This is a genomic window from Variovorax sp. P1_G12 (assembly GCF_056405555.1).
In genome coordinates, this window is record NZ_JBFUBW010000006.1 from 220,978 (window position 1) to 272,850 (window position 51,873).

General features: G+C 66.1%; 50 protein-coding genes and 3 pseudogenes (1 of these 53 only partly in view). 16 read left to right on the forward strand and 37 right to left on the reverse strand.

Features of this window, described 5'->3' with window-relative positions; all coding sequences use genetic code 11:
* Nucleotides 1–1,128, forward strand: the 3' portion of a protein-coding gene (locus tag AC1D2O_RS09425; protein ID WP_478156795.1) for an MATE family efflux transporter. 213 nt of this gene lie to the left of the window's left edge; 1,128 of the gene's 1,341 nt are visible here — the last part of the coding sequence; its start codon lies off the left edge, out of view; its stop codon occupies nucleotides 1,126–1,128.
* On the opposite strand, the gene phoR is transcribed toward AC1D2O_RS09425, so the two are convergent.
* Genes phoR through pstS form a run of 7 tightly spaced genes read right to left on the reverse strand, consistent with a single transcriptional unit; the run spans nucleotide 1,112 to nucleotide 7,725 of the window.
* Entirely contained in the window at nucleotides 1,112–2,452 is a 1,341-nt protein-coding gene (phoR, locus tag AC1D2O_RS09430; protein ID WP_478092823.1) for a phosphate regulon sensor histidine kinase PhoR, read from the reverse strand. The genes AC1D2O_RS09425 and phoR overlap by 17 nt on opposite strands.
* Before the next feature lie 56 nt (nucleotides 2,453–2,508).
* Complete coding sequence (gene phoB / locus AC1D2O_RS09435; RefSeq protein ID WP_442283080.1) at nucleotides 2,509–3,201, reverse strand: phosphate regulon transcriptional regulator PhoB; 693 nt, start codon at nucleotides 3,199–3,201, stop codon at nucleotides 2,509–2,511.
* A gap of 16 nt (nucleotides 3,202–3,217) precedes the next feature.
* Nucleotides 3,218–3,919: a phosphate signaling complex protein PhoU gene (gene phoU, locus AC1D2O_RS09440; protein WP_478092820.1), complete on the reverse strand. Its 702-nt coding sequence runs from the start codon at nucleotides 3,917–3,919 to the stop codon at nucleotides 3,218–3,220.
* Nucleotides 3,920–3,929: 10 nt separating this feature from the next.
* Entirely contained in the window at nucleotides 3,930–4,709 is a 780-nt protein-coding gene (gene pstB, locus AC1D2O_RS09445; RefSeq protein ID WP_442283078.1) for a phosphate ABC transporter ATP-binding protein PstB, read from the reverse strand.
* Nucleotides 4,710–4,715: 6 nt separating this feature from the next.
* Nucleotides 4,716–5,600, reverse strand: a complete 885-nt coding sequence (gene pstA, locus AC1D2O_RS09450; protein ID WP_478092817.1) for a phosphate ABC transporter permease PstA — start codon at nucleotides 5,598–5,600, stop codon at nucleotides 4,716–4,718.
* Complete coding sequence (gene pstC, locus AC1D2O_RS09455; RefSeq protein ID WP_478092816.1) at nucleotides 5,597–6,667, reverse strand: phosphate ABC transporter permease subunit PstC; 1,071 nt, start codon at nucleotides 6,665–6,667, stop codon at nucleotides 5,597–5,599. Before pstC ends, pstA begins: the two co-directional genes overlap by 4 nt.
* A gap of 17 nt (nucleotides 6,668–6,684) precedes the next feature.
* Nucleotides 6,685–7,725 (reverse strand): phosphate ABC transporter substrate-binding protein PstS, encoded by a 1,041-nt coding sequence (pstS, locus tag AC1D2O_RS09460; protein ID WP_478156797.1) that lies wholly within the window; start codon nucleotides 7,723–7,725, stop codon nucleotides 6,685–6,687.
* On the opposite strand from pstS, the gene AC1D2O_RS09465 reads away from it, so the two are divergent.
* Both AC1D2O_RS09465 and AC1D2O_RS09470 read left to right on the forward strand, forming a co-directional pair.
* Nucleotides 7,724–7,858, forward strand: coding sequence for a hypothetical protein (locus tag AC1D2O_RS09465; protein WP_478094636.1), 135 nt, complete (start codon nucleotides 7,724–7,726; stop codon nucleotides 7,856–7,858). The genes pstS and AC1D2O_RS09465 overlap by 2 nt on opposite strands.
* Nucleotides 7,859–7,990: 132 nt before the next feature.
* Complete coding sequence (locus AC1D2O_RS09470; protein ID WP_478094638.1) at nucleotides 7,991–8,479, forward strand: arsenate-mycothiol transferase ArsC; 489 nt, start codon at nucleotides 7,991–7,993, stop codon at nucleotides 8,477–8,479.
* Nucleotides 8,480–8,538: 59 nt separating this feature from the next.
* Here AC1D2O_RS09470 and AC1D2O_RS09475 read toward each other — a convergent pair whose 3' ends face one another.
* Nucleotides 8,539–8,820 carry a hypothetical protein gene (locus AC1D2O_RS09475; RefSeq protein ID WP_478156799.1) on the reverse strand — a complete coding sequence of 94 codons (282 nt, stop codon included), beginning with the start codon at nucleotides 8,818–8,820 and terminating at the stop codon, nucleotides 8,539–8,541.
* Between the two features lie 282 nt (nucleotides 8,821–9,102).
* Here AC1D2O_RS09475 and AC1D2O_RS09480 point away from each other — a divergent pair, with 282 nt between their 5' ends.
* A complete protein-coding gene (locus AC1D2O_RS09480; protein ID WP_478156801.1) occupies nucleotides 9,103–9,447 on the forward strand; it encodes a hypothetical protein in 345 nt (114 codons plus the stop codon).
* Nucleotides 9,448–9,463: 16 nt separating this feature from the next.
* On the opposite strand, the gene AC1D2O_RS09485 is transcribed toward AC1D2O_RS09480, so the two are convergent.
* The 8 genes from AC1D2O_RS09485 to AC1D2O_RS09520 all read right to left on the reverse strand — a co-directional run bounded on the left by AC1D2O_RS09485 (nucleotide 9,464) and on the right by AC1D2O_RS09520 (nucleotide 17,067).
* Nucleotides 9,464–10,822, reverse strand: coding sequence for a class II 3-deoxy-7-phosphoheptulonate synthase (locus AC1D2O_RS09485; protein WP_478156803.1), 1,359 nt, complete (start codon nucleotides 10,820–10,822; stop codon nucleotides 9,464–9,466).
* 267 nt (nucleotides 10,823–11,089) lie between these two features.
* Nucleotides 11,090–11,515 carry a MarR family winged helix-turn-helix transcriptional regulator gene (locus AC1D2O_RS09490; protein WP_478090024.1) on the reverse strand — a complete coding sequence of 142 codons (426 nt, stop codon included), beginning with the start codon at nucleotides 11,513–11,515 and terminating at the stop codon, nucleotides 11,090–11,092.
* A 159-nt stretch (nucleotides 11,516–11,674) separates the two neighbouring features.
* Entirely contained in the window at nucleotides 11,675–12,382 is a 708-nt protein-coding gene (locus AC1D2O_RS09495; protein ID WP_478090023.1) for an alpha/beta hydrolase, read from the reverse strand.
* A gap of 214 nt (nucleotides 12,383–12,596) precedes the next feature.
* The gene (locus tag AC1D2O_RS09500) at nucleotides 12,597–13,157 is read right to left on the reverse strand and encodes a dihydrofolate reductase family protein (RefSeq protein WP_478090022.1); all 561 of its coding nucleotides are present in this window, start codon (nucleotides 13,155–13,157) and stop codon (nucleotides 12,597–12,599) included.
* A gap of 120 nt (nucleotides 13,158–13,277) precedes the next feature.
* Nucleotides 13,278–15,461 carry a xanthine dehydrogenase family protein molybdopterin-binding subunit gene (locus tag AC1D2O_RS09505; RefSeq protein ID WP_478090021.1) on the reverse strand — a complete coding sequence of 728 codons (2,184 nt, stop codon included), beginning with the start codon at nucleotides 15,459–15,461 and terminating at the stop codon, nucleotides 13,278–13,280.
* A gap of 1 nt (nucleotide 15,462) precedes the next feature.
* Nucleotides 15,463–15,936, reverse strand: coding sequence for a (2Fe-2S)-binding protein (locus tag AC1D2O_RS09510; RefSeq protein WP_478090020.1), 474 nt, complete (start codon nucleotides 15,934–15,936; stop codon nucleotides 15,463–15,465).
* Between the two features lie 42 nt (nucleotides 15,937–15,978).
* A complete protein-coding gene (locus tag AC1D2O_RS09515; RefSeq protein WP_478090019.1) occupies nucleotides 15,979–16,377 on the reverse strand; it encodes a nuclear transport factor 2 family protein in 399 nt (132 codons plus the stop codon).
* A gap of 51 nt (nucleotides 16,378–16,428) precedes the next feature.
* Complete coding sequence (locus tag AC1D2O_RS09520; RefSeq protein WP_478090018.1) at nucleotides 16,429–17,067, reverse strand: hypothetical protein; 639 nt, start codon at nucleotides 17,065–17,067, stop codon at nucleotides 16,429–16,431.
* 867 nt (nucleotides 17,068–17,934) lie between these two features.
* Here AC1D2O_RS09520 and AC1D2O_RS09525 point away from each other — a divergent pair.
* Nucleotides 17,935–18,210: pseudogene (locus tag AC1D2O_RS09525) on the forward strand (helix-turn-helix domain-containing protein); the annotation flags it as partial.
* A 160-nt stretch (nucleotides 18,211–18,370) separates the two neighbouring features.
* On the opposite strand, the gene AC1D2O_RS09530 reads toward AC1D2O_RS09525, so the two are convergent.
* Nucleotides 18,371–19,054, reverse strand: coding sequence for a LuxR C-terminal-related transcriptional regulator (locus AC1D2O_RS09530; protein ID WP_478156805.1), 684 nt, complete (start codon nucleotides 19,052–19,054; stop codon nucleotides 18,371–18,373).
* Nucleotides 19,055–19,198: 144 nt separating this feature from the next.
* Nucleotides 19,199–19,990 (reverse strand): alpha/beta fold hydrolase, encoded by a 792-nt coding sequence (locus AC1D2O_RS09535; RefSeq protein ID WP_478090016.1) that lies wholly within the window; start codon nucleotides 19,988–19,990, stop codon nucleotides 19,199–19,201.
* Nucleotides 19,991–20,222: 232 nt separating this feature from the next.
* Between AC1D2O_RS09535 and AC1D2O_RS09540 the strand changes: the two genes are divergently transcribed.
* Both AC1D2O_RS09540 and AC1D2O_RS09545 read left to right on the forward strand, forming a co-directional pair.
* Nucleotides 20,223–20,639, forward strand: coding sequence for a nuclear transport factor 2 family protein (locus AC1D2O_RS09540; RefSeq protein WP_478090015.1), 417 nt, complete (start codon nucleotides 20,223–20,225; stop codon nucleotides 20,637–20,639).
* 53 nt (nucleotides 20,640–20,692) lie between these two features.
* Entirely contained in the window at nucleotides 20,693–23,518 is a 2,826-nt protein-coding gene (locus AC1D2O_RS09545) for an ATP-binding protein (protein WP_478156806.1), read from the forward strand.
* Between the two features lie 37 nt (nucleotides 23,519–23,555).
* Here AC1D2O_RS09545 and AC1D2O_RS09550 read toward each other — a convergent pair whose 3' ends face one another.
* Genes AC1D2O_RS09550 through AC1D2O_RS09560 form a run of 3 tightly spaced genes read right to left on the reverse strand, consistent with a single transcriptional unit; the run spans nucleotide 23,556 to nucleotide 27,126 of the window.
* Nucleotides 23,556–24,311: a DUF899 domain-containing protein gene (locus AC1D2O_RS09550; protein WP_478094276.1), complete on the reverse strand. Its 756-nt coding sequence runs from the start codon at nucleotides 24,309–24,311 to the stop codon at nucleotides 23,556–23,558.
* Nucleotides 24,308–25,693: a tetratricopeptide repeat protein gene (locus AC1D2O_RS09555; RefSeq protein ID WP_478094278.1), complete on the reverse strand. Its 1,386-nt coding sequence runs from the start codon at nucleotides 25,691–25,693 to the stop codon at nucleotides 24,308–24,310. The genes AC1D2O_RS09550 and AC1D2O_RS09555 overlap by 4 nt, the downstream gene beginning before the upstream one ends.
* The gene (locus AC1D2O_RS09560) at nucleotides 25,690–27,126 is read right to left on the reverse strand and encodes an FAD-binding oxidoreductase (RefSeq protein ID WP_478156808.1); all 1,437 of its coding nucleotides are present in this window, start codon (nucleotides 27,124–27,126) and stop codon (nucleotides 25,690–25,692) included. Before AC1D2O_RS09560 ends, AC1D2O_RS09555 begins: the two co-directional genes overlap by 4 nt.
* Before the next feature lie 160 nt (nucleotides 27,127–27,286).
* Between AC1D2O_RS09560 and AC1D2O_RS09565 the strand changes: the two genes are divergently transcribed.
* Nucleotides 27,287–28,312, forward strand: coding sequence for an AraC family transcriptional regulator (locus AC1D2O_RS09565; RefSeq protein WP_478091905.1), 1,026 nt, complete (start codon nucleotides 27,287–27,289; stop codon nucleotides 28,310–28,312).
* A gap of 67 nt (nucleotides 28,313–28,379) precedes the next feature.
* Here AC1D2O_RS09565 and AC1D2O_RS09570 read toward each other — a convergent pair whose 3' ends face one another.
* Nucleotides 28,380–28,610: a hypothetical protein gene (locus AC1D2O_RS09570; protein ID WP_478091903.1), complete on the reverse strand. Its 231-nt coding sequence runs from the start codon at nucleotides 28,608–28,610 to the stop codon at nucleotides 28,380–28,382.
* Nucleotides 28,611–28,912: 302 nt separating this feature from the next.
* Between AC1D2O_RS09570 and AC1D2O_RS09575 the strand changes: the two genes are divergently transcribed.
* From AC1D2O_RS09575 to AC1D2O_RS09595, 5 genes are all read left to right on the forward strand, one after another.
* Nucleotides 28,913–30,559, forward strand: coding sequence for a DUF1302 domain-containing protein (locus AC1D2O_RS09575; protein WP_478156821.1), 1,647 nt, complete (start codon nucleotides 28,913–28,915; stop codon nucleotides 30,557–30,559).
* Between the two features lie 13 nt (nucleotides 30,560–30,572).
* Nucleotides 30,573–31,922 (forward strand): DUF1329 domain-containing protein, encoded by a 1,350-nt coding sequence (locus AC1D2O_RS09580; RefSeq protein WP_478091901.1) that lies wholly within the window; start codon nucleotides 30,573–30,575, stop codon nucleotides 31,920–31,922.
* Between the two features lie 14 nt (nucleotides 31,923–31,936).
* Nucleotides 31,937–33,034: a WD40/YVTN/BNR-like repeat-containing protein gene (locus AC1D2O_RS09585; protein ID WP_478091899.1), complete on the forward strand. Its 1,098-nt coding sequence runs from the start codon at nucleotides 31,937–31,939 to the stop codon at nucleotides 33,032–33,034.
* 20 nt (nucleotides 33,035–33,054) lie between these two features.
* A complete protein-coding gene (locus AC1D2O_RS09590; protein ID WP_478156810.1) occupies nucleotides 33,055–35,499 on the forward strand; it encodes an efflux RND transporter permease subunit in 2,445 nt (814 codons plus the stop codon).
* 156 nt (nucleotides 35,500–35,655) lie between these two features.
* Complete coding sequence (locus tag AC1D2O_RS09595) at nucleotides 35,656–35,910, forward strand: DUF6868 family protein (protein ID WP_478089302.1); 255 nt, start codon at nucleotides 35,656–35,658, stop codon at nucleotides 35,908–35,910.
* Nucleotides 35,911–35,977: 67 nt separating this feature from the next.
* Here the strand turns inward: AC1D2O_RS09595 and AC1D2O_RS09600 are convergent, their stop codons facing one another.
* From AC1D2O_RS09600 to AC1D2O_RS09610, 3 genes are all read right to left on the reverse strand, one after another.
* Entirely contained in the window at nucleotides 35,978–36,205 is a 228-nt protein-coding gene (locus AC1D2O_RS09600) for a hypothetical protein (RefSeq protein WP_478089303.1), read from the reverse strand.
* A 134-nt stretch (nucleotides 36,206–36,339) separates the two neighbouring features.
* The gene (locus tag AC1D2O_RS09605; protein ID WP_478089316.1) at nucleotides 36,340–36,864 is read right to left on the reverse strand and encodes a P-loop nucleotide/nucleoside kinase family protein; all 525 of its coding nucleotides are present in this window, start codon (nucleotides 36,862–36,864) and stop codon (nucleotides 36,340–36,342) included.
* A 242-nt stretch (nucleotides 36,865–37,106) separates the two neighbouring features.
* Nucleotides 37,107–37,520 carry a hypothetical protein gene (locus tag AC1D2O_RS09610; protein ID WP_478089304.1) on the reverse strand — a complete coding sequence of 138 codons (414 nt, stop codon included), beginning with the start codon at nucleotides 37,518–37,520 and terminating at the stop codon, nucleotides 37,107–37,109.
* Between the two features lie 360 nt (nucleotides 37,521–37,880).
* Here AC1D2O_RS09610 and AC1D2O_RS09615 point away from each other — a divergent pair, with 360 nt between their 5' ends.
* Nucleotides 37,881–38,198 (forward strand): hypothetical protein, encoded by a 318-nt coding sequence (locus AC1D2O_RS09615; RefSeq protein ID WP_478089305.1) that lies wholly within the window; start codon nucleotides 37,881–37,883, stop codon nucleotides 38,196–38,198.
* Nucleotides 38,199–38,238: 40 nt separating this feature from the next.
* Here AC1D2O_RS09615 and AC1D2O_RS09620 read toward each other — a convergent pair whose 3' ends face one another.
* The 8 genes from AC1D2O_RS09620 to AC1D2O_RS09655 form a co-directional block, all read right to left on the reverse strand.
* Nucleotides 38,239–38,988 carry a Mut7-C RNAse domain-containing protein gene (locus AC1D2O_RS09620; protein WP_478089306.1) on the reverse strand — a complete coding sequence of 250 codons (750 nt, stop codon included), beginning with the start codon at nucleotides 38,986–38,988 and terminating at the stop codon, nucleotides 38,239–38,241.
* A gap of 31 nt (nucleotides 38,989–39,019) precedes the next feature.
* Nucleotides 39,020–39,499: an aminoacyl-tRNA deacylase gene (locus AC1D2O_RS09625; protein WP_478156812.1), complete on the reverse strand. Its 480-nt coding sequence runs from the start codon at nucleotides 39,497–39,499 to the stop codon at nucleotides 39,020–39,022.
* Between the two features lie 144 nt (nucleotides 39,500–39,643).
* Nucleotides 39,644–42,043, reverse strand: coding sequence for a penicillin-binding protein 1A (locus tag AC1D2O_RS09630; protein ID WP_478156823.1), 2,400 nt, complete (start codon nucleotides 42,041–42,043; stop codon nucleotides 39,644–39,646).
* Between the two features lie 127 nt (nucleotides 42,044–42,170).
* Complete coding sequence (locus AC1D2O_RS09635; protein WP_478089309.1) at nucleotides 42,171–42,392, reverse strand: hypothetical protein; 222 nt, start codon at nucleotides 42,390–42,392, stop codon at nucleotides 42,171–42,173.
* A 58-nt stretch (nucleotides 42,393–42,450) separates the two neighbouring features.
* Nucleotides 42,451–42,771: a hypothetical protein gene (locus AC1D2O_RS09640; protein ID WP_478089310.1), complete on the reverse strand. Its 321-nt coding sequence runs from the start codon at nucleotides 42,769–42,771 to the stop codon at nucleotides 42,451–42,453.
* A 275-nt stretch (nucleotides 42,772–43,046) separates the two neighbouring features.
* Nucleotides 43,047–43,469: a hypothetical protein gene (locus AC1D2O_RS09645; protein WP_478089311.1), complete on the reverse strand. Its 423-nt coding sequence runs from the start codon at nucleotides 43,467–43,469 to the stop codon at nucleotides 43,047–43,049.
* 25 nt (nucleotides 43,470–43,494) lie between these two features.
* Complete coding sequence (locus tag AC1D2O_RS09650) at nucleotides 43,495–43,770, reverse strand: DUF2164 domain-containing protein (protein ID WP_478089317.1); 276 nt, start codon at nucleotides 43,768–43,770, stop codon at nucleotides 43,495–43,497.
* Nucleotides 43,771–43,904: 134 nt separating this feature from the next.
* The gene (locus AC1D2O_RS09655; RefSeq protein ID WP_478156813.1) at nucleotides 43,905–45,107 is read right to left on the reverse strand and encodes a ClC family H(+)/Cl(-) exchange transporter; all 1,203 of its coding nucleotides are present in this window, start codon (nucleotides 45,105–45,107) and stop codon (nucleotides 43,905–43,907) included.
* Nucleotides 45,108–45,550: 443 nt separating this feature from the next.
* Here AC1D2O_RS09655 and AC1D2O_RS09660 point away from each other — a divergent pair, with 443 nt between their 5' ends.
* Nucleotides 45,551–46,711, forward strand: a complete 1,161-nt coding sequence (locus AC1D2O_RS09660; RefSeq protein ID WP_478089313.1) for a hypothetical protein — start codon at nucleotides 45,551–45,553, stop codon at nucleotides 46,709–46,711.
* 15 nt (nucleotides 46,712–46,726) lie between these two features.
* Here the strand turns inward: AC1D2O_RS09660 and AC1D2O_RS09665 are convergent, their stop codons facing one another.
* Nucleotides 46,727–48,421 (reverse strand): SulP family inorganic anion transporter, encoded by a 1,695-nt coding sequence (locus AC1D2O_RS09665; RefSeq protein ID WP_478089314.1) that lies wholly within the window; start codon nucleotides 48,419–48,421, stop codon nucleotides 46,727–46,729.
* A 366-nt stretch (nucleotides 48,422–48,787) separates the two neighbouring features.
* Between AC1D2O_RS09665 and AC1D2O_RS09670 the strand changes: the two genes are divergently transcribed.
* Nucleotides 48,788–50,080, forward strand: a complete 1,293-nt coding sequence (locus tag AC1D2O_RS09670) for a flavin-containing monooxygenase (protein ID WP_478156815.1) — start codon at nucleotides 48,788–48,790, stop codon at nucleotides 50,078–50,080.
* A 27-nt stretch (nucleotides 50,081–50,107) separates the two neighbouring features.
* On the opposite strand, the pseudogene AC1D2O_RS09675 reads toward AC1D2O_RS09670, so the two are convergent.
* The 3 genes and pseudogenes from AC1D2O_RS09675 to AC1D2O_RS09685 form a co-directional block, all read right to left on the reverse strand.
* Nucleotides 50,108–50,856: pseudogene (locus AC1D2O_RS09675) on the reverse strand (substrate binding domain-containing protein); the annotation flags it as partial.
* Nucleotides 50,857–50,879: 23 nt separating this feature from the next.
* Nucleotides 50,880–51,371, reverse strand: a complete 492-nt coding sequence (locus AC1D2O_RS09680; RefSeq protein WP_477650600.1) for a GNAT family N-acetyltransferase — start codon at nucleotides 51,369–51,371, stop codon at nucleotides 50,880–50,882.
* Nucleotides 51,372–51,438: 67 nt separating this feature from the next.
* A pseudogene (locus AC1D2O_RS09685) lies at nucleotides 51,439–51,660 on the reverse strand (IS30 family transposase); the annotation flags it as partial.
* Nucleotides 51,661–51,873: the final 213 nt, after the last annotated feature.

Consider the following 51,873-nt stretch of genomic DNA (forward strand, 5'->3'; position numbering starts at 1 on the left):
CTCCACGGCGCGGGCCGCACGCACGAGGTCGGCCGCTCGGTCCGGCAGTCGCTCTATCTCTGCGCGATCACGATCGCGATCGGCATGGCAGTGCTGCTGTTCCCGGCGCCGTTGCTGCGCTGGACCGAAGTGCCGCCGGCCATGCGCGACGACGTCGAGGCCTACCTGCAGGTGCTCGCCTTCGCGCTGGCGCCGGCCCTGCTGTTCCGGCTCTTCAGCACCCTCAACCAGGGCCTGGGCAAGCCCCAGCTCGTGACCTGGCTGCAGCTGGCTTCGCTGGGCGTGAAGCTGCCGCTGTCGATCTGGTTCGCCTTCGGCGGCGCCGGACTGCCGGCCATGGGATTGGTGGGCTGCGGCTGGGCCACGCTGGTGGTCAACTACGCGATGCTCGGCGCCGCCATGTGGCTGCTGCGCAGCGACTCCTTCTACACGGGCTACCGCTTCTGGCAGCGGATTGAAGCACCGGACTGGCGGCAGATCAGCCAGTTCGCGCGGCTCGGCGTGCCGGCCGGGTTGTCGGTGCTGGTGGAGGTGACCTCGTTCACGCTGATGGCGCTGTTCATCGCCCGGCTGGGCACGGCGGCCTCGGCCGCGCACCAGATCGCTTCCAACCTCACGGCGGTGGCCTACATGATGCCGCTGTCGCTCGCCATCGCGACCAGTGCGCGGGTCAGCTTCTGGCTTGGGGCCGGCGACCCTGCGCGCGCGCGGCGCGCCTGCCGCCGGGGCTTCGAGCTGACCGTGTGCCTCGCGCTGCTGTTCGCCGCCGCGATGGCCACGCTGCGCTGGCAGCTCGCGGACATCTACTCGGCCAACCCGGCGGTGGTCGCGCTCGGCGCCACCCTGCTGCTGGCCACCGCCATCTATCACTTCGCGGATGCACTGCAGACGCTGTGCGTCTTCGTGCTGCGCTGCTACCGCGTCACCGTGCTGCCGCTGGTGCTCTATTGCACGCTGCTGTGGGGCGTGGGACTTGGCGGCAGCTACCTGCTGGCCTATCGCGGGTTCGGCCCCTGGACAGCGATGCACTCGCCGCTGGCCTTCTGGATGATGGGGGCACTGGCGCTGGCCCTGACGGCCGGGCTGTTCATCACGCTGCTGGCGTTCACGCTCAGGCAACGACGCTGAGCGGCGAAGCCTGCCGCAGGCGCGCCACCGGAAACACGAGCGCGAACCGCGAACCCTTGCCGAGCGTGCTCTCGATGCGCAATTCGGCCCCGTGGCGCTGCGCGATGTGCTTCACGATCGCCAGGCCGAGGCCGGTGCCGCCGGTCTCGCGCGAGCGGCTGCGGTCGACGCGGTAGAAGCGCTCGGTGAGGCGCGGCAGGTGCTCCGCAGCGATGCCGGGACCGCTGTCGCGCACCGCGTACTCGCCTCGGCCGTCGGGCAGCAGGCGCCAGATCACCTCGATTTCGCCGCCGCCGGGCGTGTAGCGGATGGCATTGCTCACGAGGTTGGACATCGCGCTCTGCAGCTCGGTCGGTCCGCCGGCGATCTCGGAGTCGGCCTCGATCGAGAACGACAGCCGGTGACCCTGAGAGGACAGCCGGCTCGACAGCCCCCTGCCCTCGTCCTCGCATTGCGCCATCAGGGCCCGCACGCGGGTCCAGCGATGGGCCGGCGGGGCCGCGCTGCCTTCCAGCCGCGACAGGGTCAGCAGGTCGTTGACCAGCGTCTCCATGCGGTGCGACTGCTGGCCCATGAGCGCCAGATAGCGGGCCCGCTCCTCGGCATCGAGCGGCAGGTTCTGCAAGGTCTCGACGAAGCCGGCCAGCACCGTCAACGGCGTGCGGATCTCGTGCGAGACGTTGGCGACGAAATCGCGCCGCATGGCCTCGGCCTGCTCGAGCGAGGTGATGTCGCGGGTCAGCAGCATGCGGCGATTGCCGGCGTAGGGGTGCACCTGCACCGACAGCCGCGCCGGATGGCCGCGATGCTGCGGGGCCTGCGCCGGGGCATCGATGACCACGTCGCGGCTGTAGTTCCAGGAGGCCAGGTAAGCGACGAAGGCCGGGTCGCGCACCAGGTTGGCCAGGTGCTGGAGCAGGTCGCGTTCGGCGTCGATCCCGAACTGGCCGGCGGCGGTCTGGTTGCACCATTCGATGCGCCCCTGCTCGTCGAGCAGCACGACGCCGTTCGGCGAAGCCTGGATGGCGGCAAGAAACTCCTGCAGCCGGTCCTCGGCCTGGCGGGTCTGCTGCTCGCGCTCGCGCAGCAGCTTGCGGATGCGCTCGGACAGCTCGCCCCAGACGCCGGGCCCGCGCGACGGCAGGCCGGCGACGTCCTTGCGCAGCACGTTCAGCAGCCGCTGGGCGCGCCAGGCGTCGAGCAGCAGCCACACCAGCGCGCCGAGCCAGCTGCCGAGCCAGGCATGGTGCCAGCCCAGCAGCGCCGCGGCCGCGCCGCCGCCAAGGGCGGAAGCCGTGAGGAAAGTGGCGATACGAAACGGCATGCAGAGCAATTATCCCGCCCGGTCGCAGCCGACCGGGCCTCTGGCGCGTTGGATTTTCAGACCGTGGCCTGGGCAGTGAGCCGGTAGCCCGCGCCGCGCACGGTCTCGACCATCGGCGCGGCGGCACCGAGCGACTCGCGCAGGCGTTTGACGTGAACGTCGACCGTGCGTTCCTCGATGTAGACGTGGTCGCCCCACACCTTGTCGAGCAGCTGGGCGCGGCTGTGGACGCGCTCGGCGTGCTGCATCAGGAAGCCCAGCAGCTTGAACTCGGTCGGCCCGACCTTCAGCGGCGCCCCTTGCCAGGTGACGCGATGGGTGGCGGTATCGAGCGCCAGTTCGCCGATCTCGACCCGTTCGGCCACCGCTTCGGGTGCCCGGCGGCGCAGCACGGCGCGGATGCGCGCCAGCATCTCCTGCGTGGAGAAGGGCTTGGTGATGTAGTCGTCGGCGCCGGCATCGAGCCCGGCCACCTTGTCGGGCTCATCGCCGCGCGCGGTCAGCATCAGGATCGGGATGGCCTTGGTGCGCGGGTCCTTGCGCCATTGGCGGGCCAGCTGCAGTCCGCTCTGGCCCGGCAGCATCCAGTCGAGCAGCACCAGGTCGGGCAGGAAGGCATCGATCTCGCGCTGCGCCGCCGCGCCGTCCTCGGCCCAGATCGGCTCGAAGCCGTTGTGACGCAGGTTGACGGCGATCAGCTCGGCGATCGAGGACTCGTCTTCGACGATCAGGATCCTAGGTTTCTTCATGAATTGCAGGCGAACTTCATTGCAGTGCCGACTCGATCTCCTGCATCGAAGTGTGCCGCACATCGGCACCCTTGACGATGTAGATGATGAACTCGGCGATGTTCTTGGCGTGGTCGCCGATGCGCTCGATGGCCTTGGCGAGGAACAGCAGGTCGAGGCTGGCGGAGATCTTGCGCGGGTCTTCCATCATGTAGGTGACCAGCTTGCGCACGAAGCCGTCAAACTCCTTGTCGATCAAGTCGTCGTCCTTGAGGATCGACAGCGCCGCCGCGGTGTCCAGCCGCGCGAAGGCGTCGAGCGCCTTGCGCAGAAGGCCCGAGGCCAGGTCGGCGGCGATGCGCAGCTCGGACGAGGGCAGCGCGCGGGCCGATCCGCTCTCGATGATCGACTTGACCATGCGCGCGATCTTGTTCGCCTCGTCGCCCACGCGCTCGAGGTTGGCGGTGGTCTTGGAGATCGCGATCAGGAGGCGCAGGTCGCGCGCGGTCGGCTGGCGGCGGGCGATGATCGACGACAGTTCGCGGTCGATCTCGATCTCCATCGCGTTGACGCGGTGCTCGGTCTCGGTGACGCGCTCGGCCGCCTCGGCGTCGAACTCCTGCAGCGCGTAGACCGCCTGGTGGATCTGGGCCTCGACCATCCCGCCGAGCTCCATCACGCGCGAGGACACGGTGTTGAGTTCGCTGTCGAACTGGCTGGAAAGGTGCTTTTCGGTCATGTCTGTCCCCTTAGCCGAATCGGCCGGTGATGTAGTCCTCGGTCTCCTTGCGCTTCGGCTTGAAGAAGAGGTCTTCGGTCGCGCCGAACTCGATCAGGTCGCCCAGGTACATGTAGGCGGTGTAGTCGCTGCAGCGCGCCGCCTGCTGCATGTTGTGCGTCACGATCACCACGGTGTACTCGCTTTTGAGCTCGGCGATCAACTCCTCGATTTTCGCCGTGGAGATCGGGTCGAGTGCCGAGCAGGGTTCATCGAGCAAGAGCACTTCCGGCTTGATCGCGATGCCGCGCGCAATGCACAGGCGCTGCTGCTGGCCGCCCGAGAGCCCCGAGCCGCTTTGCTGGAGCTTGTCGCGCACTTCCGTCCAGAGCGCGGCTTTCTTCAGCGCCCATTCGACCCGGTCGTCCATCTCGGACGCGCTCAGGTTCTCGAACAGCTTCACGCCGAAGGCGATGTTGTCGTAGATCGACATCGGGAACGGCGTCGGCTTCTGGAACACCATGCCGACCTTGGCGCGGATCAGCGCCACGTCCTGCTTGGAGGTCAGCAGGTTCTCGCCGTCGAGGGCGATCGTGCCTTCGGCGCGCTGCTCCGGATAGAGCTCGAACATGCGGTTGAAGGTGCGCAACAGCGTCGACTTGCCGCAGCCCGAGGGGCCGATGAAGGCGGTCACCTTGTTCTCGGGAATCTCGAGGTTGATGCCCTTGAGCGCGTGGAACTTGCCGTAGTAGAAGTTCAGGTCCTTGACCGAGATCTTCGAGCGCGTCGGCTGGGCGAGAGTGGTGGGCATGATTATTTAGAGCTTGTTGCGCGTGAGGATCCGCGCGAGGATGTTGAGCGCCAGCACCGCGACCGTGATCAGGAACACGCCGGCCCAGGCCAGCTGCTGCCAGTTCTCGTACGGGCTCATCGCGAACTTGAAGATGGTCACCGGCAGGCTGGCCATCGGCTGCGTCACGTCGGAGGTCCAGAACTGGTTGCTGAGCGCGGTGAAGAGCAGCGGCGCGGTTTCGCCGGCGATGCGGGCCACCGCCAGCAGCACGCCCGTCACCACCCCGGCGCGCGCCGCGCGCAGCGTGATGCTCAGGATCACCTTCCACTTGGGCGTGCCCAGCGCGTAGGCCGCTTCGCGCAGGCCCGGCGGCACCAGCTGCAGCATGTTCTCGGTGGTGCGAATCACCACCGGGATCACGATCAGCGCCAGCGCCAGCGAGCCGGCCAGCCCCGAGAAGGACTTGAAGTAGGCCACCACCACCGCATAGACGAACAGACCGATCACGATCGAGGGCGCCGACAGCAGGATGTCGTTGACGAAGCGCACGATGGTCGACAGCCAGCCCTTGACGTTGTACTCGGCCAGATAGATGCCGGCCATGATGCCGATCGGAGTGCCGACGAAGGTCGCCAGCAGCACCATCACGAGCGAGCCGAAGATCGCGTTGGCGATACCGCCGGCCTCGTTCGGCGGCGGCGTCATCTCGGTCAGGGTGCTGAGCGCCAGGCCGCCGACGCCCAGGCGCAGCGTTTCCCAGAGGATCCAGACCAGCCAGAAGACCCCGAAGGCCATCGCGGCCAGCGAGAGCGTCAATGCGATGAAGTTGACCCGCTTGCGGCCGGCGAAGCGCGCCGCGCGCGTCTCGTCCAGCGTCTTGGCGTTCAGGAGGCGTTCCGCGGTGGTCATGACTTGGTGCCCTCGCTCTTCTTCATGCGCTGCAGCAGCAGCTTGGACAGCGACAGCACCACGAAGGTGATGAAGAACAGCACCAGGCCGAGGTACATCAGCGAGGCCTGGTGCAGGCCGGCGCCGGCTTCGGCGAACTCGTTGGCCAGTACCGAGGTGATGCTGTTGGCCGGCTCGAAGACCGACAGCGAATTGAGCTGGTTGGTGTTGCCGATCACGAAGGTGACGGCCATCGTCTCGCCCAGCGCGCGGCCCAGGCCGAGCATGATGCCGCCGATGACGCCGGCCTTGGTGTAGGGCAGGACGACCTTGGAAACCACTTCCCAGGTGGTGGAGCCGAGCCCGTAGGCCGATTCCTTGAGCAGCGGCGGCGTGACCTCGAACACGTCGCGCATCACCGAGGCGATGAACGGAATGATCATGATCGCCAGGATGATGCCGGCCGACAGGATGCCGATGCCCACCGGCGGGCCCGCCACCAGCGCGCCCAGATAGGGCACGCCCTCGAACAGCTTCTGCAGCGGCTGCTGCACGTAGGTCGAGAGGATCGGGCCGAACACCAGCAGACCCCACATGCCGTAGACGATCGACGGCACCGCGGCGAGCAACTCGATCGCGGTGCCGAGCGGCCGCTTGAGCCAGGCCGGCGACATCTCGGTGAGGAACAGCGCGATGCCGAAGCTCACCGGCACCGCGATCAGCAGCGCGATCAGCGAGGTGGCCAGCGTGCCGTAGATCATCACCAGGCCGCCATACTCGTCCTTCACCGGATCCCAGACGCTGCTGGTCAGGAAACCGAGGCCGAACTTGGAAATGGCGGGCCAGGCGCCGACAAGCAACGACAGCAGGATGCCGATCAGCATCGCGAGCGTCAGCAGCGCGGCGCCTTTGGCGGCCCAGCCGAACAGGCGATCGGTGGCGGGGCCGCTGCGCGGCCGCTTGGCCGGGGGCGGGCCGGCTTGGGCACGGGCGCGCTCGGCCGGGAGGTCGAGCGTGGTGGCGCTGGCTGGGAATGTGGATGACACGTGTCGCTCCGAAGCCGGCGCGCGATCAAGCGGTGTGCTCATATGCGCGCCGAGGTGGCTTACTTGATCGCGACGGGCTTGCCCGAGGCGTCCTTGATCTCGCCCCAGGCGGTGGCGATCGCGCCCTTGACCTTGTCGGGCATCGGCACGTAGTCGAGGTCGCCGGCGGTCTTGTCGCCGTTCTTGTAGGCCCAGTCGAAGAACTTGAGCGTGGTCGTGGCCTGCRCCGGCTTGTCCTGCAGCTTGTGCATCAGGATGAAGGTGGCGCCGGTGATCGGCCACGAATCCTTGCCYTGCTGGTYGGTCAGCACCTGGTAGAAGCTCTTCGACCAGTCGGCACCTGCCGCCGCCGCCTTGAAGGCATCGTCGTCCGGCGAGACGAAGTTGCCGGCCTGGTTCTGCATCTGCGCGTACGTCATCTTGTTCTGCTTGACGTAGGCGTACTCGACGTAGCCGATCGAGTTCGGCAGCCGGTTCACGAAGGCCGCGACGCCTTCGTTGCCCTTGCCGCCGGCGCCGGYMGGCCAGTTGACCGCCGTGCCGTCGCCGACCTTGGCCTTCCAGTCGGGGTTGACCTTGCTCAGGTAGTTGGTGAACAGGAAGGTGGTGCCCGAACCGTCGGCGCGGCGGACCGGCGCGATGGCGGCGTCCGGCAGCGCCAGCGAGGGGTTCAGCGCCTTGATGGCCGGATCGTTCCACTTGGCGATCTTGCCCAGGTAGATGTCGCCGATGACCTGGCCGCTGAGCTTGAGCTCGCCCGGCTTGATGCCCTGGATGTTGACCACCGGGATCACGCCGCCGATGACGGTCGGGAACTGCACCAGCCCCTTGGTCTTGAGCTCTTCGTCGCTCAGCGGCATGTCGGAGGCGCCGAAATCGACCGTCTTGGCATCGATCTGCTTGAGGCCGGCGCCCGAGCCGACCGACTGGTAGTTGATCTTGGCGCCGGTGGCTTTGTTGAAATCGGCGGCCCACTTCGAATACAGCGGCGCCGGGAAGCTGGCGCCGGCGCCGGTGGCGGCTTCCTGGGCCAGGGCCGGAACTTGCGCGAATGCCGCGGCGATCAGGCCGGCGGAGGCGAATCTGGAAAGCGTGATCATGGGTCGTGTCTTCATCTGGCTGCAGTGGGGGGCGGTCGCCGGCATCGAGGACCCACCCGGAAAGGGCGGGCGCCGAAGCAACCTCTACCAGCGCCAGCAGACCGTCCGCACGCAGCGTACTCTCGAAAAGTGACGCTTTGATGATGGTCGAAATACCGTCGGTTCGCCAGTACGGCAACGAGGCCGAGACAGGGAGCCCTTGTTCGAAAAACTGTTGTTCGGGGATGCCGCGTCGGTGCACAGTCGGTGGACAATCTGAGAGTCCATGCAGAAGATCTGTGTTGTTTTTGTTTCGCGACGAAACTCCTTGCGCAGCATCCTGGCTGAAGCCTGCCTGCTCCATCTGAGTCAGCGCTTTTCCGTGCATTCCTGTGGCCGCCCGGGCGAGATCGCCCATTCGGTCCACCCGGCTGCCCTGGGTGCGCTGACCAGCGCCAGCATTCCACTGCCGCACACCGCCTTGCGCAGTTGGGACGAGTTCACCCGCTCGGGCGCACCGCGGGCGGACCTCGTCATTGCGCTGGACGCATCCATCGAGCTGTTGCAGCCTCGGTGGCCAGGTCAGCCGAACGCGGCGTTGTGGCCCTATGAGGATGTGGCCGCCATCGTCAACGCCGAACAGGCGGCTCACGCCGCGATTCAAACGCTGTACTCCCTGCGGCGCCGTCTGGAGCTGCTGGCCAATTTGCCGTTGCGCGCAGTCGACAGGGCGGCGGTGCGCGCGGACGTCCGGGATCTCGCGCACTTGAATTGAAAGCTTCTTGTGAGCGTCGCGCCGAGGTCAGGCGCGACGCCCGGGCCACGCCGCGGCGATCAGCTCGCTTGTCCCGTGAGCGGCACGTCGATCCCCTCAAGGGGCGACATCTGAAGCGAAAGATCGAACAGCCTGGCTTTGCCGGCGTAGTAGCGATCAAGTCGCCACTCTTTCAGGATCTCGACGGCGAGGTCGAACATGTCGAAGTCGAGTTCATACAGGGATGCAAGCTCGAAGCTGCGGTCAGATTCGAGCGCCAGCACCAACTGCGAAAGTACCACTGCGGACTGTCCGTTCGGATTTCGTTCGATGAAGCGACGGGCGCGATGGATCGCATTCATGGATTTCTCCCAGATTTGGAGAGATCGCGATTGTGGCTTGATCCGCAGCCGGATGAGGAAAAGACCACGACCGCCCAGCGGTGGCGAGTCCGAAGGCCCCATCTGCTTCAGGAACGCATTCGGCACAGAGTTGCCCGCAGGCAACAAAGTGATGGTTTTCGTGAGGAAGTGGGCCTCATAGCGCGTTCGGTGTATTGCGGGGAGATGCGGCGACACCTACTCTTGCGCTTGAGACTGTTGGACGAACTTTCTTACGCAATAACAACTTACGCTGTATTCCGCATGTTGGCCGCTGCGCTGATCCTTCTGCTCCTGGTGGCATGGGAGCTTCGTCTCCAGATCTGGCTGGGCAGGACGATGCGCATCAGGGTGCGGCGCATCGGGTGGATCGTCGTCGAGGTGCGGCGACGCGTTTCGATGCTGCGGTTGCCGGATCATGTGTCGGAATTCCCCGTTCCGCGCGAGGAGCGCATCCTGGTCCATCGATTGCTTGGCATCGTGCTCTGGCACGAGGAAATGAGCGTCGCGCTTCCCGATACCGCATGCGAGCACCTCGCGGAGATCGCGCCCCAAGACTTCGATCGTCAGTTTCCGATCTGGTTGCGTCTCGCCGGCGGCCCGGGCTGAGTCGCTGTCTGACGCTCTACCCGCGCGCCGCCTTGAGCACGTCCGCAATCAGGAAAGCCAGCTCCAGACTCTGCGATCCGTTCAGGCGCGGGTCGCAGGCGCTTCGATAGCGCGCCGACAGTCCCTCGTCCGTCAACGCCTGCGCGCCTCCGCGGCATTCGGTGACGTCTTGTCCCGTCATCTCGAAATGCAGGCCTCCGGGGTATGTGCCCTCCTGCCCGTGCACGGCAAAGAAGACCCGCAGTTCCTGGAGGATGCGTTCGAAGTCGCGGGTCTTGTAGCCACTGGTCGAGGTCACCGTGTTGCCGTGCATGGGGTCGCAGCACCACACCGGCGTGCGGCCGGCACGGTGCACGGCGCGCAGCAGGGGCGGCAGCCGCTCGGCGACCTTGTCGCTTCCCATGCGCGCGATCAACACCAGACGGCCGGGCTCCTGCTCCGGGTCCAGCACGTCCATGAGGCGCAGCACGTCGTCCGGACTGGCCGTCGGCCCCAGCTTGACGCCGATCGAGTTGCTCACGCCGCGCATGTACTCGACGTGGGCGCCATCGATCTGGCGCGTGCGCTCGCCCAACCAGAGCATGTGGGCTGAGCCTCCGTACCATCTGGCGGTCCGCTTGTCGAAGCGGGTCAGCGACTCCTCGTAGTGCAGTTGCAAGGCCTCATGCGAGGTGTAGAACTCCACCGCGTGCAGTTGCGGGGCCCGCGAGGCGTCGAACCCGCAAGCCTCCATGAAAGCCAGCGACTGGGTGATGCGGTCCGCGAGCTCTTCGAAGCGCTCGCCCTGCGGGCTCGATCGGACGAAGTCCGCGGTCCACCGATGCACTTCGTGCAAGTCGGCGAAGCCGCCCTGGGCCAGGGCGCGCAGCAGGTTCAGCGTGGTGGCGGAATGCGAGTAGGCCATCAGCAGGCGGGACGGTTCCGGCTGCCGCGCTTGCGTCGTGAACTCGCTGTCGTTGATGATGTCCCCGCGGTAGGAGGGCAGCGTCGCCCCATCCTGCGTTTCGACGTCGGAGGACCGCGGCTTGGCGAACTGGCCGGCAATGCGCCCTACCTTCACCACCGGGCAGGCAGCGGCATAAGTGAGCACAACCGCCATCTGAAGAATCACGCGAAAGGTGGATTCCACCGGCTCCTGACCGAACTCGTCGAAGCTCTCGGCGCAGTCACCGCCCTGCAGCAGGAAAGCCTCTCCCCGCGAGACGGCCGCCAGGCGTTCGCGCAGCTGCGAGATCTCGCCGGGAAATATGAGCGATGGCAGGCCTGCAATGCGCCGCTCTGTTTCCTGGAGCGCACGCGTATCGGGATACGCCGGCATCTGCAGCGCAGTGCGACCTCGCCAGGAGGATGGACGCCAATCTTGCCGATGGGACATCGAGGGAGCTCCTATTTCGGCCAACCCGACAAGAGCGTCTCGTGCCGGCCATTTTGTGTCGATCCGTGGTTCGAAGTTACGACGCTCTCCCCCTCCGAGCCACGCCCTCTTGTATTGCCCCCGGATTCGCAGTGGCAAAGCGCCATCGTAGCGTTGCCACATCCGCGTGGGGTTTCTTGACGAATGGATCGCGCGGTGCCTTGGGATGCGCCGGTGCCAATCACCGAGTCACACACACCGCGTGCAAGGATCGATCGCCCCGCCCTGCTATGCCTTCTTTTCCACAGCGCGGAGCTTTTCGGTCAACGCTGCGAGCCTGTCACGCAGGTCCCCACCTTCATCTCGGCTCAAACTGCATGCGTTCTCAAACTGGCTGCTCGCTTCCTCGGCCTTGAGCTGCAACGCGCGCCCCTCAGGCGTCAGTTTCACAACGAGATTGCGTTCGTCTTGCGGGTCGCGTCCGCGCGTCAGGAACGATGCTTCTTCCAAGCGCTTGACCAACGGAGTCACCGACCCCGAATCGAGCCCGAGCCGCTCAGCCAGATGCTTGAGCGAAACACCATCGTTCTCCCAGAGCGCGAGCATGACCAGGTATTGCGGATAGGTGATGCCAAGCTCGGCAAGCAGAGGCTTGTAGCTCTGGAGCATCGCCAGCGAGCTGGCGTAAATGGCGAAGCAAAGCTTCTGGTCCAAGGTCGGGAACTTCGTATGGCCCGAGTCTCGGGCCTTCTTGCTGGATGCAACAGACATGCTTTCCTCTAAATCCTGAAGACTGAAGGCTATCAAACCGGATCGATCGGAAGTGCCCCTCTGCCAATGGCAGGGGGCACGCCCGAGGCGATGCACGCTCGCTCAGCCCGGTTGCTTCCCGGCGATCTCCCGTGCCGCCTTCTCGATGATCTCGGCAACGGCCTCCGGACGCGAAACGTACACGGCATGACTTCCGGGCACTTCAGTGACGCTCGAGCCGGCGCGCTGCGACATCTGTCGCTGCGCAGGTGGCGGAATCATCTTGTCGTCCTTGGCCACCAGGTACCAGCTCGGCTTGGTGCGCCATGAGGCTTGCGTGACGGCGCCGCCCAGAGCCTCCACGCCCCACGGAACCTGCGAAGCAGCCATGAAGCGGGCGCGTTTTTCACCCACGTCAGCGGCGAACGAGGCTGCAAACTTGGCTGGGTCGAGGAACAGGAAACCATCCTGCGGCGGCAGGATGGGCGGCACGGGCGCGCCGGGAGGCGGATTCTTGATCAGCGAGGCCACCGATTCGCCCTTGTCCGGCGCAAACGCGGCGACGTAGACCAGGCCCTTGACCTTGGGATCGTTGCCGGCCTCGGTGATGACCACGCCGCCGTAGGAGTGGCCGACAAGCAGGACCGGGCCCTTCTGCGCGGCGATGGCGCGCTGGGTGACCGCGACGTCGTCGGCCAGCGACGTGGTCGGGTTTTGGACGACGGTGACGTTGTAGCCGTCCTTGCTGAGGATGTCGTGCACGCCTTCCCAGCCCGAGCCGTCGACGAAACCGCCGTGGACCAGAACGATGCTCAATGCGATGGCAGTCATGATGAGTTCTCCTAGATGGATGAAGTTGAAGAGGAAATGTGGTCTTGCCACGGGGATTAATGTAGCGCGCTAATGATTAGCGCGCTACTTAAAAGATGTAACGCCTTGTTTTCATGCTGCATCGCCTTCCAGACCGTGTCGAAATTTGCTTCGGGATCGACGATGAAGACTTTTGGGCTTGTGGCCGTCAGTGGCTCGCTGAATTGGCCAATGGCTAAGTTCTCGGTTCATACCGCGTCGCCACCGCCCCTGAGCTGAACTCCAGCCGGCTCACGAGCTTCAGGTCGATATGCTTCGATAGTCCCGCAAACAGTGTTGGCCCGTGCCCCGTCAGCCTGGAATGCACCACGAACTCGTACTCATCGATCAATCCGAGCTCCGCCAAGGCCAGCGGCAGCTTCACGCCCCCCACGAACAGTCCCTTGCCGGGCTCCCGCTTGAGCTCTTGAACAGCGCTCTTGAGATCGCCGCGCACGAGCTCTGCGTTCCAATCGACTTGGGTCAGCGTGCTCGACACGACGTACTTCTTTGCCGCGTCGATGGTGTGGGCGAAAGGTTCCATCCACGCGGGCATCCAGTCAGGCCTCACGCCCGTCCGCGCCACCGGCCGCCACGCCTCCTCCATCATTTCGTAGATCACTCGCCCGAACAGGAGCGCATCGGCTCGTTGGAGGTTCTCGATCGCGTGACGATGCAACTCCTCGTCCGAGGCCATTGCACGATGATCGCAGCACCCGTCCAAAGTGACGTTGATCGAATACCGAAGAGGTCGCATGGCGCAAAGATACCGCCGATGAGGCAGGCCAGCAAGGTGAGCCCGCCGCTTGAATGGGTGGCGCAGACCTGTTCGCGACCCATCTCATGCACAGCCTGACGAAAGCATCGGCTGCAGATCCTAGGCAGACTTGAGTTGATCCGGATCCACCGGCAGCCTGCGCACGCGCTTGCCGGTCGCGGCGAAGATCGCGTTGGTCACGGCCGGCGCCAAACAGGACGTGCCGGGCTCGCCCATCCCGCCCGGGGGCTCGGCGCTTGGAATGATGTGAATCTCGATCGCCGGTGCCTCGTTGATGCGCAGCACGCGCACGTCGTGAAAATTCGACTGCTCGATGCGGCCATTCTTCAACGTGGCCTGGCCGTAGAGCGCGCCGGAGATGCCGAAGATCACCGCGCTCTGGATCTGGGCGTGAACGGTGTCCGGATTGACGATCACCCCCGCATCCGTGGCGCAGACGACGCGCCGCACCGCGACGCTCCCGTCCCGAGCCACCTCCACCTCGGCCACCTGTGCCATGTACGTGCCGAAGGCGAACTGCACGGAAAGGCCGCGGCCCTGGCGCTCTCCCATGGCGCGGCCCCATTGCGCCTTGTCGGCGGCCAACTGCAGCACGGCGCGGGCCCGCGGGTTTTCTTCGAGGAGCGCGAGCCGGTAGCTCAGCGGGTCGGCCTTCGCCGCGGCGGCAAGTTCGTCGATGAAGCTCTCGACGACAAAGATGTTGTGGGTCGGCCCGACGCCGCGCCAGAACGCGGTGGGAATCGGCGGCTCGTGGTTCACGTACTCGATCAGCACGTTCGGCAATGCGTAGGGCGGCTTCACCGCACCGTCGACCGTCTCGGGATCGAATCCATTGTTGTAGGCGGCGGGCAGCCAGCGCTTGAGGATCGAAGAACCGGTGATGCGATGCTTCCAGGCCACCGGCCTGCCGTCCGGGCCGAGGCCGGCGCTCACGCGGTCATAGAAGTAAGGACGGTACATGTCGTGCTGGACGTCTTCTTCGCGGGTCCAGATCACTTTCACCGGGCCGTCGACGTTCCGGGCGATCTGCACCGCGCGGGTCACGCTGTCGAACTCCAGGCGTCGACCGAAGCCGCCGCCCAGAAGATGGTTGTGCACCGTCACCTTGTCGAGCGGAAGGCCAGTGACGGCCGCCGCGGTGGCCTGGGCACGCGTCAGCACCTGACTGCCGACCCACACCTCGCAGCTGTCCTTGCGCACATGCACGGTGCAATTCAAGGGCTCCATGGCGGCATGGATCAGGAACGGCACCTCGTAGACCGCCTCGAGCCGTGTCGCCGCGCCGGCCATCGCCTGGGCGTTGTCGCCTTCGCTGCGGGCGACCGCGCCCGGCCGTTGCGACGCTGCCTTCATCGATTCGACGATGTCCGCGGTGCTCAGCCTGGCGTTGGGACCGTCGTCCCACTCGATCACCAGCGCCGCGAGGCCCTTCTTCGCCGCGCCCATGTGGTCGGCGACGACCGCGACACAGTCGTCCAGCCGCACGATCTGGCGCACGCCGCGGACCGCCTTGGCCTTGCGGTCGTCGACGCTGCGCAGTCGCCCGCCGACCACGGGCGACTGCGCCAGCGTGGCCACCTTCATGCCGGGTACCTTCGCGTCGATGCCGAACACCGCCGTGCCGTTCACCTTGGCCGGCGTATCGAGGCGCCTGGCGGGCGTGCCGATCAGCTTGAAGTCCGCTAAAGGCTTCAAGACGACCTTGTCGGGCACCGGCAACCGGGCAGCATCCGCGACCAGTGCGCCATACCTGAGCCGCCGCGCGCTCGGCGTGTGGACGACCTCGCCGCGTTCGGCCCTGCACGCCGCCGGGTCCACCTTCCAGCGCTGCGCGGCGGCCTGGACCAGCAGCACCCGCGCTGTAGCCCCGGCCCGGCGCATGGGTTCGAATGCACCGCGGATGGCCGTCGACCCGCCGGTGCTCTGAATGCCGAACAAGGGGTTCGCATACAGCTTGTCGTTCGGCGGCGCATGCTCGAATCGCACCGTCTGCAGATCGACCTCCAGTTCCTCCGCAATCAGCATCGGGATCGAGGTGTAGGTGCCCTGTCCCATCTCGATGTAGCCCATGATCACGGTCACCTGGCCGTCCGGCGCGATGCGGATGAAGGCGTTGGGCGCAAACGAAGGGCCACGGACGCCCTCTGCGGCCTCGGCCAGATCCGGTGCGCCAGCGATGGCTACGCCCACCAGCAATCCGCCGCCCAGCGTGCCGGCGACGGACAGGAATTCGCGCCGCGACAGGTCTGCGCGCGCCTCGTTCATCAAGCGATCGAAGATCATGTCAACCGGCCTTCACGTTCGCGGAGAGGGCGAGTGCTGCCTGTTTGATGCCGGAACGAATGCGCAGATACGTGCCGCAGCGGCAGATGTTGCCGCTCATCGCGGCATCGATGTCGGCATCGGTCGGCGTCGCATTCTTCGTCAGCAGCGCGGCGGCCGACATCAGCTGGCCCGATTGGCAGTAACCGCATTGCGCCACCTCCAGTTGCAGCCACGCCTTCTGCAGCGCGCGGCCGACCGGCGTGCCGGCCAGTGACTCGATGGTATTGACGTTCGAGCCGGCCACCGATTGCAGCGGAGTGACGCACGACCGTGTGGGGACGCCGTCGACGTGCACCGTGCAGGCGCCGCACAGACCCATTCCGCAGCCGAACTTCGTGCCCGTCATGCCCAGCACGTCGCGCAGCACCCAAAGCACCGCGATGTCCCCGTCTACCGTGGTCTCGACCGGTCTGTTGGTTCCATTGACCTTCACGTGGCGGCCTCCTTGACAAAGTGCCCGAGCCGGAACTCGGTTTCAGGCGATGAACTTGTCGCCGAACATCGGCAGCCCACTCTTCGACTCGGCACGCGTCGCCTCGTCCTGCAGCACATCCCAGTGCTCGGCCAGAACGCCGTCGGCGATGCGCAGGATGTCCACGCCGATCCAGTTCACCGGACGGTGTTCGCCCCAAAAGCGGCCGTGGACCATCACGAAGTCGCCCTCGGCCATGATCAGGCCCGGCTCGTAGCGCAGCGACGGCGGCAGGCTCTTGATGAGGTTGAACAGGCCGTCCCGGCCCGGCGCGATGTGCGCGCTGTGCTGGACATAGTCCGGCGACCAGTAGTGCTCGGCCTTCGCGTAGTCGCGCTGGTTGAACAAGGCGTCGAACGCCGCGAGGACCAGGGCCTTGTTCTTCGCGATGGATGGACTCATTGCAGTTCTCCGGACATGCGCCTCGATCGCCGACGAACCGGGCACCCGAACCTACTTCCGCGCGAGCGGGATCTGCAGGTTCGTCGGCCTGTTTTCTTCCTTGTCGAACCCGCGGCCGTCCACATTGCGCGCGCCCCAGAACAGCATGTCATGGTTGAGGTAGACGAGGTCGAACTCCATGAAGTTCTTCCCTTCGCTCAACCCGAACGGCGGGAATGCCTTGCCGAACACGCTTTGCGTGTCGTTGACTTGCCACTTTCCGTAGCCTTTGCCGGCGACCTGATTCAGCAGGTCGGCAAACCCCTGAATCAGTGGCGTCACCTCGTATCCCTCGTCAGCAACGAAGTCCACCTTTTGCGCACCTGCGGCGATCGGATGAGGTCCGCGCCACAGCATGTGACCCCGAATGACGAGACGGGCCAGGGGCACCGCACCGTTCGGGTCTGCCGAATTGACGACCTTCAGTTCGAATCGATCTCCGGCCAGGTACTTGAATTCGCGCGTCAGATAGAACGGCTTGAGCGTGCCGTCGGCGTTCTTGCTGGCGCTGGGGCGGATTTCCGGGGCGATGCTCGCCCAGTCTCCGACGAGAGCCTCTTTGATCTGATCCACATTCATGACGATCTGCCTTTCGGGATTGCCGGGGGGCGAGTGGGTCGTGGAAGCACAGGCTGCGAGCGTCAGCGCCAAGGCGAGCGACAGAAAGGGCGAAAAACCTCGTGTCCACATCGGGATTGATTCCTCACCCGCGAGTGCACCGGCAAGCGAGCAGAAAATTTGCCCGGCCTGACCTGCATGCAGTGCGGTCCACGAACTATGGAGCGGGGGCGCCCTGCACCGTTAGCCCAAATCGGCAAACCGACGCGCGCTCCCTGTCAAGGCTATGCCTCGCCGCCACGAAACACCCCCATGACGCTCAAACTGGACGTATTCGACGACTTCCACGTGCATGGCGCTTCGGCGCCGGAGTGGAACCAACGTTATCTGCAGCTATCGCCGGGGACCATGCGAAGTTCGCTCGCCGAAGTGACGACGGACAGCATTCATGTCTTTCGCAAATGGTTGAGTGAACGGGTGATTCAACAGGGCTGTCTGCCCAACGGCAAGATCTGCTTTGCGGTCCCGCTGGGGAAGCTCGCCGGAACGTCCCGGATGCAGGGGCACGAAATTCACGCGGACAGCATCTTCGTTCTTCGCAGCGGCGACGAGTTCACGCTGCAAAGGCCCGAAGGGATGGAGTTGATGGCGGTGACGTTCGAACTCGACGACTTTCGTCGCTTGCTGGACGAACGGCCGTGGGCACCCGGCGCTCTGAGCCTCCTGTCCCGCCCCGTGCTGCGAGCCCCCGGCGGCGCGATGCAGCAATTGCGGCACGGCCTTCTCTCGTTGTTCGATGAGACATCGACCGCTCATCCATTCGAATCGGAAGCGGTCGAGGATCAACCGGTGTCCAGCGTCGTGTTCGATGCGCTTTGCGAGCTTTTCAACAGCGCCGCCGATGCGCGGCAGTTGGCCGGGAGCGCATCGGCCGGTTTCATCGTCTCGCAGTGCCATCGGATGGTGGAAGCTGGCGGGAATTCACCACCGAGCGTCGAGGAACTGTGCCTGCGCCTTCGTACGAGCCGGCGCACGTTGCAGGACAGCTTCAGGCAAGTCGCCGATTCAACGCCAGTGCACTATCTGCGGTGCGTCAGGCTGAACGCCGTACGTCGGCAATTGATGTCGACACGTGCGGTGGACCTCAGCATCGCGCAGGCGGCCGAGGACAGAGGATTCAACCATCTGAGTCACTTCGCGGCACGGTACAAGACATTGTTCGGTGAATTGCCGTCACAGACCATGCGAACCGGCTGAAATGCGAAGGGTGCTCAGCGGGGGATTTCCAGCAGATGCTGGGTGGCGACATGAAGGCCTCGCTCGTTGTCGGCGCCCGCGAAGTGCGGCTGATTGCCGCGCCGCTCGCCGCCGGGCCGTCGCCAGCGCGGCCAGCTTCTCATGCCGGTAGCCGCACCGCCGCAGCGACGCCTGGCGGCCACGCGGCGCGCCGGCTGCGGAACTCGGGGATCTCCACCATCCCCTTTTCCGCCGCGATGCTCGCCGCCTCCGTTCGCGACGACGCGCCGAGCTTGGCGAGGACGCCCTTGACATGCGTCTTCACGGTCCCGACGGCAATGCCGAGCTGACGCGCGATGGTCTTGTTGCACTGGCCGCGCGCCAGCAGCCGCAGCACCTGGTCCTCGCGCGAGGTGAGCTGCTCGCCCGCGAGGCCTGCGGTCATGCGGTGCGCGACCTCGGGGCACACGTACGTCGCGCCCTGGGCGAGCGACCGGACCGCCAGGACCAGCTCGTCGGGCGTGCAGCTGGAGAGCACCAGGCCGTCGACACCGGCGCGCAGCGCCGAAGCGGCGGCGCACTCGCGCGCGCGCGGGGCGATCACCAGGATCTTCGAATCGGCCTTCAGCGACGGGAGCCCGGGCTCCGCGCCGCGCTGCGCCAGCCGCAGCCCGGACGACCAGTCCGTCACGACCACGTGAACGCCGGGGTCCGCCACCGCCGCCAGGCTCTCGGCCATCCAGGCCATCCCGGCGCCAAAGAGCGTCGCGCGCACGCCGGCCCGCAGCAGCGGCTCGGCCAGCCAGACCAGAACGTTCACCGGTTCAAAGGTGCGATTCCACATGGCATCTCCTTCTCGATCGGCGACTTCGCCGCTCTGGTGGAGATGCTCGGCACATGGCGCCCGTCGGTCCAGTTAGATGTTGTTGGCACCGGACTCCCCGGGACCCATCCCGCGAAGCCCGGTACGCGGGCCCCTGCCCCCGCCTTACTGCGGCTGCGGCTTGGCCAGCGCCGCCTTCTCGATGATCGACGCCACGGCCGACGGCTTCGATTCGTACACGGCATGGCTGCCGCGCGACTCGACCACGGTGGCGCCTGCGCGCTTGGACATGAGGCGTTGCGCAGGCGGCGGGATCATCTTGTCGTCGGTCGCCACCAGGTACCAGCTGGGCTTGCCCTTCCACGCGGGCTCCGTGATCTCGCCCGTCAACGCCTCGACACCCCAGGGCACCTGTGCGTTGGCAAGGAACGCCGCCCGGTCGGCCGGCAGGTCGCCGGCGAAGGAACTCGCGAACTTCACCTTGTCCAGCATCAGGAAGCCGTTGACCGGCGGCAGGATCGGCGGCACGGGAGCGCCCGGCACGGGATTCGAGGTCAGCGTCTTGACGGACTCGCCCTTGTCCGGCGCGAACGCGGCGATGTAGACCAGGCGGGAAACCTTGGGATCGTTGCCGGCTTCGGTGATCACCGCGCCGCCATAGGAGTGGCCGACGAGGACGACCGGGCCCTCCTGGGCGTCCAGCACGGCCTTCGTGGCGGCCACGTCCCCGGCGAAGGAGATCGTCGGGTTCTGCACGATGCTGACGTTGAAGCCCTTGGCCTTGAGCAGCTTGTAGACGGGCTCCCAGCCCGCCCCGTCGACGAAGCCGCCATGGACCAGCACCACGTTGTTGATGCGGTCGGTGGCGGCCTGCGCGGCCGGGCTGGCGGCCATGATGCCCAGCACGAGCGGGGCGGCGAACAGGGGAGCGAGCAATGCACGGGTCTTCAGTTTCATGATGACGAACTCCAGAGTTGAGGGGGTTGGGCCCGCCGCCGGGGAACGGTGGCGCTGGCCTGCATGCATCGTCGGCGCCGGACGGCGCGATGGCGCCTCTCTTCGCGGCTACCTCCTTGGGGGTGGTCTCCCGGCCCGCCCTCACACCGCGCCATGCGCGGCCCTAACAAGATCTAACGCGCAACGCCCCCGCGATCGCGCAAGATGGCGCGAAGGCCTTGCAGATCGAACCATGGACACTCCTTCCGACTCCGGCACGCCGGAACTTCCGCCGGACGCGAACCGCGTCGTCAACGACTTCATCGCCGCCGTCAACGACGGCGATCTGCGGGCCGTGATCGGCCTGTTCGCCCCGGACGCGCAGGTGAACGATCAGCTGCGCAACTTCTGGGGGATCAACGCCATCTGCGAATGGCTCGAGCGCGAGATCATCGGCGAGCGGGTCCATATCGAGGCGGTGAATGTGCGCCAGCACTACGACGTCGTGATCCTCGCCGCGGAGCTGCGTGGCGACTTCGCGGTGGCGGGCATGTCGCAGCCTGTCATCGTGGACATCTACTTCACCATCAAGGACGCAAGGATCGTCCGCCTCCAGTTGCTCATGGTCCGGGACGACGACGAGGGAGCGGACATCCGGAAGGTCCCATGAGGAGCCAGCCTCGCCTTAGAATTTGCCGCCTGGTCCACGCCTGATCTTCCATCGTGAATCGCCCTGCCGCCCCGCCCGCCGCCCGGTGGCAAGCCACCTTCGGGCCGTTCTCCCTGTCGCCCGACGAACGCCTCCTGCTGCGGGACGGCGTGCCGGTCCGGCTCGGCGGCCGGGCCCTCGACCTGCTCGTGGTGCTGGTCGAGCACGCGGGCGCCGTCGTCAGCAAGAAGGACCTGCTCGCACGGGTGTGGCGCGACGTGGTGGTGGACGAAGGCAGCCTGCGCTTTCACATGCATGCGGTGCGCAAGGCGCTGGGCGACGGCGTGGCGGGCACGCGCTACGTCGTGAACACGGCCAACAAGGGCTACACCTTCGTCGCCGCCGTGGAGCGCCTGAGCACAGGGGCCGAGGTCCGCGCGCCCACACCCCCTCTCGGCTCGGCACTGCCCGCACTCGGCTCGGTGATCGTGGGACGGGACGGCGACATCGACGCCATCGTGGCCAACCTGCTGAAACGACGCCTGGTCTCGGTGGTCGGCGCGGGCGGCATCGGCAAGACGACAGTCGCCATCGCCTCGATCCAGGCGGCGGCCGAGCACTTCGAGCGCGACGTGCACTTCGTGGACCTCGCCCAGGTCCATGCCATGGGCTCCATCCGCGCCGCCGTGGCCCATGCGATCGGCCTGCAGAACGGCCAGGACGAACTGCCGCTCATCGCCGCCCATCTGGCCGAACGCAAGTCGCTGGTCGTGCTGGACTGCTGCGAGCACGTCATCGCGGCCGCCGCGGAGCTGACCGAATGGCTGTTCCGCCACTGCCCCTTCGTTCACATCCTCGCCACCAGCCGCGAGGCGCTGCGTGTCGAGGGCGAGTTCGTCTACCGGCTGCCGCCGCTGGCCTTTCCCCCGCCGGGCGAAGGCGCGAGCGCCGCGGCGGCGCTGGCCTACCCCGCGGTCCAGCTGTTCGTGGAACGCGCGGCCGCCAGCGGCGCGGGCTTCGAGCTCAAGGACAGCGACGCGCTGCTGGCCTCGCAGCTGTGCCGCGAACTGGACGGCATCGCCCTCGCGATCGAGCTGGCCGCGGGCCGCATCGAGGCGCTGGGCCTGCAGGCCATCACTTCGCATTTCGACGCCAGCGCCAAGCTCATGTGGCACGGGCGGCGCACGGCCGTGCCGCGCCACCAGACCCTCGGGGCGACGCTCGACTGGAGCTTTCACCTTCTCGCCGAAGATGAGAAGCGCCTGCTGCGCCGACTCTCGGTATTTGCCGGCAGCTTCGCGCTCGATGCGGCGTTGGAAGTCTGCTGCTTCGACCGCGAACCGTCAGAGGGTGTCGAGCTGCTGGCCGGGCTGGTCTCGAAGTCGCTCGTCAATGTCGATGCGGGCGGGGCGGCTCTGCGCTACGGGATGCCGGACACGACGAAGTCGTACGGCTGGAAGCGGCTCGAAGCGAGCGGCGAAGCCCAGGCCCTGGTCGAGCGCTTCTCGCATTTCTACGGCCGCTGGGCCACGCAGCAGGCCGCTCAGGCGCTCACCAAGGAGGCACTCGACACGGTCCGGCTGGAGCTGCCGAACCTGAGCGCCGCGATGGCGTTCGACTTCCGCGACGAAGCGCAACCGGCGGCGGCGGTCGAGCTGGCCGCCTCGTTCTGCCCGTTGCTGCTCCAGTTGTCGCTGCTGAAGGAATGCGCGCGCTGGGCGCAGGCCGCGCTGGACCGGCTGCCGCCGGAGGTCGTCGGCTCTCACGCCGAGGTTCGCCTGCGCGGCGCGCTGGGACAGTCGCTCATGTTCATCGGCGGCGACGGCGACGAGGCCGACACGGCCTTTCGCCGCGGCATCCAGGTGTCCGAAGACCTGAAGGACCCACGCACCACGCTGCATCTGCTCAACGGCCACGCCCTGCTGCTGCACAGGGACGGGCGCTTCACCGAAGCGCTCACGACCGCGCGCAAGGCCGAGTCGCTGCTGTCCGCGCTGGACGACCCGGAGTGCCGGGCGATCGTCGACTCGCTGATGGGCGTGGCGCTGCATCTCGTCGGCCACGTCCAGGAAGCCATGGGCCACTGGCAGCGGGTCGCACGCTACGGCGCGGGCTCGTCGACCGACACGACCTCCCGGCTGGGTTTCGACTACTACATCCGCGCGATGTGCGGCGTAGCGCGCAGCCTGTGGCTCACGGGGCACTACGCCGAAGCGGTCGCGGTGGCGAACGAAACGATCGCGAAGGCGCGCGACTCGGGCCACGCGGTCACCTACTGCATCGCCCTCATCTGGGCCGGCTCCGTGCATGTCTACCAGGGCAACGTCCCGAAGATCCGGGAGCTGGCCGGCACGGTCGAGGCCGTGGCCAGGCGCCACTCGCTGACGCCGTATCTCAGCATCGCAAGCGCGACGCGCGGGCAGATCATGGTGATCGAGGGACGCCCGGCCGAGGGCGTGGAGCTCATCCGCCGCGCGGTCGAAACGCTGCGGGTCAGCCGCTACGAAATGGTCACCACCGTGTTCCTGACCGCCATGGCGCGAGGCCTGTCCGACCTGTCGCTGCACACCGCGAGCCTCACCCTGTGCGACGACATCGCGCAGCGCATCGAGACGGGCGGCGACCGGCTGCGCCTGTCCGAGCTGCTGACGACCCGTGGGCGCGTGCTGGTGGCCGCGGGCCGGCCCGAGGAGGCCCGTCAGAGCTATCTGTCGGCCATTGCCGTGGCCCGGTCCCAGGACGTGAAGCCCTTGCAGGTGCGCGCGGCCGTCGCGCTGGCGCAACTGCTGGTCGGCATGGGACGCGTCGAGGAGGCCGACCAGCTCCTACGCCCGCATCTCATCGCGGCCGGCGACGAGACTTCGTCAGACCTCGTGCTGGCGCGAAGCCTGTTGTGCTGAACAGCCCAGCGGCTGGCGCTGCCTCCGGCCTGGCGGCTCATGTCTCCTTCCGGAACGCCGCCTCTCCGGCGTCCGACACCTCGACCCACTGCTTGTCGGGCACTGCGTCTGCGGCGTAGTTGTCGTGCCAGTTCCACCACTTGTAGGTCGGCGTCTGGGGATAGCCCTCGGGCGAGTCTTCCCAGACCTCCTGCCGGCCCAGCGGCGTGATGTCGAGGTAGTTCCAGGTGCCCCCCATCTGCTCGTCGCCGCGGTTGTTGATGAAGTAGGTGCGGAACACGCGGTCGCCCTCGCGGTAGAACACGTTCGTGCCGTGCCACTCGTCCACGCCGAAGTCGGCGTCGAAGCGGTCGGTGAGGGTGAACCACGGTATCTCCCAGCCCATCCGCGCCTTCAGCCGCGCGATGTCCGCCTGAGGTGCGCGCGAGACGAAGACAAGGGTCGTGTCACGGGCGTTCAGGTGGGCGACGTGGGCGACCTGGTCGGCCACCATGGAGCAGCCCCGGCAGGCGTGGTCGGGCCAGCCGAACACCCCCGGCTCGAAGAAGGCGCGGTAGACGATCAACTGCCGCCGACCGTCGAACAGGTCGAGCAGGCTGACCTTGCCCGCAGACCCCTCGAAGGCATAGGCCGCCTCCACGGCCATCCACGGCATTCGCCGGCGTTCGGCAGCCAGGGCGTCACGGGCGCGGGTCTGGGCCTTTTCCTTCACGAGCAGCTGCTCGCGGGCCGCCTCCCACGCCTGCGGCGACACGACCGCGGGTGTGGGCATGGATTGGGTTGACGTCGTCATGGCTGAAATCTCCTAGGTGGGCAAAATTCCGGCCTCCTGGCTGAAGCGTGATTCCAATCGCTCTCGCATCGCTCGTCGTTGGCCGTGAGACAGTTTGGCACCGGAGATCGAACGCGAGGAGTAACAAATGTGGCGGCATTCCGATGCCGTCGCTCCTTGCAACCCTGGAGACGCTCGAAGGCCTCCCGCAGGGTCAGGTTCAGCACATCGCGCTGCGCATGGCTGCCGCCGAGCCGGTGGGCCAACGCCGGCAGGCTCGCCAGCAGCGTGATCGCGATGGCTTGGTCCCCGCGTCCGAACGCGATCAGCGCCCGGCACGAGGAAAGCCCGAGCTGCCGCGTCGTTTCGCCGTGGCGCGTCGGCGACGACTGCGCCCTGAGCAACCCCAGCTCGAGGCGCCGCGCCCGATCCCAGTCGCGGGCGCCGACGAATGCGAGCGTGGCGTGCAGGTCGTTGAAGCTGCAGAAGCCGTCGTCGATGTGCGGGGCCCAGGCGGCCGCGAGCCTGGCCCAGCGCGTGCCCGTGTCGCCGCCGCAGAGCTCGATCCGCCACAGCAGCGCGGCGGCATCGATCAGTTCGGCGATCGGGTTCGAAGGATCGACCCAGACCCGCCGGTCGTACGACGACAGCGCTTCGTCGATCCGGCCCTGCGCCAGCCGGAACAGCGACAAGTGCCACCAGCAGTGGGTCGCCACCACGGTATCCCCGTCCCAGCCGTCCAGGTGCGCGTTCATCCAGCGCACGCCTGCGTCGGGGCGCTCGGTCATCTCGAACACATGCGCCAGCACATGGTGCGCCCGTGCGTCAAACGGATTCAGGGCCAGCGCCGCGTGCGCGAGTTCCTCGGCGCGGTCGTATTCGCCGCACTCCTCGAGCCCGAAGGCATGCATCGCCAGCACGGCGTGGTAGCCCGGCATATCGCACGACCAGGCCGGCAGCACCGCCGCCACGCGATGGACCATCCGCGCGGATTCGCCGGTGACGTGGTCGAACATATGCGCCACCTGCAGCGCCAGCGCATCCCGCGGCTCCAGGCGAAGCAGCTCGCCGAGCCTCTGCTTGGCGCCTTCGTAGTCGTCGTCGAGCACCGCGGCGATCGCGGCAAGATGCAGCCGCTCGCGCCGGTTGGCCGGCAGGCGGGCAGCGCGCGCGAGCACCGGCCGCGCCGATTGCACGCGTCGCGGATCTCGGCTGCCGATCAGCAGGTAGGCCTGCAGCGCGTGCGCCATCACGAAGTCAGGCGACGCCTGCAGCGCCAGGGCAAGTTCCGCGTCGACGCCGCCGCGCCAGCTCTGGAATGCGGCGAGCGCTCGCTCGTACGCCACCCCTGCGGACGCTGTGGCGCCGGTGATCCGGCACCCGCGGTCGTCGACCCGGATCATGGGACTACCTTCGTGGCCGGCGCGATGTTCAGGTTCATGCGGAACAGGTTGTCCGGGTCGAAGCGCTGCTTCACGGCCTGAAGGCGTTCGTGGTTCACGCCATAGCTCGCTGCGACGCGCTCGGCTTCATCCTCGGTCAGGAAGTTCACGTAGCCGCTTCCCGTGGCGTGCGGCGCGGCCTCCTCGAAGGCCTGGCGCGCCCAGGCGCGCACCCGCTCGTCGTCGGCCGCGTCGGACCAACGGCCATGCACGTTCATGATGTAGTTCGCATCGCGGCCGGCAAAGGCCGTGGCCGTCGGCTTCACGCGCGCCATCGCACCGCCGAGCTGCGCGATGAAGATCTCGCACTCCGGTCCCGGCAGGCGGCCGGCGGATGCGATCACGACGTCGAGCGCCTCGTCGGTCAACCGGTTGAAGTTGTTCGACTTCCAGTAGTTGCGGCTGCCGGCCGTCAGCAGCGGATCGAAGGCGGACTGGAATCCGGCGTAGGGCGTCGGCCCCAGCGCGGTCCCGATCGGATCGCCGAACTTCAGCACCGGCGCGGCCGCCCGCTCGCCCGCCGCGACCTCGCCACAATGGACGAGGGGGAAGATCACCACCTCGGTGCCGTGGGCCGACGCCGGCAGGAACGGAAGCGGCGGCGCCTTGCGAAGCACCGCCCAGACGCTCAGTTCGTCGGGCGAGCCGGTGTTGAAGTCGCGCCAGGCGCGCAGAACCTTTTGGGCCTGCGCGAACGGATACACGACCAGGCCGGCGTAGAGCTCGGGCCCGACCGGATGGAGCTGGAACTCGAACGACGTCACGACGCCGAAGTTGCCGCCGCCGCCGCGCAGGGCCCAGAACAGGTCGGGCTCGGAAGTGGCGGAGGCGACGCGCGCGGTGCCGTCGGCGGTCACCACATTGACGCTCAGCAGGTTGTCGACGGTCATGCCATGGCGACGTGTCAGCCAGCCGAAGCCTCCGCCGAGGGTCAGGCCGGCGACGCCGGTGGTCGAGTTGATGCCCAGCGGCGTCGCCAGGCCATGGGCTTGCGATTCGCGATCGAGGTCGGCGAGCAACGCGCCCGCGCCGACCCGGGCGGTGCGCTTCGCCACGTCGACTTGGATCGCCCGCATGCCCGAGAGATCCAGCATGAGCCCGCCTTCGGCGACCGCATTGCCCGCGATGTGATGGCCGCCGCCGCGCACGCTCAGCAGCATCCGGTGCGCGGCCGCGAAGCGCACACCCGCCTGGACATCGCTTTCCGTGAGGCATCGGGCGATCAGCGCGGGGCGGCGATCGACGCTCCCGTTCCAGACCTTGCGTGCTTCGTCGTACGCGGCGTCGCCCATGCCGAGCACGCCGGCGCTGAGCTGCGCGGCGAATGCGTCGACGTCCGCCTGCCGGACTTGCCGGACGTCCTTGTCCAGCGTAAGGTAGGTCAAAGATTGCATGGAGTGCTCCTGAAATGAATGCATTGAGGGACATGCCGCCGCGCCTCGGCCGCAACGGGTGGCCCCATTCTTTTTGTTTGCGCCATCCGGTGCTTGACCGCGGCTCCTCGGCACTTGATTGCGCGTCCTCCTTTGTTCGCGCGCCATCCCCCGGGCCCTGATGAGCCAGGACACGCTGTCGGACGTGCTGCGCGGCGTGCGCCTGCGCGGCGCGGTGTTCTTCAGCATCAGCGGCAACAGCGAATGGGCCGCCGAGGCCCCGTCGACGAAGGAACTCGCGCCCCTGCTGATGCATGGCGTCGACCATGTGATGGAGTACCACGCGGTCGCGCAGGGCAGCTGCTGGGCCGGAATTCCCGGCGGGCCGTCCGTGCAGCTTTTCGCCGGCGACGTCGTGATGTTCCCGCACGGCGATGCCCATGTGGTGTCGAGCGCGCCCGGGATGCGCGGCGACAGCGATTTCAGCTGGTTCGCCGGCGCGCAAGTCGAGCCGTTGCCGCTGCGCCTTGCCTACAACGGCCGCAACTTCATGCGTTCGGCGCCGCCGGATCCGGATGCGGACGCGACCATCGTCTGCGGCTTTCTCGGTTGCGACCTGCAGCCCTTCAACCCGCTGATTGCTGCACTGCCGCACCTGATGCATTTGCGCGCCACCGAGGGCGATGCCTGGATCCCGAAGTTCACCCAGCAGGCGGTGGCCGAGTCGCATGCACGGCGTCCGGGCGGCGAGGCGATGCTCGCCCGCATGAGCGAACTGATGTTCGTGGATGCCGTCCGGCGTTACGCCGACCTCCTGCCTGCGCACAGCGCGGGGTGGCTGGCGGGCTTGCGCGACCGCTATGTCGGCCGGACGCTGGCATTGATCCACGAGCGGCCCGCGCAGGACTGGACCATCGACGAGCTCGGACGCAGCGTCGGTCTCTCGCGCTCGGCATTGCACGAGCGCTTCGTCCACCTGATCGGCATGCCGCCGATCCACTATCTGGCGCTGTGGCGCGTCCAGGCGGCGGCGCGGCAGTTGCTTGACACCCGCGCCACCGTCGCCGCGATCGCGCTGGACGTCGGCTACGAGTCCGAGGCCGCGTTCGCACGGGCCTTCAAGCGCCTGGTCGGCATGCCACCCGGTGCGTGGCGCCGGGAACGCGATGCGGGGATCGACCTGGCGCCGCAGCCCCGCGCGGTGTGAACCAGGGCATCCCGCCCTTCAGGCGGTGGGCGCGGGCCGCCTTGGCGGCACCTTTTTGCCTCGGGCCTCAGGGCGAGCGGTGCAGGCGCGGCGCCGACAGCGCATCGATGCTTTGCTGGATCGTGTCGTCCACGTCGCGCCGGCGCCCTGGCAATCGGGCACCCGCCAGCGCCGCCTTGAGCGCCAGGATGTCCTTCACGCTCGGCGCGACCTTGATCTGCGCGAGCGCCGCGTCGGTGTTGCCGCCCTTGAGCAGCATCAGCACCTTGGCGGCCCATTCGTTTGTTCGTACTGCCATGGATAGTCCTTGCCTCGGGTCGGAGGCCGACTTTATACCGGCCCGTCGACGCCGATGCCCAGCCATCCCTGGAGGCCGGATCCGGCCCCCGGGAACCACAGCTTCCCCAGCGGGGTTGAGGCTTTCCCACCCCCCGCCCCCCTCCCCCAAGGAGGGGGGTGCGCACGGTCCTGAACTTCAAAATTCCGCCCGTTCCCCGGCCCATCGCATGCCAGGGGCTCCCCCCACTGACCACGCACTGGAGACACGTGTACCACCCAAAACTGAAGACGGGATCCATTGAAGCCCGCTCGTCCTTTCGAATCGCAGCCACGACCGCTGCGGTCCTTCTCGTCACGCTCGCCCCGGGGGGCGCAAGCGCGTTCGAATTCGACACCGGGAATCCTGACGTGTCGATCCGGTGGGACAACACGGTTCGCTACAACTACGCGAACCGCGTCGAGAGCCGCGACCAGAAGATCGGCAACACGGTGATCGCGGACGAAGGCACCTACAGCTTCAACCACGGCCAAACCGTCACGAACCGGCTGGACCTCCTGAGCGAACTGGACCTGACCTACATGAAGCGCTACGGCGCGCGCGTGAGCGCGGCCGGCTGGTACGACCATGCCTACGGCCCGAACAGCAAGACCAACCCGTTCCCGCCCTTCACGAACATCCCCAGCTACGTCAACAAGAAGTACAGCCCCTACACCGACCGCTACTACCGCGGTCCGTCGGGCGAGTGGCTCGACGCCTTCGTCTTCGGTGGCGTCGACATCGGCGATGTGCCCGTGAACGCCAAGCTGGGCAGCCATTCGCTGTACTGGGGCGAATCCCTGTTCCTTGCCGGCAACCTGAACGGCATCGCCTACGCCCAGAACCCGCTGGACCTCCAGAAGGGCTTTGCCACGCCCGGCGTGGAAGCGAAGGAATTGTTCCGGCCGCTGAACCAGCTCTCGATGCAGGCGCAACTCACCGACACCGTCTCGGTCGCCGCGCAGTACATGCTGGAGTGGGAGTCCTTCCGCTACCCTGAAGGCGGCACCTACCTCGGTCCCGTGGACTTCGCCTTCAACGGACCCGACCGCCAGTTCCTCTCGCCGGCATTGGGCTTCGCCCAGCGCGGCGCGCCGTCGGACCCCAAGCAGCGCGGCCAGGAGGGCGGCCTGTCCACCCGCTGGAGCCCCGAGTGGCTCGACGGCACCATGGGCGTCTACTACCGCAGGTTCTCGGACAAGCTGCCGCAGACCTTCCTGACGCGCGTCGGGCCGGGCATCAGCCGCTACAACCTGATCTACGCCGACGACGTCGACCTGTACGGCGTCAGCCTGGCCAAGAACATCGGCGGCATCAGCTTCGGCTCCGAGCTGTCCTTGCGCCACAACACGCCGCTGAACAGTACGGTGCTCGGCATCGCGCCCGGCCTGCCTGCGCAGGGCGACACCAAGGGCCCGCGCGGCGACACCTACCACGGCCTCGTGAACGCCGTCGGCATCGTGCCGAAGACCGCCCTCTTCGACACCGCTTCCTGGGCCGCCGAGCTGGTCTGGGCGAGCTGGGGCAAGGTCCGCAGCGGCCAGAACCTGTTCTTCGCCGAGGGCTTCGCGCCCTGCATCGGCAAGGACAAGTGGGACGGCTGCACGACCAAGAACTACTTCGGCGCCGGCTTCTCGTTCACGCCGACCTGGTTCCAGGTCTTTCCCGGCATCGACCTGTCGGCACCGCTCACCTATGCCGTGGGTCTCAGCGGCAACGCGCCGACGGTCTTCGGCGGCAACCAGGGCAACGGCAACTACAGCGTCGGCCTGGGTGTCGACGTCCGCCAGAAATACCGCTTCGACCTGAAATACATCGACTACGTCGGCCACTACAAGGACAACGGATTCGCCGTCACCGCGCAGAACGGCTTCACCACCCTGCTCAAGGACCGCGGTTTCCTGAGCCTCACCTTCAAGACCACCTTCTGAGGATCCTCCGATCATGAAACTCTCCCACTCGCTCCTTGCCGGCTTCGTTGCCGCATCGACAGGCCTGGCCGCCCAGGCGGCGATCACCGCCGACGAGGCCAAGGCGCTCGGCACCACCCTCACGCCCGTCGGCGCGGACAAGGCCGCCAACAAGGACGGCACCATCCCCGCCTACACCGGCGGCCTGAAAAGCGCCCCCGGCGGCTACAAGGCAGGCGACGGCATCCGGCCGGACCCCTTCGCCGGCGAAAAGCCGCGCCTGGTGATCGACGCCAAGAACATGGCCGAGCACGCCGACCGCCTGACCGACGGCACCAAGGCGCTGCTGCAGAAGTACCCGAGCTTCCGCGTCGACGTCTATCCGACGCACCGCACCGTCGCCTTTCCGAAGTTCGTCACCGACAACACCGCAGCCGGCGCGCAGCAGGCCAGGACGGTCAACGAAGGACGCTCGATCGACGGCGCCCATGCCGGATTCCCGTTCCCGATTCCCAAGGATGGCTACGAGGCCATGTGGAACCACCTCGTGCGGTTCAACGGCCAGAGCTACGAGGCCAAGTACCGCAACCTGAACGTCGACGCCAGCGGACGGCCGGCACTGGCCACCGAAGGGATGAGCGTGCAGGACTTCCCCTTCTGGGATACGGCCAGGGCCACCGCGGACACCTACTGGCGCATCAAGCTCACCTACACCGGACCGGCGCGGCGCGCCGGCGAGGCCCTGCTGATCGTCGATCCCCTGGACATGGGCCAGAAGGACCGCCGTGCCTGGAGCTACCTGCCCGGCCAGCGCCGCGTCAAGGTCGCCCCCGACCTGTCCCACGACACGCCCAACCCGGGCACCGCCGGCGCCACGACCTTCGACGACACCTTCATCTTCAACGGCTCGATGGACCGCTTCGATTTCAAGCTGGTCGGCAAGAAGGAGATGATCGTGCCCTACAACGCCTACGGCGCGGTGTACCAGTCCAAGCAGGACGACCTGCTCAAGCCCAATCACCTGAACCCGGACCTGGTGCGCTGGGAGCTGCACCGCGTGTGGGTGGTGGAAGCAACCCTGCGCGAGGGGAAGCGCCATGTCTACAGCAAGCGCACCTTCTACCTCGACGAGGATTCGTGGGCGGCACTGGCCTCGGACAACTATGACGCCCGCGGCCAGCTCTACCGCGCCGGATTCGCCTACATGGCGCCCAGCTACGACCTGCCGGCGCCGTACACCGACATGTTCGGCCACTACGACTTCGCTTCGCGCATCTACTCGCTGACCGGCTACATCGCCGAAACCGGCGGCCTGCGCCACACGAAGGCGCTGAGCGACCGCGAATGGACTGCCGACTCGCTCGCCGGCGCCGGCGTCCGCTGAGACGGGGACTCTCGATGAACGCGAAGCGAGTCACCACGGGTGGCGTGGCCCTGGCCATCGCGCTGGCCACCGGCGCGGCGACATGGGCCACGCAGCCCGCCTCGGGCAAGGGATGGCGCGACGTGCTGGACACGCCGGCAGTGAAGAGCCCGCTCGCCTCGCGTGCATTGCTCAACGGACTGGCCAGCGCGGGCAGCCGCATCGTGGCGGTCGGGCAGCGCGGCCACATCCTCTTTTCCGACGATGCCGGCAAGAGCTGGCGCCAGGCCGAAGTGCCGGTCAGCTCGGACCTGGTTGCCGTCAGCTTCCCGACCGCGATGAACGGGTGGGCCGTGGGACACGACGGCGTCGTGCTGCGCACCACCGATGCGGGCGTGACGTGGACCGTCCAGCTCGACGGCCTGAAGGTCGGCGGCGTGATGGTCGAGTACTACCTCCGCGAAGCGGCGGCCCTCTCCGCCGACGATCCGAAGCGCGCCGGCCTGCTGATCGACGAGGCGCGTCGCTTCGAGGCCCAAGGCGCCGAGAACCCCTTCCTCGACGTCTGGTTCCGAGATGCTTCCGAAGGCTTCGTCGTCGGTGCGTTCGGCCTCGTGCTGCACACCACCGACGGCGGCGCGCGCTGGGCGCCGTGGCTTCACGCGCTCGACAACCCGAAGGGCCTGCACCTCTACGCCGTGCGAGGCATCGGCTCCGACGTCTACATCAGCGGCGAGCAGGGGTTGCTGCTCAAGCTGGAGCGCGGCGACACGCGCTTCCGCGCACTCGAACTGCCCTACAAGGGCACGCTGTTCGGCATCACCGGCAGCACCCGTTCCCTTGTTGCCTACGGCCTGCGCGGCACCGCGCTGCGCAGCACCGATGGCGGCCGGAGCTGGCAACAGACGCCCACGGGCCTCCAGGTCGGCCTGACCGCGGGCACCCTGCAGGACGACGGGCGCATCGTCATCGTCAGCCAGGCCGGCCACATCCTGAGCAGCACCGACGACGGTGCGAGCTTCAAGGCCGCATCCACCGAACGCACCGTTCCCGCCGCCGCGGTGGTGACCCCAGTCAAGGGCACGCTCGTCATCGCCGGGCCACGCGGCGCCCAATCGCTTCCCCTGCCCTGAGCGGGCAGCCGGAGAACCCCATGCACACCCCCACACCCGCGGACCTGTCCGCGCCGACTTCGCTCGACCCGTTCGACACCCGCTCCGGCTCACGCCTGGAGCGGCTCATCTTCAATCATCGCTTCGCGGTCATGGTCGTCTGTGGCCTGATCACTCTGCTGCTCGGCTTCCTGGCCGCGACGCGGCTGACGCTCAACGCCAGCTTCGAGAAGATGCTCCCGCAGGGCCATCCCTACATCCAGAACTACCTGGAGCATCGCGCGGACCTGCGCGGGCTGGGTAACTCGCTGCGCGTGGTCGTCGAAAACACGAAGGGCGACATCTATGACCCCAAGTACCTCAGCGCGCTCAAGAAGATCCAGGACGAACTCTTCCTGACGCCAGGAGTCGACCGCGCGTGGATGAAATCCCTCTGGGCGCCCGCCGTGCGCTGGACCGAGGTGACCGAGGAAGGCTTCCGAGGCGGGCCGGTGATGCCTGACAACTACGACGGCTCGCCCGCCGCCACCGAGCAGCTGCGCGGCAACATCGCGCGCGCCGGGCTGGTCGGCGGACTTGTCGGCAACGACTTCAAGTCCAGCATGATCGTCGTGCCGCTGCTGGACGCCAGCACCGGCCAGCGCATCGACTACCGCGGCCTTTCGCACTCGCTCGACGAGATGCGAGCGCGCTACGAAACGGACGCACAGGGCCAGCCGACCGGCGTCAAGGTGCACAGCATCGGCTTCGCGAAGCTGGTCGGCGACCTGATCGACGGCCTCTACCAGGTGGCGTTGTACTTCGGCCTCGCTGCGCTCGTGGCGACGCTCATCATCTACTTCTACACGCGATGCCTGCGCAGCACGGCGCTGGTGGTTGCCTGCTCGCTGGTGGCGGTGATCTGGCAGCTCGGGCTGGTGGCCGGGCTCGGCTTCGAACTCGACCCCTACTCCATCCTCGTGCCCTTCCTCGTCTTCGCGATCGGCGTGTCGCACGGCGCGCAGAAGATGAACGGCATCATGCAAGACATCGGCCGCGGCGCACACCGGCTGGTGGCGGCGCGCTTCACCTTCCGCCGCCTCTTTCTCGCCGGCCTGACCGCACTGGTGGCCGACGCGGTGGGCTTCGCGGTGCTGATGCTGATCGACATCCCCGTCATCAAGGACCTCGCGCTCACCGCCAGCATCGGCGTTGCCGTGCTGATCGTGACCAACCTGATCCTGCTGCCGGTGCTGCTGTCGTACATCGGCGTCAGCGGTGCCGCGGCCGAGCGCAGCCTGCGCGCCGGACGCGACGGGGGCGAAGAGCGGGGCTTCGACCGCGTCTACGGCTGGCTCGGCCGCTTCACCGAACGCCGCTGGGCCATCGCAACCGTCGTGTCGGCCGCGGCGCTGCTGGTGGCGGGCTTCGCGGTCAGCACGCACCTGAAGATCGGCGACCTCGACCCCGGCGCACCCGAGCTGCGTGCGGACTCCCGCTACAACCGCGACAACGCCTTCGTCACGGCCAACTACTCGCTGTCGAGCGACACCTTCGCGGTCATCGTCAAGACCGCCAAGGAAGGCTGCCTGAAGTACGAGACGCTGGTGGAAGCAGACCGGCTGGCCTGGACGCTGCAGCAGGTGCCGGGCGTGCAGACCACGATGTCGCTCACCAACGCCGTGCGCCAGATCACCGCCGGCAGCAACGAAGGCAGCCCCAAGTGGCTGACCATCGCGCGCAACCAGGACGTGCTGAACTACGGCGCCCAGCAAGCCAGCGTCAACAACCCCGAGCTGTTCAATACCGAGTGCTCGGTGATGCCGGTGATCGCCTACCTGGCCGACCACCGCGCCGAGACGCTGGATCGCGTGGTGCAGGCCAGTGCCGTCTTCGCCGATGCGCACAGCAATGGGGACCGCCAGTTCCTGCTGGCGGCGGGCGGCGCCGGCATCGAGGCGGCGACCAACATCGTGGTCCGCAAGGCCTGGACGCAGATGCTGTTGATGGTCTACGCCGCCGTCATCGTGCTGTGCCTCATCACCTTCCGCAGCTGGCGTGCCGTGGTGGTGGCCGTGGTGCCGCTGGTGATCACGTCTGTCCTGTGCGAGGCGCTGATGGTCATGCTCGGCATCGGCGTCAAGGTGGCGACGCTGCCGGTGATCGCGCTCGGCGTCGGTATCGGCGTGGACTATGCGTTGTACCTGCTCAGCGTGCAGTTGGCCCAGCAGCGTGCCGGTGCATCGCTCGGCGAGGCCTATCGCCACGCATTGCAATTCACAGGCAAGGTGGTGGTGCTCGTCGGCGTCACGCTGGCCGCGGGCGTGCTGACCTGGGCGCTGTCGCCCATCAAGTTCCAGGCCGACATGGGCATCCTGCTGGCATTCATGTTCATCTGGAACATGGTCGGCGCCGTGCTGCTGATCCCGGCGCTGTCGCACTTCCTGCTGCGCCCGCGCACACCGCAAGCGTTGTCGAGCGAAGCCCCTTGCGCCGCGCCGGCCTGAGGACACGGCTCGTCGTCCTCGCCGGCCGGCGCATCCGGATCACGACCGGCGGCGCGCCGGAAGCGACGCGCGCTGGGTGCAGCGGGACCGGACGTAGACTTCGGTGCCGCGACCGACCGGAGTCGGCCGCGAACGGACGATCAAGGAGAACGGCCCATGACGCTTCAGTTTGCGAGCGACTTTCTGATGTGGAGCGCAGTGCTCAACTACGCCGTTCTGCTTGCGTGGTTCGTCGCCTTCAGGTTTGCGCATGCCTGGATGCGAAGGCTGCACGGTCGATGGTTCCACATATCGGAAGAGCGTTTCGATGGCATTCACTACGCATGCATGGCCATCTACAAGGTCGGGATCCTTCTTTTCAACCTTGTGCCCTTTGTTGCCTTGCGCATCGCGGGAAGTCCTGTCGGCTGACCAGGTGCGCTTCCTCCGACGACTGGGGGTGCAGGAACGCCTCGAGCGATGGCGGCAGCTTCTGGACTTATCCGGTCCCAAGCGTGAAGGCGGCAAGCTCCCAGTCGCCCGTCATCTCGTCGAATCGGAGGACGTACAGATGCCCGTCATCCGCGTCGACTTTGACCCAGCGCTGCGTCGGCGCAAACCAGCGGTCGACGATGCCGCGCACGGCAATGCGGCGCTCGCCGAGCCAGAAGGCGAGCGGTTCCGGCTCACCGCGATGGCCGGCGCAGCACTCGACCCGAATTGCCATGGCTCACGATACCGCCGAAGCAGGTTCCCGACCTGCTCTTTTCCCCATCCAGAAGCAGAAGAAGAGCGGGTTATTTCCGCACACGGGCCGTATCCTGCGTTCCGCGGCCGGCGACGGTTCCAACGGGCATTCGTTCAGCCATGGTGGACGACGTTGAAGCCCTCCTGCGCCGTTGGTGCGACGAAATGACTGGTGATTTCATCGAACTCCGCATCCGTCGTTTCGAACGGGTGTTCTCCCGAGAGGTTGCGCGCACGCAGGCGGGCCTTGCAGACTTCGTCGGGGACGTCCAGGTAGTGCAGGAGGTGGGCCGCACCCGCTTTCTCGAAGACGCCGCGGGCCCAAGCCCTTGTCCTGGGGGTGTTCGAGGGAAAGTCGAGGACGACCGAGGTGCCGGCCTTGAGAAGTGCCTCGATGTGGCCAGCCATCGCTTCGCGCAGCCTGCCGGCGCAGCGAACGTAGTCGGCGATGGCGAGGATCTCGTTCGGGTACAGGCGCGCGAGCCAATCGTCCTCGCTGATGAGAATCGTCTGTGGCTCCGCGGCGAGGCGCCTGGTGAGCGTCGACTTTCCAGCCCCGATCTTTCCACAGACCATGTGCAGGACCGCCTGCAGGGAAAGGGAGCCGGACGTTTGCGCCGTTTCGTCGATTTCGAGCATTTCAATCTCCAGCAGCTTTTGACGAGCCCCACGAGACAGAAAAAGACCCGCCTCATGGGGCGGGTTGCCATGGCCGCTCAGGCCGCGCGCCAACCCACCATCTTTCGGATGGAGCGAATCATCGACGCGATGTGCGAGCAAGCCATGGTGGGCAAGGATAGTGCATGCCAGATGCCTCGGCTTGCTGCGCATGCACCAAGGTCGTGCAACGCGTTCGATGCGCGTCGGAGGTCACGCCCCGCTCAGTCCAGTCCCCAGACCTTGAGGTTGGCCGTTGGCTTGTCACCAAGGATCTTGTACTGAACTGTCACCGATGTGAGACGCCCCTTGCGTCCCGGAGCATCCGCCGGAGCAGTTTGTCCCCCTGACTTCAGGACCCCGACATCCTTCAACGTGTCGTCTCGGCGATTGTCCCAATTGAGGACGAGCTGCGTGATCTGCACGTCAGCGCCCTCGGCGGAGAGCTTCACCTGCTTGACGTCCTTGTCCCATCGACCCCCTGCGCTCTTGATCTGCACGCTTGGATCGGCGGACTTGATCGTCTGCTCACCGAGCATGAACCACTCGTCAGCCGCTGTCGCGGTGCCCATGGCGCCCATGAGGGCGGCGGATGCGACAGCCAAGGAGGCCATCAGGGTGTGGATCTTCGTCTTCATAGAGGTTCCCTTCTGATCCCGGTCAAACAGGATCGGTGTACGGCTACCGTATATCCCCTGCTGAGATCCAAGGCGTCGTGCTCTCGACGGATCGAGAAGCGGCGAGACACACCGGACGCTGGCGGGGGAAAGAGCCAGCGGACGAAAATTATCTGTCCATCACGGATGCGCGTGTTGACGTTTGTCTGTTCATGCACGGGCACCAAGCGCAAAGGTCGGCCGACCTCAGAGAAATTCGCTTGAGAGCGAACGTTCCGGACGATCACTATCGCTGGCACCAGGGTGCCCTAAACTTTGGGGTTGACCGCCGCCATGGCAAAGCGCTCAATCAACCTTTGGCCGACATCGTCAGGGGGCGACATGAAGACGTCTTCAGTCGTGGCAGTCGTCGCCGGTTGCACGCTCGTTCTTGGCTGCGACTTGCAGCCAAGCGTCATGTTCGTGGCGAACGGAACGCTGTACCAAATGCTGCAGTTGACCGATGCGCAAGAGGAATGCCCCGCGCCACATCGGCTGTGCTACCTGACGGCGTGGGATGGGGAAACCTATCGCGGTTGTTGGATCCGCGAGCAAGCGAACATTCGCGCGCGCTTTCCGGCTTTGGGCGACAAGGTGATTCCGGTGGGCGATTTCCACGGCACGGCGTTGGCTGAGTACCGGAAGGCAGCGCTCGATTAGACCCATGAGGCTTGCGCCGTCCTCCGGCTTCCGGGCGGCCTCATCCTTGCGCTGGCGCCACCAACTCGTCCACCATGGCGCGCATCCGCTGCCAATGCGAGCCCTCCCAGAAGACGCGCCGGCATGCATCGCAAGTGCTGAAACGCTGGTAGCGATCGCGCACCATCGCCGGCAAGGTCGAGGCGACCAGCGACTTCTCGATCTCGTGCAAGGGCGTGTTGCAGTCCAGGCATCGCGTGAACGGCCGCGCGCCGCGCGCAAGGTCGAGTCGATCAAAGACCTCGCGCAGCTGTTGCGCGGACCGCAACGCATGCACATAGCAGCCATGCGTGATGCCCCGGCGCTTGAGCAGCTCTCGATCTCGCGTCAGCACGATGCGTCCTTGCGCGCGGGCGATACGCTCGATCTCCTCGTCGCGAAAATGATTGTCGTACAGCGTGTCGAACCCGGTCATGCGCAGCAGGTGCGCGAGGCCCCCCAGGTGCGCGTCGGCGACGAAACAGGTCACGCGCAATGCGCGCTCGCGAACGCGCAGCAGCGGCGTGATGTCGAGGGCTTCGAACTTGGGAAAGACGGCGACCCGGTCGCCGTCGCGCAGCAAGGTCTCGAAGCCCACCGACAGGCCGTTGACCAGCACCAGTTCGACCTCGGTATGCGGAACGCCGAGCGCCTCGATCATGTGCTTGGTGGTCGCCATTCGCGCGCACCGGCAGGAGAACTCGCGCCCTCGCCGCTCACGCGCGAGGAAGTCGTTCAGCTCCTCGTAGAACCGGAAGGTCGCCGTGACCATCACTGCCGGTCTGCGCGCCCGTCAGGAGCCTTCAGAGCTCCGGGGTCTTGGAGAAGCTCCCGTGCGGCTGGGCACGCATCAGCGCACTGAACTGCTCGTGCGACATCCGCAGCAGCCGCTCGTGATCGCCACTTTCCATGTAGACGACGTCATTGGATTCGAGTTCGTCATCGACGATGGTCGGCAGGCCCCATGCCATTCCGATTGGCGGTATCGCACCAGGGTCGCAGTCATCGAACAGCGCTGCAATCCGCGCCTCGCCGGCCAGCTTCAGCTTGTGGCGACCGACAAAGCGGGAGAACTCGCCGAGCATGACCATCTTGTCGGCGGGAACGACGGCCATCACGCAGCCGTCTTCGTCCTCGAGGATGACCGATTTGGCCAGTTGACCCGGGCTGACGTTGGCGCAGCGGGCGGTCTCCAGGCTGCTATGGCTGTGTCCGTGCATGGAGACCTCATAGCGTGTCCCACGCTGGTCGAGGTAGCTGGACAGATGGGAAGGAATGGACATGGCAATCCTCCTTGTTCGCAAACACGGCAGGTCGCCGTCCCCTCAGTTTGCTCCCGCCGGCGGAGGATCGCAAATTCGTCGTGTTTCACCCTGTCGCTATCGGATCGTAGCGTCCGAAAGCGGCGCACAGGAGAAGCGCCCTGGCTAGTTGCGGAACAGGTCGAGAATCCGGCTGCGTTCGACCAGAAACGGGTCCGCAACCGGCTCTGGCTTCGTTGGCGGGGCCGCCTCGGCGGGTGCCGGTGCAGACATGGCCCATGGGTTGGCGAGCCCACTGCCCGGCGCGTAGTCATCGTAGTACCACTCGCCGCCGACCTGGACCACCCCATCGGGCGCCTGAAGTTCAGTCACGGGCACACCCTTGATCGCGGTCTGCATGTAGCTGATCCAGATCGGCAAGCTCAGGCTGCTGCCCGTCTCCTTGTCTCCCAGGCTGCGAGGTGCGTCGTACCCCATCCACGCGATCGCGGTCATCGTCGGTTGGAAGCCTGCGAACCAGGTGTCGATCGAGTCGTTGGTGGTTCCCGTCTTGCCGTAGAGGTCGTCGCGCTTGAACGCCTGATACGCCTTCGCGCCGGTGCCGCCCTTGACGACGCTTTGCAGCAGCGTGTCCAAGATGAAGGCATTGCGTTGCGGAATGGCGCGCATCGTCTCGTTGAGCATGGGTGGCTGCGGCTCGACCAGTATCCTGTCCTTGTGGTCCGTGATGCGAGTGACCAGGTAGGGATTGACGCGATAGCCGCCATTGGCAAACACCGAGTAGGCCGTTGCCATCTGCATTGGCGTGACCGCACCGGCGCCCAACGCCATAGGCAGATAGGCGGGGTGCTTCTCGCGGTCGAAGCCGAAGTTCGTGATCCAGTCCTGCGCATAGCGGATACCGATCGATTGCGTGACGCGAAGCGTGACCATGTTGATGGACTTCATGAGCGCCGTGCGAAGCGCAACCGGTCCGGCGAAGGTGCCTCCATAGTTCTTCGGCTCCCATGGTTGCCCGCCGGTCGTGGCTGCATCGAAGTAGAGCGGGGCATCGTTGACCACGGTGGCTGGCGTGAATCCTTTTTCAAGCGCTGCCGAATAGATGAACGGCTTGAAACTCGATCCTGGCTGGCGCCACGCCTGCGTGACATGGTTGAACTTGTTCTTGTTGAAATCGAAGCCGCCCACCATCGCCTTGATGGCGCCGTCGCGCGGGTCCATGGCGACGAACGCTCCCTCGACCTCGGGCAGCTGGGTCAATCCCCATGCGTCTTTCGGCGTCTTCGCAAGGCGGACGACCGCCCCGCGACGGATCATGAGGTTGCGTGGCGCCTTGTCCGCCAGTCCCGACTGGACAGGCCGCAGCCCGTCTCCGGTGACGTGCAAGGTCTCGCCGTTCGCACGAACGGCCGTGACCTCCTTGGCGCTGGCCTTGACCACCACCGCAGCAATCAGGTCGCCGTTGTCGGGGTGATCTGCAAGCACGTCGTCGATCGCGCCTGCGCGCTTTTTCGGATCGTCGGGCAGCTCTATGAACTTTTCGGGTCCACGGTAGACCTGGGTTCGCTCGTAACCCATGATGCCGTCGCGCAAGGCCTTGTAGGCGGCCGTCTGGTCGACTGCGGAGATCGTGGTGTAGACCTTGAGCCCCCGGGTGTAGGTGGCGTCGCCATACTGCGCGTAGATCAACTGGCGCACGGTTTCGGCGACGTATTCGGCACGCAGAAGGGCGGGGCCCGGGGGGTCGCGCAGATGAAGCTCTTCTTGCCTGGCCTGCGCCGCCTGCTCAGGCGTGATGAAACCGTTCTCCTGCATCCGGTCGATCACATAGAGCTGGCGTTCTCGCGCCCGCGCGGAATTGTTGACCGGGTTGTTGGCGCCGGGCGCCTTGGGCAAACCCGCCAGCATGGCGGCTTGTGCAATCGAGATGTCCTTGAGCGGCTTGCCGAAATAGGCCTCTGAGGCCGCGGCGAAGCCGTACGCCCGCTTGCCCAGGAAGACCTGATTCAGATAGATCTCGAAGATCTGATCCTTGGTGAGGAGATGCTCCAGCTTGAATGTGAGCAGGACCTCGTAGGCCTTGCGGACAACCGTTTTCTCCGAAGTCAAGTACGCGTTGCGTGCCACCTGCATCGTGATGGTCGAGGCACCCTGGCTCTTTGCCCGGTTCAGGTTTGCGTACCCGGCGCGCACCATGCCTTTGAAGTCGATCCCGATGTGGTCATAAAAGCGCGCGTCCTCGGCGGCCAGCACGGCGTCCTTCATCAGMTTGGGAATTGTCGAGACCGGCGTGAATTCGCGGCGCTCTTCGCCAAATTCGCCAATCAGAATGCCTTCCGAGGAGAAGACCCGCAGCGGCAGCTTCGGGCGGTAGTCCTGGAGGTCGGAAATATTCGGCAGGTTGGGATAGGCGACCACGAGTGCAGTCAAGACGACGAATGACATGCCCAGCGCCCCGGCCAAGGCCAGCCCTGTGAACCAGAACACCACGCGCAGGAGCCAGGATCGCCAGGATCTCGAAACTGGCTTGTCCGCGTGTCCCGCTGAATGCGATCGGTCGGCCATGACAGCAAGCAAAAAGGCCCGGTTGGCAAGTGTCGCCAAAAATGCCGCTGGCCGCATGTCCCGAGCCAAGCGGCCTCCACTCAGCTCCCCAAGGCCAGTTGTCCCTACCGCCAGGGGAGGCAGGACGCTATGGTCGCTGCTTTTCGCTCCAAAGTGAAGCAGTGGATGCGGTCTGCAGAAGGCAGGAAGGCCGCCAGAGGAGGATGACGCGGTCGGACTCCGTTTGCGTCCGGTCACCCTCGTCGCCAACGGGTTTTCGCGCCACCGCGAGCGTCTTGGCTTGCGTGATCACCGCCTGGGTGTGGGCGTCGTTGAGCGGCGCCTCGACGCGCACCAGGTGGTCCCTCATCTCGCCCGCGATGTCGCGGTAGTCGGAACAGTGAGCGAAAAGCTCGATGTCAGGAACGTCAGTTCGCAGATCGAAATGCAGTCATTACGATGATGAGCCGCGCGGAGGCGAGCACGTAAACGCATGAGAGAAGGGTCATGGAAATTCGACGAAACGGGAGCTTGGCCAGCTGAGATATGCCTTCCCTGAGATTGAGCAAGGCGAGCGCAAATCCGAACACTATCAACCCAGCGCCAAGAAATCGGTCCATGGCAATCCAGCCCATGAAGCCTGTTGAATTGTCATGTTCAAAAAGTCCTGCAGCGATCAACAAGGCGCACAGGACCAGGTTTTTCAAGTTTTCGAAGATCGACTTGATCAATTCCTTGTTTTGATTCATCTTGGTTCAATTTTTTACAAACGCGTCGAGGTCACCGCAATGAAGCCTTCGTGAGTTTCGAACGGTGCCGGGAAGTTCCCGTTGGACGACAGGTCGCACGGGCAAAGCTGTTCGCAAAAGTTACGGGAGAGGTCGGCCGGCGTGTTGTGCAGCTCGGGGGCGACCCTGGATGGATCGGCTGTTCCCGCGACAGTCGGTACAGGCGCAGCAGCAGGTCGCCGAAGTCGCTGAGGTGCGATGGAGCCATCGGGGTGGTGGTCCGTGTCTTGCGAGAGCTATCGGCTCAAGGTGACGAGACTCCATACGATGGCGACGAGCTGGGCGATGTTGATCAGAATCGCGGTGATGTGAGTTCTGCGGAATCCTGGAATTGCATCCATGCAGTTCGACTCGATCTGCGCTCCGAGCGCGTCCATCTTGGGGATGATGTTCTTGCGCAGAACGATGGCAATCAACGCCAATCCTGCGGCGCCTGCTGCAATCCCGGGCCGACCCGCAAACGCAAAGCTGACAGCCGTCGCGGTCGCAGTCGCAAACGCGGCGATGTAGTAGGTATTGAAGAATCCGCGGACAAATCGGGCGTCCAGCGGCGTGTCATGCTTCAGTACCAGAAGCGGAATCGATCCCAGGATGAAGTAGGCCGTCGTGACGAGGAGTGCGACCGTGAAGCCTATGGCACCGAACATGGAAGATGACATCCAGAGCTTCCTCAAAGCCCGCCCTTCACTTCCGCTCCCGCGCCTTTCGGTCGTGCTTGCTCCAGTACTGAAACTCCTCCTCATGGGCTTCGATGTCCAGCTCCGAGACCCTGGCCTGGAGCCGCTCCTGAACTTCAGCGACGGCTCGGTTGTAGATCGTGGGGCCCACTTCTTCCAGGAAGAAACCAAGGAGTGCGCCAGCAGCGATGTTGCCGATGGGTTCCTCCATGTTCTCGCGGAAGTACCTCTCGATGGAGGCGATGGCTTCCTTCCGTGCTTCCTTGCTCAGTTCAATGGTCATGGCGACCCTCCTCCAGGTTTGCGTGTGGGTTTGGGGGCCAATTCTGCACTGCGAGACGGCCGCCGCATTGGGCTTCGGATTCAACCGGTCGATGCAACGCACCAGGAACTGCCGCAGCGCAGCCAGCGCGAAGGTCATCTCTCGGTTGCGGTACCGACGTTCGTCGAAGGCTGGTTGCGAGCGCGCTCGGCCCGATCGCGCAACAGGTCGTAGATCGGCGGGATACCGAGCAGGTTCATCACGACCATGGCGCCGAAACAGGCGGCCAGCATCGACAGCAGCAGGTTGGCGCTGCCCGTCATCTCGACCGCCAGGCAGATGCCGGTGAGCGGCGCACGGACCACCGCAGTGAAAAATGCTGTCAGGCCGACGACAGCATAGGCGGTCGGGGAGGCGCCGCCCGGAAACCACTGGTCGTACAGTCGACCGAATACGAGGCCGATTTGCGCGCCGAGGACCAACATCGGCGCGAACAAGCCGCCGGGCGTGCCGGACGCGTATGACAGCGGACCGATCGCGAAGCGGACTGCGAATATCAGGCCGATCGTGGACAGCGATCCCACGTTGAGCAGCGTCTGCTGGGTGATCGCGTCGCCTCCGCCAACCCATTGCGGCGCCAGCCAGGCCAGTAGACCGACCCCGCCGCCGATCAAGGCCGCCCGAGCCGTCACCGGAAGTCCGGTCGCTCGATCGGCCATCGCCAGCGCGCCCAGGACGGCTCGCGCATAGGCGGCAGCCGCCAGCGCTGCAATGACACCCAGGACGATGTGGACCGGCACTGCCGCGAAGCCCGGAAAGGCCTGTGCCGGGACGCTGAAATCCGGATCCACGCCAAGGAATACGCGGGCCACTGCGATGGCGCCCGCCGAGGCGCCCAGCGCTGCGGCCGCTGTACGCGTGTCGAAGCGCCGCAGGAGTTCCTCCAGGACGAACACCGCCCCGGCGATCGGCGCATTGAAGGCCGTCGCGAGTCCCGCGCCCGCGCCCGCTGCGAACAGCACGCGGGCGTCGAGTTGGTTGCGCCGGAACAACCGGCCGATGATGTCGGCAATCGAGTGCCCCATCTGCACACTGGGTCCCTCGCGCCCGAGAGCCAGGCCGGATCCGATGGCGAGCAATCCGCCGAAGAACTTGACGGCGGCAGTGCGCACGGGCCTGCCCGGATCGCCACCGCTGATCGCGGCCTCGACCTCGGGTATGCCGCTGCCTGCAGCGCTCGGGGAGATCCTGCTCACCAGGGCCGCTGCAGCGGCGGTCGCGGCCGCGGCGCTGGCGACGACGAGCAGAAGGCCCAGGAGCCCCTGCTGATGCGCAAACGCGATGAACTCGCTGCGCAAGGTATCGGCTTGTCGAAGCAGGATCCGGAACAGGGCGCAGACCAACCCGGTGACACATCCCACGAGCAGCGACAGCAGCGCGAGGACCAGCGTGCTCGCCCGATGTCCGTCCTGATCAGGGCTTGGTTGCACCTGTCGTCACCCGAGGCCAATGCCTGCCGAGTCAGGCCTGGTGAAGTCGTCGGACATGCAGAATGCGCATTGAGGAGCCTTGGATCGCGCGAAGCGCGGCGACAGATGGGAGACGAGTTTAGGCGGAAGGCTGAAAACTTGCGAGCAACGTTTCAGTCGCCGATGCGCCTCCTTGCGAGGCGCATCATGTGTTCCACGTACGTGGAGATAGGTGGCGCCCGGGATGTCCCCTCGGTGTGATCGGACCGAGAATCGGCATCGACTTGGCTTGGCTTGGCTTGGCTTGGCGGGCCAGAAGCTCAGGAGGTCATATGTTCGTGCTCGTCAACGGCGACGCGAAAGCGCCAGCGACAGACTACCTCCGGCTGCGAACTCTGCTGCTGGGCATGACGCTGGGCTTCGGCGGCTGTACCACCTATGGGGTCGTCGAGAACTTTCCTTTGGGCCCAGACCACCCTGGTGCTGTCTATGCCCTGAGTGAGTTTGCCAACAATCCGCAGCGCCATTCCGGCGAGTTGATGCTGGCTGTCGCTTTCTCGGGCGGCGGCACGCGCGCCGCAGCCCTGTCCTATGGCGTCATGCAGGAACTGCGTGACACGCAAGTGCAGATGAACGGCAAGGAGCAAAGCCTGCTCGACGCGATCACGGTCATCAGTTCGGTTTCAGGGGGGCAGTTTCACGTCGGCCTACTACGGCCTGTACGGCGATCGCATCTTCGTCGACTACGAGGAGCGATTTCTACGCAGCGACGTCGAAGCCGCACTGGTGCGCGGCTTCTTGAATCCCGCGCGTTGGTTCAGCAGCCACGGACGCACTCGCGGCACACCCGCCTGGCTCGAGGCCGCGAAGAAGCGCGACAGCGACAACGACTACTTGACCATGGTCGTGCAGACGACCTCTCGTACCAGAACAAGGTCAGGCACAAGTACGCCCAGTTGGTCGACGGCGGCATTACCGACAACCTGGGACTTCGCGCACTCCTGGGCGCCGTCGATCTGGCGGGTGGTGCGGAGAAATTCATCCAGGGGCAGGGCATCGCGCCGCCGCGCCGCACCGCCATCATTTCAGTCAATGCAGCGGCCGATGCAGTCGGGGGCATCGGAGAGAGCCGCCGCGAACCGACCTTCGAGCAGACGATGAATGCCGTCACCAATGTCCAATTGCATCGCTACAACGTGGCCACGCTCGAGCAGACGCAGCAAAGCCTCGACCAGTGGACTCGAGACCTCTCGACACCCGAACGGCCCGTCAGTTCTTACTTCATCCGATTGAGTTTCGAAGATGTGCCCGACGTGCAGATGCGCCGGTTCCTGAACGAGATTCCGACCAGCTTCGTGCTGGACAAGGAACAGGTGGCGCGGCTGATCGCGACGGGGCGCGAGTTGCTGCGGAACAACCCGGACTATCAGCGGCTGCTGACCAGCCTGCATGCGCAGCCCGTCTACGGCGCACCGACAGGCCTCGCCCCGTGACACGAAACCGCCTTTTCATTCCGGCGATTCGCCGCTCAAGCTCTGTGCACGCCGAGCCAGCTTGAGCACCGCCTCCTCGACCGACTTGAACACACGGTCTGGACCGATCGCTTCTATCAGGCCCGTTCGTCGAGCCTGTGCCTGCGCCCGCCCGACCGACAGCCTGGCGATGGCGACAACGATGCCAGCAGCCGCAAGTTCGGTGATCGCGCGCAGCAGGACCTGCGAACCCGTGTAGTCGATGTCGATGATGCCGTTGGCCTCGATGATCAGCAGCTTCACGGGCTGGCGCTGCCTGGCGATGGCCGACTTCAGCTCGGTGCAGATGCGCTCGGCGTTGCTGAAGTTGAGCGGCGCGCCGGGAGCGAAAACGAGAACCCCAGCCTCCCGCTCGAAAGGGGCGCCCGGGGCAGGAGGCCACCACACGGTGCTTCCCGGCACCCGGGCCAGTTCGACGCAGTAGGGCCGCGCGACGATGTACAGGCTGTGCACGAAGGACATCACGATGGCGAGCAGCATGCCGGTCTCGATCGGCAGGGCAATCACGAGCCCGGCGCTTGCTGCCACCAACAGGATCTCGAGTCCGCCGCGGCGATAGATCCGGATCATCTGGTCGACACGGAAGATGCGCAGGGCGATGTAGACCAGGATACCGGAGAGCGCTGCGTGGGGCACGTAGGCCATCAGACCCGAGGCCAGCGCCGCCAGAGCGATCATCAGGCCGACGGCCGTCAGCGACGAGATCTGCGATCGCCCGCCGGACTCGCGCACGATCGCGGTGCTCGGCGGGCTTGCGTCAACGGCGAAGGCGCCGATCAGCCCGGCCACGACGTTGCCCGCGCCGACAGCCCCGAAGTCGCGGCTGACATCGTCCGACTTCCCCTCATCGGATGGAAACGTGCTGGCCACCGCTGCCGTCTGCATGATGCAGACCACCGCCACCACCAGCGCCAGCTGCACCATGCGGCCGAACGCCTCGACGTCCGGCAGCGTCGGCAAGGCGACGTGCGGCAGCGGCACCGACAAGGCGCCGAGCAGGCTGACGCCGCGGGCGCCAAGGTGGAACCAGGCCACGGCGATGCCCGCCACGACCAGACCGATCAGGGCCCCCGGGATACGGGGGCTGATGCGCGACGCGACCAGCGTCACGATCAGGACCCCAGCGCCCAATCCGAGCGCATAGGGATTGGCCTCCCCGGACCGGCCCAGGACGGCGACGAGGCGCGCGAGCAGATGCCCCTGCTCGCCAGGAACGCCCAACAGGGTGGGCAACTCGCCGACGATGATATGGACCGAAATACCGGCCAGGAAACCGGTCGTCACCGGGATCGACAGCAGCGTCGCCAACCAGCCCGCCCTGAACAGGCCCACGGCGACGAGAACGAAGCCGACCATCAGGGCGAGCAGCGCAGCCAGCTGCGGATACGGGACGGCGCTGACAGTGGCGATCGAGGCCAGCCCGCCGGCAAAGATGGGCGCGATCGTCGAGTCCGCTGCGACCGACATGAAGCGGTTGGCGCCGAATACGGCGAATGCGATGGAGCCGGCGGCGAACGCATAGAGCCCCGTCTGCGGCGGCATCCCCGCGAGCCGGGCAGTGGCGAGTTGCCCGGGGATGGCGATGGCTGCCAGCATCAGCCCAGCGACGAGATCGCCCGGCAATCCTTCGATCCGATAGGCGCGCAGCGTCGTGAAGAACCAGGTTCGCATGGCGCCGCCGCTAGCCCGGTCTCTGGCCGAGCCGGTGCCAAGCACCTTGCAGGCAAGGATTGCGAGTCCGAATGCATCGTGGCAAAGCTGTTTTCTCCATCCCGATCACGTTGTCCTCCCTGTGCGGGTGCGCGATCCGTCCGACACCACCTGGGCGGGACTGCGCAACCGCAGCATATTCTTCATGAGCGCCGCAGCCAACAACGTATCAACGGCGCAGCGGAATGCGGGTACGGGTTCAGCGCTCGGTCGATCTCATGCCGCGCTGTTGCCGCCCCCGGAACATCAAGCGCATCATCACGCCACCCATCTGCCAGGCGATCTCCCTGCGTGCACAGCGCTCTTGGGCAATGAGAAGGAGCACCCATGCAAGCCACCCCGTTGCTCGATCTGGCCATCGTGGGCGGAGGTGTCGCCGGCGTCATCCACCTGCACTACGCGCGACAATCGGGCCTCGATGCGCTGCTGCTCGAAAAGCAGGGCGGCGTCGGTGGGTTGTGGCGCCAGCTTCCGCAATGGCAGGACATCCAGATCAGCCCGACCGACTGGACCGTCGGCGATCTGCCGCTGGCTGGCCCGAAGCAGCCGCACATCGTCGCCAACATCGAGGCATGGGTCGAGCGCTTCGGCCTCGCTGATCGCATCCGGCTCGACACCCCGGTGTCTCGCGCGCGTTACACCGGCACATGCTGGGAACTCGATGCGCGAGAAGGCACGGTGCGCGCCCGTCATCTGGTGGCGGCCACCGGTGGCCACAACACGCCTGTGATTCCCGATGTGCCGCGTCGCGAAAGCGCGGTGCGAGAACTGCATTCCAGCGCCCTGCGGGATCCGGCCGAACTGACCGGGCGCGAGGTGCTCGTGGTCGGCGGCGGTGCCTCGGCCTTCGACTTGCTGGACCTGTGCCTCGAGTACAAGGCGCGCCGGATCGTCTGGGCGTACCGGGGCTTGCGCTGGTTCACCCCGACCGGCAAGCCGAAGATCATCGCCGGCAGCGTGCGGCCGTACGCGAAGATGCAGGTGAACGGCATGACCGTCGCGCAGCAGAACGCGATGATCGGCGCCGACCTGGTGAGCCGCTATGAAAAGTTCGGCATCCAGTCGATCCAGCCCGAAAGGCCGCTCGATGTGCGGCAAGACCAACTCATTCCCGGCCGCGCTCGCATGCTGGCCAGCTTCGGCGAACTGGAGCGGTATCCGGGCAGCGTCGAGAGCATCGAGGGGCGCGACGTGACGCTGTCGGACGGCACGCGCCTCGCGGTGGATGTTCTCCTGTGGGGCACGGGCTACCAGACCGACCTCTCGTACTTCGAAGAGCCGCGCATTGCACGCATCTGCACCGTCGACGAACTGGCCTCGCGCTGCGCGTGCATGTTCCGCAGCCTGGATGCGCCCGACCTGTATTTCCCGGGCGTCGGCTTGGATGGCATCGGTTCCGCGCCGTGGGCCTTCATGCTGATGGCGCGATCCGTCATGTCGCACATCCGCGGCACGGCGCAGCTGGACATGGCGCCGGTCGCCGGCAGGCTCAACCACTTCGACATCGCGCGCTACCTCGCCGAACGGGACTCCGGCACGTACGCCGGAGAGCGGGGCTGGGACTTTTATCGCGACTTGGCGCTGGGCGCGCCGGACGACCAGCCGTACCCATTGCTCTGAGGTCGCCGCGCGGAGCCCGGCACCGGTTCAAGCCTGCGCAGCCTTGTCGCGCTGGCCAAGGCGCTCTTGCAGGAACTCGATGAAGCGCTGCACTTTGGCGGGCAACAATCGTGTCTCCGTCAACGCGTAGACCGGCGTCGACTTGCCCTCCCATTCCGTCAGCACCCTCTTCAGGCGACCTGCGGCCACGTCATCGGCCACGATTTCAACAGGCAGAAGTACGACACCCAGGTCCAGGGTGGCCAATCGACGGAACATGCCAACGCTGTTGACCAGAAAGCGCCCGCCGACCTCGACCTGGACGGATTCGGCGCCGCGGTGCAGTTCCCATGTCGCTGTCTTCGCGAACCCGAGGCACCCGTGCCGAGACAGTTCCGACGGATGACCAGGCGCGCCCGCGACCTTCAGGTAGCCGGGCGAGGAATAGGCGTGGACCGACAAACGCGCCAGAAGCCGAGCAATCAAGTTCGAGTCGCTGAGTTCGCCCATGCGGATGGCCACATCGAAGGGCTCGGAGACCAGGTCCACGCGCCTCGGCGTCAGGTCGAAGTCGAAGGCGATGCCGGGATAGCGGCGCGCAAATTCCGCCACCAGGGACGCCATGTAGATGGTCGCGAAGTCCACCGGTAGCGAGGCAGCTCGTGCGCGATGCGGGCCTCGTCCACGATGCGCCGGCAGCGCTCGTAGTAGACCTGGCCGGCCTCCGTCAGTTCGACCTTGCGCGTCGTGCGGTGGAGCAGCCGCAAGCCGATGGCCTTCTCCAGCGCGCTGATGCGGTTACGCGGGCGCCTTCGCGTTCCTACGGTGTGGCCGTCTGGAGTTCATACCGTGCATACGAGGAGGCCCCTATCTGGACGACGCTGTGCAGGACGAAGCCGAAGCCTTCATAGAGATTTCGCAGCCCTTGGCGGTCCGCGACGCAGTCCAGGCGAAGGTGAGCACGTCCAAATTGTTGAGCTCGATTTCGAGCATATGACAGCAGCTCGGTCGAGACTCCCTTCTTCGCCCACGCTCGGCGTACGGCGAGCTTGTGAACGAAGGCCGAGGTGCCCGGCAGAATCTCGGGCCAAAAATAGGCGTCCTCCAGTTCGAACTTCATGACGCCAGCCAGTTGGTCGCCGTCACGGGCGACGTGGAAGAGCCCAGCGCTTGTGTCTCGCAGAACGCGCTCGTGGCTAGTCTCGTCTGCCGACCAGAGCGCTCTTCCGTCGCTGACGAGCCACTGCGCCGCCTCTTGCAAAACGGAGGCAATCATCGGTGCATCGGAGGGGCGCGCTTCCTGGATGTTCATGACTAGCGAAGAGAGGTTGACGTCGTTCAATGAGTGCCCGAGGGCAGATCCGGTGTTGGCTGCGGATTCAACCGGTCGATGCAACAAGTTGGCTGAACATCTCAGCCGGCGTCTGGAAGTCGAGAGTCTTCCTTGGCCGCTCGTTCAACCTTCTCGCAACTGCATTCAGCTTGGCTTGTGAGTAGGTCGAGATGTCAATGCCCTTGGGAAGGTACTGCCTCAACAGGCCGTTTGTATTCTCGTTGCTTACGCGTTGCCAGGGATTCTGAGGGTCGCAGAAGTAGACCTTCTATGAGGACTCCTTTGTCAATTCTTCCTGATCAACGTATCGATGCGTGGTTACTTCATGGCACCCCACCTGGTTGTTGCTGAGCGAATGAGGGCGGTGGCGTGGCGTTATGCATCTGAGCCGAGGTCGAGGTATGGCGAGCGTTCGAGCCAGTGCTCGGACGACCTTCYATCCGTGCAGGACGTAAACACCCTGCACCTCATGCTGCATGCG

Excerpts from the sequence above, each read along its gene's own strand:
- phoR (WP_478092823.1), bottom strand. The coding sequence starts at position 2,452 with ATGCCGTTTCGTATCGCCACTTTCCTCACGGCTTCCGCCCTTGGCGGC.
- AC1D2O_RS09465 (WP_478094636.1), top strand. The coding sequence starts at position 7,724 with ATGGGTCGTGTCTTCATCTGGCTGCAGTGGGGGGCGGTCGCCGGCATC.
- AC1D2O_RS09680 (WP_477650600.1), bottom strand. The coding sequence starts at position 51,371 with ATGAACATCCAGGAAGCGCGCCCCTCCGATGCACCGATGATTGCCTCC.
- AC1D2O_RS09475 (WP_478156799.1), bottom strand. The coding sequence starts at position 8,820 with ATGAATGCGATCCATCGCGCCCGTCGCTTCATCGAACGAAATCCGAAC.
- AC1D2O_RS09500 (WP_478090022.1), bottom strand. The coding sequence starts at position 13,157 with ATGCGACCTCTTCGGTATTCGATCAACGTCACTTTGGACGGGTGCTGC.
- AC1D2O_RS09620 (WP_478089306.1), bottom strand. The coding sequence starts at position 38,988 with ATGGTCACGGCGACCTTCCGGTTCTACGAGGAGCTGAACGACTTCCTC.
- AC1D2O_RS09610 (WP_478089304.1), bottom strand. The coding sequence starts at position 37,520 with ATGAAGACGAAGATCCACACCCTGATGGCCTCCTTGGCTGTCGCATCC.
- phoU (WP_478092820.1), bottom strand. The coding sequence starts at position 3,919 with ATGACCGAAAAGCACCTTTCCAGCCAGTTCGACAGCGAACTCAACACC.
- AC1D2O_RS09625 (WP_478156812.1), bottom strand. The coding sequence starts at position 39,499 with ATGTCCATTCCTTCCCATCTGTCCAGCTACCTCGACCAGCGTGGGACA.
- pstA (WP_478092817.1), bottom strand. The coding sequence starts at position 5,600 with ATGACCACCGCGGAACGCCTCCTGAACGCCAAGACGCTGGACGAGACG.
- AC1D2O_RS09645 (WP_478089311.1), bottom strand. The coding sequence starts at position 43,469 with ATGTCATCTTCCATGTTCGGTGCCATAGGCTTCACGGTCGCACTCCTC.
- pstB (WP_442283078.1), bottom strand. The coding sequence starts at position 4,709 with ATGCCCACCACTCTCGCCCAGCCGACGCGCTCGAAGATCTCGGTCAAG.
- AC1D2O_RS09570 (WP_478091903.1), bottom strand. The coding sequence starts at position 28,610 with ATGGCAGTACGAACAAACGAATGGGCCGCCAAGGTGCTGATGCTGCTC.
- AC1D2O_RS09530 (WP_478156805.1), bottom strand. The coding sequence starts at position 19,054 with ATGTGGAATCGCACCTTTGAACCGGTGAACGTTCTGGTCTGGCTGGCC.
- AC1D2O_RS09540 (WP_478090015.1), top strand. The coding sequence starts at position 20,223 with ATGGACACTCCTTCCGACTCCGGCACGCCGGAACTTCCGCCGGACGCG.
- AC1D2O_RS09505 (WP_478090021.1), bottom strand. The coding sequence starts at position 15,461 with ATGATCTTCGATCGCTTGATGAACGAGGCGCGCGCAGACCTGTCGCGG.
- AC1D2O_RS09565 (WP_478091905.1), top strand. The coding sequence starts at position 27,287 with ATGAGCCAGGACACGCTGTCGGACGTGCTGCGCGGCGTGCGCCTGCGC.
- AC1D2O_RS09590 (WP_478156810.1), top strand. The coding sequence starts at position 33,055 with ATGCACACCCCCACACCCGCGGACCTGTCCGCGCCGACTTCGCTCGAC.
- AC1D2O_RS09670 (WP_478156815.1), top strand. The coding sequence starts at position 48,788 with ATGCAAGCCACCCCGTTGCTCGATCTGGCCATCGTGGGCGGAGGTGTC.
- AC1D2O_RS09650 (WP_478089317.1), bottom strand. The coding sequence starts at position 43,770 with ATGACCATTGAACTGAGCAAGGAAGCACGGAAGGAAGCCATCGCCTCC.
- AC1D2O_RS09585 (WP_478091899.1), top strand. The coding sequence starts at position 31,937 with ATGAACGCGAAGCGAGTCACCACGGGTGGCGTGGCCCTGGCCATCGCG.
- AC1D2O_RS09485 (WP_478156803.1), bottom strand. The coding sequence starts at position 10,822 with ATGTCCCATCGGCAAGATTGGCGTCCATCCTCCTGGCGAGGTCGCACT.
- pstC (WP_478092816.1), bottom strand. The coding sequence starts at position 6,667 with ATGAGCACACCGCTTGATCGCGCGCCGGCTTCGGAGCGACACGTGTCA.
- AC1D2O_RS09560 (WP_478156808.1), bottom strand. The coding sequence starts at position 27,126 with ATGCAATCTTTGACCTACCTTACGCTGGACAAGGACGTCCGGCAAGTC.
- AC1D2O_RS09660 (WP_478089313.1), top strand. The coding sequence starts at position 45,551 with ATGTTCGTGCTCGTCAACGGCGACGCGAAAGCGCCAGCGACAGACTAC.
- AC1D2O_RS09515 (WP_478090019.1), bottom strand. The coding sequence starts at position 16,377 with ATGAGTCCATCCATCGCGAAGAACAAGGCCCTGGTCCTCGCGGCGTTC.
- AC1D2O_RS09555 (WP_478094278.1), bottom strand. The coding sequence starts at position 25,693 with ATGATCCGGGTCGACGACCGCGGGTGCCGGATCACCGGCGCCACAGCG.
- AC1D2O_RS09550 (WP_478094276.1), bottom strand. The coding sequence starts at position 24,311 with ATGACGACGTCAACCCAATCCATGCCCACACCCGCGGTCGTGTCGCCG.
- AC1D2O_RS09535 (WP_478090016.1), bottom strand. The coding sequence starts at position 19,990 with ATGAAACTGAAGACCCGTGCATTGCTCGCTCCCCTGTTCGCCGCCCCG.
- AC1D2O_RS09640 (WP_478089310.1), bottom strand. The coding sequence starts at position 42,771 with ATGAATCAAAACAAGGAATTGATCAAGTCGATCTTCGAAAACTTGAAA.
- AC1D2O_RS09470 (WP_478094638.1), top strand. The coding sequence starts at position 7,991 with ATGCAGAAGATCTGTGTTGTTTTTGTTTCGCGACGAAACTCCTTGCGC.
- AC1D2O_RS09595 (WP_478089302.1), top strand. The coding sequence starts at position 35,656 with ATGACGCTTCAGTTTGCGAGCGACTTTCTGATGTGGAGCGCAGTGCTC.
- AC1D2O_RS09480 (WP_478156801.1), top strand. The coding sequence starts at position 9,103 with ATGTTGGCCGCTGCGCTGATCCTTCTGCTCCTGGTGGCATGGGAGCTT.
- AC1D2O_RS09615 (WP_478089305.1), top strand. The coding sequence starts at position 37,881 with ATGAAGACGTCTTCAGTCGTGGCAGTCGTCGCCGGTTGCACGCTCGTT.
- AC1D2O_RS09605 (WP_478089316.1), bottom strand. The coding sequence starts at position 36,864 with ATGCTCGAAATCGACGAAACGGCGCAAACGTCCGGCTCCCTTTCCCTG.
- AC1D2O_RS09665 (WP_478089314.1), bottom strand. The coding sequence starts at position 48,421 with ATGCGAACCTGGTTCTTCACGACGCTGCGCGCCTATCGGATCGAAGGA.
- AC1D2O_RS09580 (WP_478091901.1), top strand. The coding sequence starts at position 30,573 with ATGAAACTCTCCCACTCGCTCCTTGCCGGCTTCGTTGCCGCATCGACA.
- AC1D2O_RS09600 (WP_478089303.1), bottom strand. The coding sequence starts at position 36,205 with ATGGCAATTCGGGTCGAGTGCTGCGCCGGCCATCGCGGTGAGCCGGAA.
- phoB (WP_442283080.1), bottom strand. The coding sequence starts at position 3,201 with ATGAAGAAACCTAGGATCCTGATCGTCGAAGACGAGTCCTCGATCGCC.
- AC1D2O_RS09495 (WP_478090023.1), bottom strand. The coding sequence starts at position 12,382 with ATGACTGCCATCGCATTGAGCATCGTTCTGGTCCACGGCGGTTTCGTC.
- AC1D2O_RS09635 (WP_478089309.1), bottom strand. The coding sequence starts at position 42,392 with ATGAGGGACCACCTGGTGCGCGTCGAGGCGCCGCTCAACGACGCCCAC.